The following is a 57,671-nucleotide window of genomic DNA, read 5'->3' on the forward strand; positions in this document are numbered from 1 at the left end:
CCGCTCGCCACCCGAAGTGCTGCCGCTCGACTTGCATGTTTAAGACGCGCCGCCAGCGTTAGTTCTGAGCCAGGATCAAACTCTCCGTTATGAATCTATCTTGCGATAGATTACACGTTTTTTCGAACGTGCATGCTTATCCGATTCACATCGAGCATACACGCTGCGCGGCCTTTACTTGATTCAAGACCGCACCTTACGGAACAGAAAGTCCTGACGAAATCTGGACTACTCGCTTTTGAGCTTTCCTTCTGGATTTTAAAGATCAATACTGTTTTCTGCCCGGCCTCACTTCATCTCGCAGGAGATTCCGTTACTGCCGCTTTGCTCGACATTACATCGAGCCGGCTTCTGCAACCTTCTGGGTCGCTGCTCCCTTCTACAAGAGAGCGTTCAGCCCGTCGCTGTGATCGCTCACTCGGGGCTTCCCGTGGTTTTGATCTCATCGATCATCGCCGCCGGAGATGACCATCTGTTTCAGGATGGCCTCGCAGTCAATCCGCTTTTATGTTCTACATCCCCTTTTTTCGCAAATTTTCAAGATCGCTCTCGAAAACTTGCTTATCGGTGATTTGCTCCGAAAAGCTTCACAGACAAAGGGCAGAGAGACATAATCTCGTCTAACCGCTTCCCGCCACATCACTGCAGCGGAAGATCAAAGAAACGTACACGCCTCTACGGTCAAATCATTTTTATGTCCAGGAGCGCAAAAAGATGGAATTTTATGCTCTCTCTATCTCTATGGGGCTTGCACGATACGAAAACGCCATCTGCTATCAACGGAAGACATGCAGGCACAGTGCTCAGGGAGGGCCATGTAATCTGGCCGCTTAATAGTAATGAAGAGATCAGAGTTGTGCAGCTCTGATCCTCCCATCATCCCTTAACACAGAGGATCTGCTTCAACTGGTATACGACTTCGACAAGGTCGCTCTGACGCTGCATCACCGCATCAATATCTTTATAGGCCGAGGGGATTTCATCGAGCACTCCGGGATCTTTGCGGCATTCGACGCCGGCCGTTTCACGTTCAAGATCGGCGGCCGAGAAACGCCGCTTCGCCTCGCCCCGGCTCATGCGACGTCCCGCCCCATGTGAGGCGCTCTCGAAGGAATCTGGATTACCGAGGCCGCGCACGATGTAGGATCGCGTACCCATAGAGCCGGGAATAATGCCCATCTCTCCCCTGCCCGCACGGATGGCTCCCTTTCGCGTCACAAGCACGTTCTCGCCGAAATGCATCTCTTCGGCTACATAGTTATGGTGACAGATAACGCGTTCCTGCTCCTGTAGCCGCGGAAAGAAGCGCTTGAGGGCTTTGCTGTATAACCCGAGCATCACCAGTCGGTTCAGATACGCATAGCGCTGCGCCCAGAAAAGGTCACGCCGATATTCCTGCATCTCGGGCGTACCGGCAAGAAAGACGGCAAGGTCTCTGTCGGGTAAATCGGCGTTATGCGCCAGCTTGCGAGCTCGGGCAATATGGAATTCTGCGAGTTCTTTGCCGATGTTGCGCGAGCCCGAATGAAGCATCATCCATACGGAATCGTTCGTATCAAGGCAGAGCTCGATGAAGTGATTGCCTCCGCCAAGCGTTCCGATCTGGCGTGTGGCCTTCTCGCGAAGCCCCTGCGCTACGCGGGCAAGATCAGCATATTCATGGAAAAGACGATCCGCCATCTTTCTTGATTCGCGATCGTCTCGCTCCAGGGCCCTGTCAATGGCCGGATCTCTGTGCATGTTGAATCCCACAGGGATGGCACGCTCGATTTCAGATCGAAGCTCTTTCAGCGAGTCGGGAAGATCGGACGCATTAAGATTTGTTTTAACGGCCGCCATACCGCAGCCGATGTCGACCCCGACAGCTGCGGGAGCGATGGCCTCTTTCATGGCGATCACGGAGCCGACGGTCGCACCGATGCCATAATGCACGTCGGGCATAGCGCAGATCTGCTTGAATACCCAGGGAAGCGCCGCCGTGTTTTGAAGCTGCCTGAGGGCCGCCCCCTCCACCTCTGCGGGGTCGGCCCAGATTCGAATCGGAACGCCTGTTGTTTGAATCGTCGAAGCGGACATAGAATTCCAGATATCGACGTCAAGCGTTCTCTTTCAAGCGTTTTCTCTACCGCAAACCCCGAGGCCATAAAGGGCCTCGGGTCTGCTTTAAACCCTGAATACCAGAAAGACCTCCGGTATTCGACTAACGATCAGCGGTGCTCCAGGCATATACGGCGTCGATATCGGCTGCGGCATCAAAAGAATCATAGGCCAGCGGATACTCAACCGTATCTCTGGACCACGCCGTAACCAGCCTGATATAGACAAAGCCGTTCAGCCTCATGCGATTTCTCGCAGTCACGCTGCACGGCGTTCTGCCGTCCGTGCCAGATCCGCTGCTTCCGAATTCTGCGTCGTCAAGATCAAAGGCGTCGCCGTTTGCAACATTGCCGCCGATCTGAACGCCGCCAAAGCGCAGATAGTTGCTCTGCCTGCGCGTTTCGGCCAGATTCGGACCTCCGCTTTTATAACGACCGTCGGGCATTAAATAGGCGGGATCGGTTTCTTTGATACCGACATACTGCGGGTTCCATCCGCACCAGTCCGAGCCGTTATCTGAAATCTCGACGATAAGCGGCTCCATAAAGAAGTTTCCGCTGCCCGGCGTTCCGACCTCGAATCCGTTTTCGTACACGCGAAAATCTTCTCCCTGTTGATTCAACACGCGTCTGCCCGACCACTCGAGAACGACGCACTGCTCCGCCGCACGCCGGTCTTTTGTTCCCATCACAGGGCTGAACGAACCCGACGGAGCCGGTAACTGTGAGTAAGCAGGCACGGTCGTATGATCCTTACAATAGGAGAAGGGCCCGGTCGTTCTTTCGTAACGCATACTGTAAACACCGAACGTACCGCCAATCCCATCGGCCGCCGCGGCCGGATTGCCGTACGAGGACGCCGACGTATTCGTCGCCTCGGTGACGGTATCGGCTTGAAACTCTCCTTCCTCTGCAACGATCGTCTTTACGCCGGTCGAAGGCGATTGCAGAAGGGAAAGCAAGGCGTCGTCCGTCGAGGCTGCATCGGGAACACAGGCAATCGCTATGCACAGGACTCCGGGTAGCAATCCCCTGAAACCTCGCGGAATCCGTTTCATGGCTGAATTCTTCTTCACTGTTGTAACCCCGCAGGTATCGTGAATTTCCGATCTCGCTATCTCGTTCAAACAACGAGCGCACAGGCATTGTCCGTATTGTTCATTCAGCGCGTTATACTGCTCTTCAGTCAGAGAGACGGGAAAGCACTGGCATTCGCCGATATTCCCCGATCGGCAATAGAATCCGCCTTCGCAGCGCGGACAGAACTGTAATTCATACTTCTGCATACGAACCTCGACGTAGAGACGGCAGGCGTCGTTCGACCAGAGCGAAAGCGCCGAAAAGCACAGCGGAATAGACGACATTACCGAGCAGTGTGCCTTTGAAAAAGGGGATGGCGGCCACGTAGCATGTGAAGAGCCCCATCGCATCCATCGTATACATCGTTCCGCCGGCCCAGACTCCGAAGTTCGAGACGACGAAGAATAGCACCGCAGAAGCAAAAGAGACGCCGATCACCCGTAACGGTTCGATCTTGCGCAGATAGAAGATTCCGAGCAAAACGGTTAACACATAGGCCCCGTACTGCCAGTAGAATCCGTCATAGAAGAAAACGAACCAGTCGTAATATCCGGCATAGATCACGTTATTCAAAACGAGATCAGAAGCGAAAACTGACAGCAGGGGAACAATGAAAGCCTGCCATCGTTTCTCGAAATGCGCTCCTCCAAAAAGCGCTATGGCTCCGAGAGGAGAGAAGTTAGGCATATGCGGAAGAAAACGGCTCGCGACCATCAAGGCGATAAGCGTCGTCAACGCCAGCGGTCGCAAAAGAATGGAACGGTTATTCATAGATTTCTCCATAAGTATTAAGTTAAATGGGGGAAGCGGCCGTCAGCTCAAAGCGGATCAAGTTTTGACCAGTACGAAAAACCGCAGCTACCCGTTACGGTCGGATCAGTCGGATTCGCGGTCGTCGAGTCGGCCTTCGCATCAGCCAGTGTGGCCTTGCCATAGATAATCTCGCAGTAATAGATGTCGCCGTTATATACCGTCCATTGCATTCGGCTGATGCCGGGCGTCCAACAGGCGGGGCAGTCGACGTATGCGGTTCGCTTCGCATTGTCGAATTCGAGAACGGTTCTTTCTGGATTGCCGAATGGTGTCTCGGAGTTCCACGTTCCCGTATAACCAACTGAAGAGTGGAAGGAAGCGTGAATTTGATGGATCATGTCGGCATGGCCGTCGAAATCGAAATCCTCGCCGTATTCGCCGTTGATTTCCAGCTCAATCGGCGCCTGAGGCAGTGCGGGGGCTTGAAACGAGGCACTGAGAGCGGCAAGCATCGCTACAGATGCATCCTCTTTCTCTAAAGAAGATAATTCGCATGCTGCAGTCAAAAGAGAAAGCACCGGCAAGAGCAGCAAGGAAATGAGTCGTATCGACCCGGTTAAGCGTATCATAGGTTTCTCCTGAATTAGAATTCCGGAGAAAGTACGCCTTTGAAAACTGTACGGTCCCCGGAGCTTAACTCCGGGGGGCCCCCTGCTGTTGCAGGTTGTAACGATCGTTTACGGGCGCATCGTTACGAGGAAGATCTGGCTCAGAGCGCAAAACGCTCAATACAGTTACACCGTTAGCGGAGGATTCTCACCTCCTTCCTCCCTGAGGAAAGCAGGATCACAATCCCACAGAGCGTAATTGGCGCAATAAAAAAAGCTGGCCCGTCAATGCAGCGGAAAAGATTCTGTCCCTACTTTCGGGAGGAACCGGGTGCAAGTCCCGGGCTGTCGCGCAACTGTAAGTTCGAAAGAACAAGCCAGATCTTCCCTGCAATTCGGTCACGCGTCAATGACCGCTGCACGATTCGCCATAGCGAAGGGAGCCCGGAAGCAACCGGAGGTCCCTTTGAAAATAGATATTCCAGCGAAACGCTTTTCTTCTATACAAGAACGAGACAGTCGACGCCATGGAGTCGCCGTTTTGTCCATTCTGGCGCTGCTTCTACTTCATCATCCGGCCATGGCCGTCCCTTCCACTGAAGAAGAGGAGAAGTCCCCCGAAGTCGTCGTTACGGCTCCACGCGAGAACGATGATACCGTACGCTCCACGGGAAGTCGCACGCAGATCGACGTCACGCAGGCCGACGGACGCATGATCGGCGTCGATGAGATCATCGAAAAAGAAGCGGGCATTCGTATACGCCGATACGGCGGAGCGGGTTCGTATTCCACCGTATCGATTCGCGGATCGACGGCCAATCAGGTGAATCTGTATATCGACGGCATTCCGCTCAATCATGCGGCGATGGGAGAGGTTAACCTTTCGACGCTCAATCTCGATTCGTTTGATAGAATCGAGATCCGTCGCGGCGGCGATACGGCCGGCTCCCCCGTCGGCGGAGCCATTCATCTGACGACGGCGAAAAGGCGTGAAACGCCGATCGGACATCGCGTGGCGACGACAGCCGGCTCGTTTGATACGTTCCGCCTGCTCGGCGAGACCTGGGGCGGCGAGAATTTCACCTATGATCTGACGGCGAAGGCCGAAAGCTCGCGGCAGAACTTTCGCTTTCATAACGATAACGGAACGCCGGTCATCAACACGATCGACGACTTCGACGATACGCGAGAAAACGCCGACTATCGAAACGCCTTCGCCACCATGCGCTTCGGATTTCATGCGTTGAAAACCGACTTCAAGATCCTGAACGATACGGCAAAGACCGAGAACGGACTTCCGGGCCCCATCGCACGACAGACGGAGCGCACACGCACCGAATTGCTGCGCAATACGACCGGCATCAGCACCGATACAAAAGGCCTCGGCTTTGAATGGTTGCGGCTGCAGAACCGGGCCTTCTTTACCGAATACCAATCCGAGTTTCATGATCCCGACCAGGAATTCGATCCGTCCACGCCGCACAGCTTTTCGCGACTGCGCAGCTACGGCTTTCATATAGAACCGACGCTTTATCTTCTCGATTATTATCAGACCATCCGCTTCTTTCTCGCAACGGAGCGCGAAGGCTACTGGAAAGAGCGTCGGAACCGCTTCAATGAACGAGTGGAAAAGCTACCGACGAAGACGCGCACAAAAGAGATCGCTCGCATCGAAGATGAATTCTCTTTTCTCAAAGAGCGCATCATCATCACCGCCTCGGCCGAATACCAGCGTATCACCGATCGCTTTCCTGAAGCTGAGTGGCGCTTTCGATCTCTGTTTGATGAAGATCCGACCTACAAGCAGCAGCACTTGCAAAACTACGCAGGCGGCCTCAGACTTGTCGTCTTTCGCGAGAAAAAAAACGATCTCTATCTGAAAGGGAACGCCTCGTCGGGCAGTCGCATTCCTCTGTTTGTCGAGATATTCGGACAGCCGGGCTCCATCATCGGAAACCCATCCCTGAAGCCCGAAAAGGCAGATCAATTAGAGGGAGGCGTCGGAGCCTCTCTTGACAAACCGGCGCAGCTTCCCTTCAAGGCCGATATAGAGATCATCGCCTTTGATCGACGGGTTCGCGATCTTATTCTTTTCGTGCCGAATTCGCAGTTCTCTGTAAGGCCCGAAAACGTCGACCGTGCCCGCATTCGTGGAGTCGAATTCTCGCTGAATCTCAAGGCATTCGATCATCTGCGCCTGTTCTCGAACTATACGTTTCAGAAGGCGATCAACGAATCCGAAATCCGCTATGTAAAAGGAAAGTATCTCGCCTATCAACCTCTTCACGATTTTGCAGGCGGAGTTTCTCTGTATAACGATTACGTGGAGGGAGGCGTCGATGTCAGCTATCAGGGCGCCCTTTATCGAGATCGCACGAACGATCCTTTCAACTATCAGCCCGGCTACTGGCTGTACGGCATCTTTCTGCGCTGGCAGGTATTTGGAGCCCGTGAGAAAGAGAAAGATCTGCGCATCACGCTCGATGTGAAGAATCTTCTCGACCGTCGCGCCGTTGAAATTAGCGGCTATCCTCTTCCAGGCCGATCCATGTATCTCACGGTCAGCTATCGCTTTTGAGATAGGTTACAGATTACAGATATTTTGCCAGACGTCATTATACGGGAGTCCCTTCATGAAAATCAAATCTGACAGGCATTATTTCAGCGTTTACGGTCGGGCAATCCTGCCACTGCTTATTCTCATAACGCAGTCCTGCTCTTTAATAAAAGACATCGAAAAACCACAGGCCGCCGATCTCTTCTATCAGCTCCTTCTGGGAAGCGGTGCGAACCGCATCGGAGTCGTCTCAAGCGATCTGGGCCCGTCGGGAAGATTCAGCGTGATGCATCCGGAAGGAGTGGCCGTACCTTTCTTCACGTCCATTCACTCCGACGCTATGGCCCGATACTTCAACGGCCGGGTCTTTATCGTGAACAGGCTGGGTCGCGACGGCATTCAGGTTCTTGATCCGCAATCGGCGTATCTGACCGTTTCGGAGTACTCGACGGGTAACGCCTCCAATCCGCACGACATCGTCGTTACGGCTAACGGAAAGGGATACATCTCTCTTTACGGAAAAAACAACATCCTCGTCGTCCAGCCCGAATCGGGCGCCGTCATCGGCTCCGTTTCGCTGGCCGCCTACTCCGATCCCGATGGATATCCGGAGGTCAGCGGCCTGCATGCCGAAGGCAACCGCGTCTTTGCCGCAGTGCAACGCCTCTATCGTAACGATCCTTTTTCCACCTGGCCGCCTGTCGCCGGTTATCCGTCATTGCTTGTAGAGATCGACGCCGGCAGCGATACGATCGTCGCCGCACACGCCATGCCCTTCTCCAACCCGTTCAGCAAACTTCGCCGCGTGGACCTTTTCGGCCAACCACATCTTGTGGTCGCCTGTCCTTCCTGGCTCGGCTACAACTTCAGAATCGATGGGGGCATCATTGCTTTCAATCTCGCTACGAATAGTTTTAAGATCCTGTATCGAGAAACGGCGGCAGGCGGCGACATTCTCGATGTAGTAATCAAGAACGACTCCGTGGGATATGCGAGCATCCTCTTTCAGGATTTCTCGACGGCGATTCAAAGATTCAACCCGACGACAGGAGCGCGAACAGGCAATCTACTTTTCGCCCCGAATTGGGGACGCTATGTCGCCGGTATGCTTCTCACCGATGACGGCAGGCTATACCTGGGCGACAGCAGTTATACAGAGCCGGGCATCTCCATCTATGATACGAATGCCGGCGATCTGAAACTGACTCCGCTACCCGTTCCAATCGGATTGCGGCCGACGGATCTGGTTTATATCCCGTAGGGGCGCACCTGGCTGCTATCTAAATCCAGGAAAAGATTAACCACAGAGGTCGCGGAGGAGATGATCAAAGAGAGAACAATCGGAGGAGAGTAAAAAAGAAATACAACAGTAGGGACAGGACGACCATCCCATTCTCTCAACCCTTTATTCCCTCCATAGTTAAACCTCTTCTCCGCGTCCTCTGAGCCCTCAGAGGTTAACCTTTTCTGCAGCGATGCCACAAGAAAAACCAGAGTAATTTACCGCAGAGGTCGCTGAGAACACTGAGAAGACCAGAAAGAGAAAAAAGGAGATAGGTGTGTGGATGCCTTCTCCCCTTTTCCTCTTTCGCGCTTTTCGTGTATTTCGTGGAAAAAATCCGTTCACCACGGAGGCACGGAGGAGATGATCAAAGAGAGAACAATCGGAGGAGAGTAAAAAAGAAATACAACAGTAGGGACAGGACGACCATCCCATTCTCTCAACCCTTTATTCCCTCCATAGTTAAACCTCTTCTCCGCGTCCTCTGAGCCCTCAGAGGTTAACCTTTTCTGCAGCGATGCCACAAGAAAAACCAGAGTAATTTACCGCAGAGGTCGCTGAGGACACAGAGAAGACCAGAGAGAGAAAAAAAAGATAGGTGTGTGGATACTTCCCCCTTTTCTTCTTTCGCGCTTTTCGCGTATTTCGCGGTTAATAAATCCTTCTGACCGCGAAAGGCGCGAAATACGCGAAAACGATCCAAAACCGAAGAGAGTTCATACACTGAAAAACCCCACCCTATTCCTCTTTTCTCCGCGCCCTCTGAGCACTCCGCGGTTAACTTTTCCTATAAAAGAAGAGGCCGCCCTGGGGCGACCTCTTTCTAACAATGGATGCTCGTAACTCGTGTTTCGATCAGGCGAACCAGCGCTTCACGGCTTCGGCGGGCAGAGATTCGCCCGAGAGACGTGCTCGCTGAACCATCGTCCAGAATCCGCGATACGTTGCGCGGTCATGCAGCTCGCCTTCATACTGAATCGGGCCCCAGCTTGCGTCCTGTGCGGCGACGAGGATGTTCACGGCCTTTGCAACTTCGGAATGATCGGGCTTCATCGCCTCGACGATAGCGTCGATCTGCGTCGGATAAATCGACCACATACGCAGGAATCCGAATTTGTAACGAGCGGTATGGGCGTCGTCCTTCGTCTGCTCATAGTTCTTAAGATCGAGCGTGACGTTATGCGCCGGAATGACGCCGTTCGAAAGAGCGGCGGCGACGACGTTCGCCTTCGCGCGACGCAGCAGTTCGTGCTCGAACTGGCCGGGGCTTTTCATATTCGAGAGCGAGATGGCGCCATGATGTCCCGAGATGAAGTCCATCAGGCCGAAGTCCAGCACCTGCAGCCAGGGAAGTGTGGCGATCTTTTCAACGTCTCGAAGAGCGCCGTGAGTTTCGATCAAGACGTGGATGGGAATCTCGCGCTTCAATCCGGCTTTTGATGCCGTATTGCGGATGTAATCGATCATCTCGGCGACCTGCTCCCATTTCGTCGGCTTCGGAATGGTGATGTAGGTGACCTTATCGCCGGCTCCGTTGATGACGATCTCTGCATCCTGCTTCCAGTGAGCCGTGTGCGTGTAGTCGTGAATACGAACGCCTGCCATCTTGAACTCGTTCTCTGCGGAATTCAGAAGACGGACGATCATCTCGGCGTGCTCCTTTTCCTGTCCTGTCGGAGCGCCATCTTCGCAGTCCATCGTGACATCGAATACGGGTCCCTTCTCTTTTTGAAAGCTGAAGGCCTTCAGGATCATCTTCTCGTTTCCGGCAAAGTGCTCGCAGCTCGGAATAACCGGGAAGGGTTTTTCTCCGGCAAAAAGTGCGTCATTGGGGTGGACCATGCTATTTTCTCTCCCTGTACTATCGCGATAATGGGGATCGCTCAATAAAACGATCGTTCTCGCTAAATTTTTTATGCAGCCTCTCTGTTCCACCATATTTTCAAACGAACACCGGCGCTGCCCTCGTTCCCTTTCTCCCGCGAGCAGATCCACTCAGAAAAAAGGGATTGACCTTGTGCCTTTTCTCCGACCTTCTTTTAGCCGGACGCCGGCCAGACAAACGATGGAATTTCAGATCAGAACTGCTCTCGGTGTACTCGATCAAGATCTACGCCTTTCCGACGCCGATACCCGTCTGTGCGAGATTCTCGGCATAGAGAGCAACTCCGTTCAGGGCTGCCCTTTCGAGCAGTTCTTGCCCGACGAATCAAAGACCGACTTCCGGCGAGCCGTCACTCATGCGCTTCGCGACGGAAGCCATGAGACCAGCATCACTTTACAGAATGGCGACGGTTCCTACGTTTTTGTCGCAGACATGCAGTTGCGACGCCTCGCCGCCTATACAATTTTAATTCAGGTCGTCGATTCGACGCGGGCCCGGCGCATTGAGGGCTCCATCCGTTCTCTTGCCCGCGAAACGGCCCCGCTAACAGGTCAGGCCTTCTTTGATTCAGTCACAGAGCTGCTGGCAGAAGCAACAGGCATGCGCATCGCCTTTGTCGGTCGTCGCATCGCAAACGATCGCATCCGCACGATCTCGGTCTGGGATGACGCACGCGGAGGACGGGTCGACGATTTCGAGTACGAGCTGAAAGGCAGCCCGTGCGAGACGGTGGTAGCGAACGATCCCTGCTTTTTTTGTGATTCTGTCTGCCGGCGATTTCCAGAGGATGCTCTGCTACAGCAGATGCAGATGGAATCGTATCAGGGTATTCCCGTGCACAGCGTTGCCGGCGAACTGCTCGGTATTATCGTCCTTCTGCATGATCGACCAATGGAGCCGATTCCGGAGCTTGATCCGACCTTGACCTTGCTCGCCGCCCGCGCCGGTGCTGAGATGGAACGAATGGAATCGGAGCGGGCCCTGCTCGAGCAGCTGGCAGCCGACCAGAACTATATGTCGACCATCCTTGAGACCACGGGGGCTCTCATCATCGTCGTCGATCGTGACGGGAATATCATCACTTTCAATCGCGGATGCGAAGAGACCTCGGGCTATTCACGAGAAGAGGTCACCGGACAGCCCTTCTGGAAATACCTGATCCCCGAAGACGAAAGGCCGGCCGTCATAGAGGCATTGAAGTCGCTTTCCGCCGGCCACTTTCCCGCAACGTTCGAGAACCACTGGCTACGGCGCGATGGCACGAAGCGATGGATCTCGTGGTCGAATACCTGCACGTTGAAGCCCGATGGATCGGTCGATCTTGTTATCGGAACCGGCATCGACATCACCGAGAAGAAAGAGATGCAGCATGATCTTCTCCAGGCAAACGAAGAGCTGGCCGAACAGCTGGGCGCCGTCGATCAGGAACGCAATCTTCGCAAACAGATCATGGAGACAAGCGGTGCCATCGTGCTTGTCGTCGACGAAGAAGGCCGCCTTATCGAGTTTAACAGCGCTGCCGAGCAGGCAACAGGGTACGAACGAACAGAGGTCATCGGCCAATCCGCAACGCTTCTTGTTCCAGAAAAACTGCGCACGGTTACTCTGGCAGGCTTGAAAGAACGCCTTGCAGCAGGCACGGATTCATCAAGTGAATACATTCTGCTGCGCAAAGACGGTCAGAAGCGATGGGTAACCTGGCAGAACTCCGTCTATAGAGAGCCGCTGCTCGGCCGCAGATTGCTCATCTCAATTGGTATCGACATTACGGAACGTAAGAAGTTTGAGGAAGAACAGCAGCAGCTCTTTAAACAGATCGAGCGCACCTTTCAGGAGATCGTCCGCGAACGAAACTTTCGCCAGCAGATCCTTGATACGGCGGCAGCCATCATCTGTGTCGCCGATACGGACGGCAACGTCATCGAATTCAATCGCGTCGCCGAAGAGATCAGCGGTTATACAAAAGACGAGTTACTGGGTAAGCCTTACTTCATCCTGTTACCGCCTGATCAGCGCGACTCGGCTCGAAACCGCCTGAAACAGATGGAGGACGGCGATGTAGAGCACAATATTGTGTACCCCTGGTTGACCCGATCGGGCGACGAACGACATATTCTCTGGAGCAACTCCGCCTTCTTCGATCGGCAGGGCGGCATGGAATTCGTCATCGGCACCGGCATCGACATCACAGAACGAGTCGAGGTCGAACGTGTTCGCGAAGAGCTTTTTGAGCGATTACAGCATAGTCTACAGGAGTTGCAGCGCGAACGTGAATTCCGACAGAGCATCGTCGAGACCTCAAGCGCCCTCATCATCGTTCTCAGCGAAACGGGACAAATCATCGAATTCAATCGCGGCTGTGAAGAGGTGAGCGGCTATCGGCGCGATGAGGTCATCGGCCGACATTTCAGCTTTCTAATTCCTGTCGATGAAGGGCATCACGTGATGAACCGCTTCGCAGAAATGCCTCTTAAAGAGATCGAGCCGAACGTCGAGAACGGATGGCTTACGAAGTCGGGCGATATACGCTGGATTCTCTGGAATAACAGCTCGGTTACAGATCCACAGACCGGCCAGCAGATCATCATCGGAACGGGAATCGACATCACCGAACGAAAGAAAGCACAGAAAGAGCTTGCCGAAGCCTATGAAGATCTGAAGCTTCTGAACGATCACCTTGAAGATCGCGTGCGAGAACGCACGATGCAGCTCCAGGCGGCCAATCAGGAGCTGGAGGCCTTCTCCTATTCGGTATCCCACGACCTCCGCGCCCCCCTGCGTCATATTACCGGCTTCATTGATCTCATTCACATGAAGGCCTTCGAACTTGATCCTCAGCTGAGGAAATATCTCGATATCATCGCCGATTCTGCTAAGCGTATGGGCATGCTTATCGACGATCTTCTTCAGTTCTCGCGAATGGGCCGCACTGAGATGTCGCAGAGCGTGATAGATCTGAACGGTATCGTCACGAGAGTAATCAACGATCTTTCGTACGAAACGCAGGGCCGGAATATCGACTGGCGCATCACCGAGCTGCCGCGGATGCGCTGTGATCCGTCGATGATCCTGCTTGTTTTCCAGAATCTGATAGGAAATGCGCTGAAATTCACCAGAAACAGGGATCCCGCTGTCATCGAAATTTTTTCGGAACAGGCGGAAAAAGGCACGACAATCCATGTCAGGGATAACGGAGTCGGATTTGACATGCAATATGCCGATAAATTATTCGGCGTCTTCCAGCGGCTGCATAGAGCCGAGGAATTCGAAGGGACGGGAATAGGACTCGCCAACGTGCGACGCATCGTGCACAGACACGGCGGAACCGTCCATGTCGTCGCTGCCTTGAACGAAGGAGCCGACTTTTCATTTCATCTTCCGGAGTTACGATCATGACCGAACTAAAACATATTCTGCTCGTTGAAGACGATGAGCGCGACCTTGAACTGGCTCTGGCCGCCCTTGAAGGGGCCCGCCTTGCAAATCCCATCTCCGTGGCGCGAGACGGCGTGGAGGCCCTTGATTATCTCTTTCGCCGCGAGAAATACGCCGACCGCTGTAGTGGACTGCCCGCCGTCGTTCTGCTCGATCTCAAGCTTCCGAAACGCAACGGCATCGAGGTACTGACCGAGATCCGGCAGGATAAGACACTGCACAGTCTTCCCGTCGTCATGCTCACCTCGTCGCGCGAAGAGCCCGATATCGTTCGCTGCTATGAGATCGGCGCCAACGCCTACGTCGTTAAGCCCGTGGACTTTCAGGAATTCATGCGCGCCGTCGGAACGGTAGGCGCCTTCTGGGGCATCATCAATGAGCCTCCTGTAGAAACAAAGGCGCAGTAAAGGCGACCTCCATGAACGGCACCCTGAAAATACTGCATCTCGAAGATAACGATCTCGACGCCGAGCTTGTCGCCAGCGTCGTCGCCGGCGAAGGTCTGCAGTGTTCGATTCACCGTGTCCAGGATAAGGCAGGGTTCCTCTCCGCCCTGGAGAACGCCCCCGACATCATACTCGCCGACTTCAGCCTGCCCGGCTTTTCGGGCGCCGACGCGTTACAGATCGCTCGAGAGATATCGCCCCAAACGCCCTTCATTCTCGTTTCGGGAGCGCTCGGCGAAGAGCTGGCCATTGAGATGATTAAGAAAGGCATGACCGACTATGTAATGAAGCATCGCCTCAGCCGGCTTGCTCCGGCGATTCAGAGGGCATTGCGAGAGGCCGAAGAGATACAGACGCGACAGCGCGCCGAAAAAGAACGCGAAGAGGCGAACCGGGAGCTGGAGCGCGCCTTCATGCATACGTATGAGCTTGCCTTTGTAGATCAGTTAACCGGCATCCCCAATCGAGAGGCTCTGTTGCAGAATATCGAGCTGCTGATCACGCAGGGCGAGAACCCATTTCACGTATTGCTTCTGAACCTTGACGGCTTTCGCCGCATCAACTATCGTACGCGCTATGAGATCGGCGACAGCGTTCTCATAGCCATCGCAGATCGGGTAAGGAAGGCCCTGCCTGATGAGATCCGCTTTGGTCGTCTTGCCGGCGATTCCTTTCTCACAATCGTCAGACAGGGATCGCATGACCCTGAAGCGATCGCCGACACCATCATCAACGCCTTACAGCAACCCGTCGTCGTTCAGGAGCATGAATTCTTACAGAGCGGTACTGTGAGCATCGTGCGTTATCCGGATGACGGTCGCAACGGCGGCGGGCTGCTTAAAACGGCCGAACTCAATCTGCGCGAAGCAAGACGTACGGGCGGACGTGTTCGACGCTTCACCTCCGAAGACCGCCTGAACCTCGAACGCAGGCTCGCTATTGAAAACGCCCTTCTACAGAGAGACGTCGTCAACGAGATGTATCTCGTCTTTCAACCCAAAGGTCGCATCAGAGACGGAGCCGTACCCTCTCTCGAAGCCCTGATTCGCTGGAAGTCTCCTAAATTTGGTGAGCTCTCACCTGCACATTTTATTCCTCTGGCCGAAGAGATCGGCGCCATCACCTCGATGAGCGAGTGGATCATCGAAACGGGCCTGCAAACGCTTGAACGCATGGACGCTATGGGTTATCCTCCCGTGCATCTTGCCATCAACTTGTCGCCTATTCATCTGAAACGTCCGGACTTCCTGAGCGACCTTTTCGAGCTTTTTTCGCGGCATTCGATCGCTCCGGGTCGTATCGAATTCGAAATCACCGAGGGACTGTTGCTTGAAGATTCGGAGTGGACGGCCGGTATGCTGACCGAGCTGCGCAATGCCGGGTTTCGCCTTGCTCTCGACGATTTCGGCACAGGATTCTCAAATCTCGGTTATCTGAGCAGATTCCCCGTCGATACGATCAAGATCGATAGAAGCTTCATCAGCGAAATTCACATCAATGAACGAAACCGTAGCATCGTGCGGGCGATGATCTCGCTGGCCGAAGCCATGGGAAGCGAAACGGTCGCCGAAGGAGTCGAGCTCGAAGAGGAATTCCAGGCCCTTGCCGATCTGGGCTGTCATCTCATTCAGGGCTATTTTTTCAGCCGACCTCTTAAAACGGAAGATCTGTTCAATTTTTTACAGAATCGCTCACCGGTCCCTTAGTTTAAGCGACAATTTCCTTATTGCTTTTTTATTGAAATCGTCCGTCCAATAGGGCGTTCGACGAATATAGCCGCGCCAGAGCAATCAATGCGAAAAGTCAATTTATGAAGCCTGTGATTCAATACCGAAGCAGCCTGCCAGAGGAACTAAAGAGGGACGACGTCGTCGCCGTACGGGATGCTCAGGCTGCCCCCGACGCCCTCTCGGTCGATCTCGACGCCGGCGATGAGCTACCGTCGACCGATCTACCTCTCTTGCTGTTCTTCAGCGAACGCACGCGAAGCCTGTTATCACAATTGCATAAAAACGGTCCGGTTGAGCTTTTTAACAGGTCCGACTCAAACGGAAAGCATGCCCTGAAACAGGCCATTGATCGGCTCAGCTACGAAAAGCGGATCAAAGAGATGGAAAAAACCATCGCTACCATCAGAACCGAGCATGAAGCGCTGCTGAATTCCATCGACGATCTGGTCATTGTTCTTTCCAGAGAAGGGGCCATTCTGTGGTTTCACCGCCCCTCCAATTTTCCCGATATCCTGGACTCTGCCGTTGTCGGCCGCGACATTCGCTCCCTTCCGCTACCGGCCGAATTCATTAAGGCGGTGGACACTGCTCTGGTTGAAATTTGCGCTGCAGGCCATTACCGCAGCTTTCAGGCGGTTTTTGAAACAGGTCAGAAGAAGCGAACCTTTGAACTGAAGGCCTCCTCACGGGAAGACGGAACAGGCGCCTGCGCCGGTATAACGATTTCAGGCCGCGAGATCACGGAGCTTGTCGAGACCCGCCTTTCGCTTTCGCGCATGACCGAAGAGCTTGAAGAGTCCTTTCTGCGGGCGTTTGAACTTGCGTTCACCGATCAGATCACAGGCCTGCCGAACCGCGAGGCCCTTTTGCAAACGCTTGAGATGACGATGGAGAATCGCAACGACGAGCGCCTCGCTCTCATGCTCTTGCATGTGAGGAATCTGAGCAACATCCGCAATTCGACGCGTTTCGATACAGGCAATCAGATCTTAAAAACGATGGTGGAGCGACTGAAAAATGAAACGGATCGCGAAACCTTCCTTGCCCGCTACGGAGAGGATGAATTCGGACTCTTTATGCCCGGCGACATGGCCGAAGCCGAGACTGCGCGTCTGATTCGGGCCATAGAAGCGCCTGTAAAAACGGACGCCATGGATTTCACGCTCAGCTGTACGGCCGGTATGGCCGTCTTTCCCGACGATGCCACAGAGATGGAAGCGCTGGTGCAGAGCGCCGAAATCGCTCTGCGTGAGGCGCGCGAGCACGGCGTCGATAAGGTCAGGCTTTTCTCTCCCGAAGACCGACAGCGGTTAAACTACAGGATGCATGTTGAAACGGAGCTTCTGCGGCCCAACATCACCGACGAGATGAGCCTGGTCTATCAGCCCATCGTAGATGCGTCTACGCGAAAGATTCGCTATCTTGAGGTGCTGCTTCGCTGGACGTCTCCCGTTCTTGGAGACGTACCTCCCGATCTTTTTATTCCGCTCGCCGAGAAAAACGGCGTCATCATCTCGCTGACGAACTGGATGATCACGGAAAGTACGAAAGTGCTTCCTCTACTGCCTGCCGACATCCGCTTTTCAGTAAACCTTTCGCCGGTGCATCTGCTTGTTCCGACTCTTGTCGACGACATTGCCGGCCTCATCGAAGAGCATCACATGGATCCCGACCGCTACAAGATCGAGATAACGGAAGGAGTATTCATCAGAGATCCGGTCGAGGCCACACAGCGCATCCATGGATTGAAATCCAGGGGCTTCACTATAGCCCTCGACGACTTCGGCGTCGGTTTCTCAGGACTCAGCTACCTCGGCCTTCTGCCCGTCGACTCGATCAAGATCGACAGAAGCTTTTTACAGGGATATCCCGACGACAGACGTTCGACGGCGCTGATCGAATCCATCCTCACGTTAACAAGATCGTTTGGAATCGACAGCATCGCCGAAGGCGTCGAGCGCGAAGAGCAGATCGAGCATCTGAACCGCCTGGGTTGCAGCATGCTTCAGGGGTTTCTGCTCTCGCGTCCGCTGAAAGAGCAGGCCATGCTGGCGCTCTTCTCCTGAGACAGGCCCCCAACTCTTCCTGACCGGCCTCTGCCCGGCCGGCGGCCGGGTCGCCGGTTAGCCGACCCGCTCCGTACGCCTGAAAGAAATTAGCCGATTACCTCTTTTGCGACGGCAGAGGCCATCTTTCCGTCATATTGACCGTCATACTTCTCTTTCAGAAGTTTCATCGCTTCGCCGATGTTCTTCACACCGGCCTCTTTCAGGATCTTTTTCAGATCGTCGGCTCCGAGCTGCTGCGGAAGGTATTCTTCGAGCACCCCTTTTTCATACTCGCTCTTCGCCTTCTCTTCGGCCGAGATCGTACCTTTTGCCGCCAGCTCCAGGTTTTCGTTCACGCCTTTAAGAAAGGAACGCACGACTTTCAAAACGTCCTGATCGTTCGGGTCGCGATGCCCGTCGTCGATGGCCATCGTCTTCACCTGTGAAAGGACGGTAATGAGCAGGGCAGCACGATCGGCATCTTTATTCTTGCGGGAATCAAGTGTATCTTTCTGTAATTTCTCGAAAAGCATGGATCGACGATGCGGGCACAGAGGACGCTGTCAAGTCGAGTTAAGAGGGCAATGGGACGGCGAATAAGCACAAGGTAGAAGAAAACACAAGAAGATAAACCACGGAGACACGCAGGAAATCCGAGAAGAGGAAGAGTTTTTTGACCGCGAAATACGCGAAAAGCGCGAAAACGATCCAGATGCGACAATATCTATGAGAACTCTCTCCGCCTTTGCCCTCATCGGTTTTCTCTGCGTTCTCTGAGCGCTCCGAGGTTCATTCTGAAATTAAAGGAGCCCCTAACTCCACCCCTTCAAGAGCGCCTCATGGGCGAGCAGAAAGTCGGATTGTGTATCAAGCCCTGGCGGCAGGCAGCTCTCAGTCTTCAGATGTGCAAATCCATGCACAAGGGCCCAGGCGGCATGCGCCATAGAAACCGGCGACTGTGGCCGAAAGGCCTTCTGCTCGATGCCGGCCTGACACATCTCAACAAGAAGCGTAAAGGCCGGCTCGGCGCTCCGTACGATCGGGCCATCGGAATCGCTGAGCGCATAGAGCGGCTCCTGAAAAAGCAGCCTGTAAAGGCGCGGATGCCGGATTGCAAAACGCAGGTAGCCGGTGCCGTAACGTCGCATTGCAGCGATGACGTCGGCCTCCGCTCCGCGCAGAGTTGAGCGGATCAGCAGCTGAAAGCCGCGTTCGACAAGGCCGGCCAGCAAATGGTTCTTGCTTTCAAAATGTCTGTAGGCCGCCGCCGGACTGACGCCGATCTCTGTGGCGAGCCGTCGCATAGAAAGCGCCTCTTCGCCTTCTTTCTCAAGCAACCGCATGCCGACACGCAGGAGCTCGGCCTTGAGATTACCGTGATGATACGGTCCGCGCGTCCGTTCGGGACGCTTTTCAGTCGCACTCTTCCTTTTTAAGGTCACGAGGTCACAGAAACAAATAAGGCAGGAGAGGCAAGAAAATGTTGACGGCGTTCACATCAAGCATTACAATGTAAACATCGTTCACATGAAGATACCTGCAAGAGATTCCCAAACAGATCGACGCAGTTCTCCAGAGGACGATCACAAACACTCAAGGAGCCTTTCATGGCATCGGCAAAAAAGATACTCTTGATCCTGGGTCATCCGGATCCAAACAGCTTTAACGGTGCGATCTTTCAGAGCATCGCAGAGGGATTTAAATCGGCGCAGAGCACGAATACGCTTCAGGCCGTGAGGCTTGCTGATCTGCACTTTCAGCTGAATCTTGCGCATGGCTACAACAGCCGCACCGAGCTGGAACCCGATCTATTGGAGATGCAGACGAAGATCAAAGAGGCCGACCATATCGTTTTTGTGTATCCGACCTGGTGGGGTCAGATGCCCGCTCTTCTTAAAGGCTTCTTTGATCGGGTTTTTCTTCCCGGCTTCGCTTTTAAGTATAGAGAGAACTCTCCGCTCTGGGATAAATTTCTCACGGGAAAGACGGGCGATCTCATCGTCACGATGGACGCTCCCTCATGGTACGATCGCCTGCTTTATGGTGCGGCCAGTCGTCGGGCCGTGAAAAACGCCATCCTCGAATTCTGCGGCATCAAGCCCGTACGTATAACGACGCTCGACCGCCTGCGATATCGCAAGGACAAGGAGCGCGCCGTCTTTCTGGAAAAGATGAAGAAGCTGGGAGCGAGCCTGGCGTCCAGGTAGGCCTGTGCCTGCTCCGGTAGATTTCAAGACATCTTTCCTTGCAAGACTCCTGAAGCTTAGCCTCTGGAGTCTTGCAAGGAAAATAACGAGGATGTTCTGTTGAAATGAATAACAGACAGCGGGTGCTATTTCTGCGCGGATGCCGGTAGATGCAGTAAATTGTTTTCGTACAGATCGACCATGGGGAAACAGAGGTCGTAATCCCCCCAGAGCAACTCTCCATGCTCGATTCGAAACGCTTGAAAGAGAGCGGGCTCCATATAGGATTGAATTGCTGGATTTTGAGCTGAACGCAGAAAAGGCTCAAAGTCTACGAGCTGTTCTGTTCCGTCATCAAAGACCAGGCTGAGAACATAGTCCTTCACATACTCGGCTCGGACTATATTGATGACTTCATTCATTTCAGCCTCCTTTCAATGCGCTCCGGCCGAATTGTCTTATTCAGAACAAAAAAATCAATCCACTTTTGCACAATATCAGCGCTTCGAGCCCGAACAACCTCTACGAACAACGCTTGCTCCATGGCTTTCAAGGGCTGACGACCGCGAACATTCATAAAATCGATGCGAACTACATCGCCGCCAAGCACAAAAATCTCAGCCTTACTTTCTCTGCCCTGACATTTGCCGTGCACATGAACAGGTTCATGCTCATTGGAATAAAAGAGCACCGTAATCCCGAAGTATTCGTACAGCTTCGGCATACGTAATCTCAACCCAGAGTCAATTCAGGCTCCCGATACGTGTAGTTGAAATCACGTCGCATGGGAAGAAAGCCCGACTCTGATAGAAAGATGCGGGCCTTCTCTTCGCTTTTGATGCCGTAGCTGCGCAGGACGTTCTCTTCGATGACGATCGAGGAGATGTCGTCGGCGCCTGAATGCAGGGCGATCTGACCGACGCCCTGGCCGAGCACCATCAGCGACGTTTCAATATGCGTGATGTTGTCGAAGAACAGACGACAGATGCCGAGTACCTTCAGGTATTCCTGTGCGGGAACGTTGCGCACATAGAACTTCTTCGTCTGTTTCTGGAAGGTCCACGGAATAAACGAATGGAAACCTCCCGTGCGATCTTGCAGATTGCGGATCAGATCAAGGTGTTCGATAACCTCATGCCGCGTTTCTTCGCTGCCCCAGACGATATTGGCCGATCCCGGCAGGCCTTCACGATGGCAGGTTTCCATGACGTGAATCCACTGTTCGCTGGTCGCCTTCTTCGGCGAGAGGATGTTGCGCATGCGATCGGTCAGGATCTCGGCGCCGGCGCCGGGCACGGAATCAAGGCCGGCCTGTTTTAGCGTGCGCAGAACCTCTTCAAGAGGCAGACCGGTAATCGCCTCCATATTCATGAGTTCGACGGGCGAGAAGGCGCGGATGTGGATGTGCTTGCCGAGCTTCTCTTTAACGGCTCGCATGACGCCCAGGTAATAGTCAAAGGGGATGCGCGGATCGACTCCGCCCTGCAAGAACATCTGGTCGGCGCCGACTTCAAGCGCCTCTTCCATTTTTTTGACGATCTCGTCTTCGGTGAGCACGTAGCCCTTGCCAGAGCCGATCTCGTCCATAAACGAGCAGAAGGTGCATTCTACGTTACAGAAATTCGTGTAATTGACGACGCGAAAGGCCGTGTAGCTGGCGATGGCCGGATTGACCTTGCGGTTCCGGATCTCACGGGCGGCGAGTTGTATTTTCAGGAAGTCTCCGTTCTGGTAGAGCTCGAAGGCGTCGTCGACGGAGAGGCGGTTTCCGCTCAGCACGGACTCCAGAATGCGGTCAGTTGCCGTATCAGCAGTCAATCCCTGTAACATTGCCATCCACCTTTTTATCAGAATGGGGTGCGCCCAGCTTTTTTCTCGACATGAACCCCGTTCAAAATAATCCTGCAAGGGCGCATGGGATAGCCATTTCCCGCGCTTTAAACACACGGAGAGATTCATGTTCCAACAATCCGACCTCGTGAAAAACGTGTTTCACCTGACGGTATTCGGTGTGGCTCATGTGGCCTTTATTTACGCCGTCTACTATCGTTTCAAACTGATGCTCAAGGCACAGAAAGTCGGAAACTGGGCATCGATGGAAGCTCGCACCAGATCCTTCTTTTTTAATGTTCTGTTCCAGCAGAAACTTTTCAAACAACCCCTGCGGGGTCTGATGCACGCTTTTATCTTTTACGGTTTCCTGTCGTATCTCGTGCATACGTCCAGCCAGATGGTGGCCGGTAACGCCTGGGCGGTTTTTGCCATGGCCGGCATCAACCCCTATGAGTTCATGATTCCCGATTACACCTATCTGGGCCTTGACCTGACCGAAGGCCAGATCCTCGGCGTAATTGCCGGGCTTGTGCTTCTCATCGGACTGACCTTCGCTCTTTACCTGAACCTGAAGGCCGGAAAGAAGTTTAAGGCAACGCAGAGCGCCGGCGCTCAGTGGGCCTTCCTGGCCATTCTGCTTGCCGAGTTTGCCGCCGTATTCGCCGTCCTGATCGGATCGGGAACACAGGCCTACGAGGCCGTCGTTCAGAACTTCTCTATTCTTGTACTGATCGGCCTGGGATTCTTCGCCTACCGCCGCTGGGTACGCCGCTCTCCTGAGCTGGACGTTCCCTCTCCGCAGTCGGGCGTCGTGATCTCGCTGATCGGCACCCTGATGCTTTCCACGCTCGCCGGCTCGGCCGCACAGGCCATGCTGCACGGACATAACGTGAGCTGGGTGAACGGCGTCGTCCTCAAGATCCTGAACTTCTGTGGAATGACCTCAAACGCCGACGCCCTTGCCGTGCGTGATTTCACCTGGTGGGTGCATATCATGACCGTTTACACGTTCATGATCTATATTCCGAACTCGAAGCACTCTCACCTGATCTTTGCTCCGGTAAACTTCTTCATGATCGAAGATCGACCGCGCGGCGCGATGAAGAACATGGACCTTGAGAATTCGACGGTCTATGGCGCTCAGGGCGTGAACGAATTCCCGTGGACGAATCTTCTTTCGAGTATGTCGTGCATCGAATGCGGACGCTGTACCGTGCAGTGCCCGGCGAATCGTACCGGTAAGCCGCTGAATCCGAAAAAGATCATGGTCGATTTGAAGCATGCCATGCTTGAGATGGCCGATAGCGTTCAGAACTATAACCCCGAAGAGGGATCGATGGCCCGCGTCATCGGCGATCCCTATATCACCGAAGAAGAGGTCTGGTCGTGCACGTCGTGCTACGCCTGCGTCGAAGCCTGTCCGGTCGGCAACAACCAGCTGGAGGCCATCCTTGAGATGCGCCGCAACCTCGTTCTCGTCGAGTCGAACTTTCCTGCCGAGCTGCAGCTTGCCTTCGGCAACATGGAAAAGAACTCCAACCCCTGGGGCGTCGGCGCCCATACTCGTGCCGATTGGGCCGAAGGCCTTGGCGTGAAGACGATGGCCGAAGACAAAGACGTCGACATCCTGTACTGGGTCGGTTGCGCCGCCTCTTTCGACGAACGCAACAAGACCGTCGCCCGCTCTTTCGTGAAAATCTTACAGCAGGCGAACGTGAAGTTCGGCATCCTCGGCACCGAAGAGAACTGCACGGGCGACTCGGCCCGTCGCGGCGGTAACGAGTATCTGTATCAGACGCTGGCGACGACAAACGTCGAAACGCTGAACAGCTACGGCGTGAAGAAGATCGTCACGGCCTGTCCGCACTGCTTCAACACTCTGAAAAACGAGTATCCGCAGTTCGGCGGCAACTACGAGGTCTTCCACCATGCCGACTTTATCGACGATCTCATTCGCGAGAAAAAGATCGAGATGGATCCGGCTGCCGTAGATCAGATGAAGGATCGTCGCGCAACCTATCACGATTCGTGCTATCTCGGCCGTTACAACGACGTGTACGACCAGCCGCGTGACGTCGTCAGGGCTGCTATGGGCACCGACGTGGCTGAAGCATCGGACCACCATTCGAAGTCTCTCTGCTGCGGCGCCGGTGGCGCACAGATGTGGATGGAAGAGCACTACGAACGTGTGAACATGAAGCGTACCGGTCAGCTTGTCGATACGGGCGCCGATACGATCGCCGTCGCCTGTCCTTTCTGCAACGTCATGATGACGGATGGCGTGAAGGCACAGGGACTGCAGGAAGACGTTCAGGTTCTTGACATCGCTCAGCTTGTCGCCGCTTCGATGAAAGGCGGTGAAGGCCCGATTGCCGGCGGCTTCAAGAAAAAAGAAACCGTCAGCCACTAATCGGTCGTTAAAGAAACGGTCGTTAAAGAAACGTCGGTCTTGCTCTTCTCTTTGTGAGAGCAAGACCCCGAATTAAAAAAAAGGCTCCAGAAGGAGCCTTTTTTTTGCTGCACTGCAGTAACATGGGTTATCATGATTCGCCGATGGGCAGCCTTACGGTGAAGCAGACCTCCGCCGAACGATTGCCATTGATATGGCTTTCCACTCTGTTTACAAAGATGGTGCCGCCGCAGAGCTCGATGCACTTTTTCACGACAGTCAATCCAAGACCGAGCGGAAACTGCTCGGACGCATAGCCTTCATCTACCGTAGTATTCAGGCGAAAGAAAGGTTCGAATACAAGATACTCCAGATTCCCCGTAATGCGACGGGAGGGATCCATATCGGCCGGTTCTGCATTGAGAACCTTCCATTCAAGATGACGATCCTTAACCATAACAAGAACGTAGATCTCGCTCTGTGCCGGTGCATACTTCATCGCATTCACAAGAAGCTCGTTCGCCGCCTTATGAAGCGATTCTTTGTGTATACGCACCACGCCCGGCTCAAACTGTAGATCTGATACGATGATGCGCTGAGACTTTCTGCGCAGATCATCTTTCAACGATGCGACCAGATCGACGGTCATGCCGTGAATGTCGCCAAGCGAGACCGCATGTAACGGAAGAACGGTGGTCTGCAGAATCGTCTGTGCCTGCTGTAAACTCTGGATCAGGCCCTGCATGCTTTCAAAGCCGTCTTTCAGAAGATCGGCAAGGTCAGAGGAGACTCTGATACTGCCGTCGGCATCTCGCTTTTCATATAAGAACATAGAGATGGCGCTCATCAATCCGCCCAGCCCCTCCCCCTGAAAGAGGCCCAGATTCATCTGATGAATCATGTTGCTGGCGACAAACTCCAGCATGTGGCTTTTAATCTCCTGCTTCCAGTCGAAAATCTGAATGGCCTGCCTGTAAAGCTCCGTTTCATCCTTTGAGAATTCGACGACCTTCTTGCGCTTCTGATGCGCCTCGTAGGCCTCTTCGAGAACGGTCTCCAACCGTTTGAGGCCGATCGGCTTGATCAGATAATCCGATGCGCGATTGAAACGTAACAAACGGATGATGCGATCGACATCGAGATGTCCTGACACGATGACGGGAATGGTCAACATTCGTTCACGTTCAATCATATCAATGAGCGTTTCACCGTCGCCGTCGGGAAGGCCCAGATCGGCCAGGAGAATATGGTAGCGTTCCTGTTTCAGACGTTCGAGGGCCTCGCTCACCGTACGGGCGCTGTCAAAGGTGTATCCGAGTTCGGTAACGAGGTTAGAGAGGTATTCGAGATCGACAGAGCTGTCTTCAACGATTAGGATATGAGCGGGCATCGCTGACTGTGGTGCTGCTGGCTGGAAGAAATGTCAAGGACATCCGAATCTTCGATCAATAATCCCGACAGCAATCCGGGCATGGAAAAAATGCAGCCGTGCCGTTCGCTCTGGGAAGCAATGGCGATCATGGCCGACACTTCAGAATGGAGCCGGGGTGTTCGACTTTTTTTATTTTCCTCTTTTTTTTCCTGAAGCGGAATAAAAATTCCGCTTTTCTTATTGACGTTTACGTCACCTCCTGTTCCCTTCGTGAAACTGGCAGAGCATCCGGAAAACCGGAACAAAAATAGAGCTGCGATTCAATGAATCATGCCAGAATACTCAGGAGTGAAAACCATGCGAAAACTATGCCTTCTTGCGCTTCTGGCTGTGCTTGCCCAGCCCGTGGCCGCTCAATCGCTTTCCGATCTTTTCCGTAAACCGGGCGTGATCGGCGATTCCCTTTCTCAGGGATTCTACGGCGTTACAGTAGAAAAAAAGACCCAGGACTGGGCCTATCCCGTTATCGTATCGAAACAGGCCAACAGTTCGCTGTCCTATAACACGCTGAAAGGTCCGTTTGCAAACCTTGAAGACGTCTTGAAAGGCGATTGCGGCGTGTTCTGTCTGGCCGCCTCCATTATCGGCGGCAATGACACGACCGTCTCTACGCCCACACATGCCGGTATCACAGGCGCCGATTATTCCGACGTGCTGCGCAAAAGCGGCAAATGCGAAGACATCACGGCCCGCAAAATGGAAAAAGAGTGGTACTGGAAGACCTGGTACTGGTACACCTACCGCTGGGTAGAGGTCGCCGATTGCCAGTCTCCCGACAAATTCCATCAGCTTGGCCTGCGCGACTCGGGCACACAGATGCAGATCATGGAGAAGGTGCAGCCTTCATTCGTCTTCGCATCGGCCGGAGCCAACCACGTGCTCTGCACCGCCCTGTCCACAAGCCTCGACTGCCTTGACGAAGCCCGCTTCAAGCGTGACGTTCGCGAGGTCATGACGCGCTTCTCGCGCATCGGCACCATTAAAGGCGGCGTGATCTTCACCGTTCCGAACGTAACGGCCATCGGGTTCCTCGAAACCTATCGCGACCCGCAGAACCGCGCCGGCTACAGCGGACTGAAGGCCTTCTTCCGCAACTCCGTATCTGCAACCTCTCAGGTACTCGATGCAGGCGAGGTAGCGCAGATCAAGACCTTCCTTACTATGGTCAATAACGAGCTGCGCAATCAGGCGGCGGCCCGTAACTATGCTCTGACAGACGCTGAAGTGATCTTCGACGACATCAAAGAAAACGGTCGTCCGATCGTCGCTTCAAACGGCTGGAGCCCGGGCAACGCCGGCGCCAACTGGCCGCTTCCAGGCAAGCCGGGTATCTTCGGTCTTGACGGCGTGCATCCGAACCGCTACGGCCATGCCGTATTCGCCAACGAATTGATCCAGTCGATCAACGGCAAGTACGGCGTGCAGATCCCGAAAGTTTCGGAGTACACGGCATGGTATTACGATTCGCTGAACCGTAATCCCGTCGACCTCAAGAAATTCCTTACCGAAACGCTTCTCGGCCAGGCGATCTCCTGGATCATCAGCATCTTCGCCTGATTCCTTTCAGTCATCCGGGTAACGCTCGTTACCCGGTACTTCTTATGCCCGCCTTCGCGGGCTTCCTTTAACAGGAGCATCTCTTGAACCGTAAACAGATCATCATCGCCGTTATCGTCGGCGGACTGCTATTGATTGGACTTCTCTTTTATCTATTACGAGACCGCAACGGCCCGAGCGAAGAGGTCGGCGAAGGCGAGCTTCCGCGTCGGGAACGCGTCGCCGGCACCGAGGGTTTCTGGCCCGACGCCCCGCCGCCTGAAACCGATCCCGAAGAACTGCGGCGGCTCTGGCCCGATCTCTTTCTGCCCGCACCCGATCGAGAGGAGGCCGAACGCGAATGGAAGGCCTTTGCGAAGCTCTACCCGGATAACGTCTATATTCCGTCGCGTTATACGTCGGCGCCTGACGATGCCGAGAAAGAGCGACGTCTTAAAACGCTTGATACGGTCGGCGACGTCGAAACGAAGCTGGCGGTGAGACGCATGCAGCTTGAGAAAGGCGCGCGCCCCGGTACGGACGGCCCTGACGCTCCGGCCGATAGCGATATCTCGCCCGAAGATCAGCGCATCTACTTCGGCTATCGTATCAGGGAGCTTGAATCGCGCATTCAGCTCGTCGAATACTTCCTGAATCAGGGCAATGCCGACGCCCAGCAACGAGCCCTGGCCTCTGACGACCTGAACGCCTGGAAGAAAGAACTCGCCGAATATAAACGTATCGTCGAGGAGATTCCGAGGTGAAGAGATCTGCGCTCGTTCCTTCGCTTCGTTCTCTATTCATCTCTTTTCTCTTTTTCGGGGGGCTGATCGCATGCGGTCCGCCTGCCCCCGATCATCTACCCGTAGAGAAGGAGGAGCCGTTGCGATCCACAGAAGAACTGCGTGCAGATCTGAAATCAGACGACTGGCAAAAGCGATCCGAGGCAGTGCTCGACATTCAGAAGCAGGGCGAGCGGACTTTCGAGGCCGATCTTCTGCGCTTACTTGAAAGTGACGCATCGCCGGCCGTGCGGCAGATCGCCGCTCTGACGCTGGCCGACTGGCAGTCGCGTAAGGCCGTTCCCATAATCGTGAGGCTTCTCTCGCGGCCCGAAATCGCGCCGGGCGTGACGGTGGACGCCACCTTTATGCTCGACGCCCTCTATCGCATGCCCGATGCGTCGGGAGCGGCAGCGGCCGCTGCTTATCTTCTGGATAACGATCTCAATCGCAGGTTATACGCCGTGCGCGCCCTTGAAGCGATGCAGAGCGGCGGAGCCCTCGTGCTGTCGATGGCGCAGCGCAATACCGACCCCGAAAAAGCGAGAGCGTTTGTGATGGCTCTGGGAAAGCTCGGCTACCGCCCGGCTGAGAGCTATCTGAAAGGCCAGCTGAAATCGCCCGCTCAGACGACGCAGGCCGCCGCCATCCTCGCCCTCGGTCGAGTAAAAAGCGTGAGCTCCGTTCCGGAGTTAGTCAGAATCCTCGACTCGGACTTCGTGAAAGGTCGCGAGAACGCGAAAGAGGCGCTGCTTGACATAGCAATGCCCGACACCGCCTCGCATGTTCTTCCGCTTCTTCGCTCATCAAGAGAAGAGACGCGTTATTTTGCCGCAGAAATCGCCGGCCGTCTTCCAGGTCGCGATACGGGCGAGAAGCTGCTCAAGATGTTTCAGGAGAACGATCGGCTAACGTCGGCTCCGGCGGCCACCGCTCTCGGCTATATGAAATACGAACCGGCTCGGTCGGCCATCGAGACGCGGCTTGTCGATCGCAATGCGGCCGAACGCGAGGCGCTTGCCCGTTCGCTTGGCTGGATCGGCAGCAGGGCGAGCATACAGCCGCTGATACAGGTGCTTCGCGAATCGGACGGCGACGGACGCTACGGCGCCGCCTGGTCCCTTGGCATACTGGAGGCAGAAGAGGCGTTACCCGATCTTGAGAAGGCCGCGAACAGTGGTGATTCTCGCCTTGCCTCGCTTGCCATCGAGGCCATCGGCAGCATCGCCTCGCCCTCCTCCCTGCCTTTGCTCGTCAGCCGGGCTCGTGACCCCGGCGTGCAGGTCTTTGCCATCGATGCGATCGGCAGGATTCCGGGAGATCAGGCCGTGCAGGAATTACAGGAGCTTGCCACAGGCGGCAACGAAAAGACCGCAGCGCTTGCCGTGCAGGCCCTGAGCGGACGCAAAGAGCCCGCCGCCGTCGATGCGCTCATCGCCACGCTGCGCAAGACGTCGACCGAATCGCCGCTTGCCGGTCAGATCTACGCCGGCCTGCACCGCCAGACGGGGCAGCGTTACACGACAAAGAACCAGTGGCTTCAGTGGGATGAGATCAGAAAGAGGAAGTGAATACCAGCTCCCAGGCAGACTCGAACTGCCGCCCCCCTCATTACGAATGAAATGCTGGGCCCGGCTGTCTTCCCCGCACAGAATGCGTCATCCGCCTGACGCGTTCGCTTCAAACAAGAAAAAAGAGCTGACAGAAATCCTGTCCATGCCTTGTGTACCTATAAATCGGTACGCAGGGCATGGCGGAGCATATCATATATGCCGGGTCTTATTTCACCGTGGAATGGTACTATGACCGTTCTGGTGATCGGAGAGATGACTATGAAAATCGCGTACAAGAAGGGACGTACTACGAAGACGACCTATGAAAGAGAGATGGAAGATCCCGAATTCCGCAAAGGTCTTGCCGAAGAAGAGGCCCGGCTCGCCCTCTCTGAGCTTCTGATTACGCTTATGGAAGAAGAAGAGGTCTCGGTACGCGAGCTGGCCAAGCGTGCCGATGTTTCGGCTTCGATCATTCAGGATCTGCGCAGCGGAAAGCGCGACAACCCCACTTTCTCAAGCTTCGCGCGGCTTATTCATTCCATGGGCTTCGAGATAGCTATCAAGCGCGGCCGTAAAACCTACGCCAGACTGTAGAAAACGGGTGATTGTGAATTAAGAAGTGAATACCAGCTCCCAGGCAGACTCGAACTGCCGACCCCCTCATTACGAATGAGGTGCTCTACCGACTGAGCTATGGGAGCAAGCATGGTCAGTCTCGAAAAGCCGATTCTGCGTGCAAGCAGGAATCGGGGGCAGCAAGCCCGCTTCCCCTTGCTACACAGGCAAAAACACGCTCATGTGCGGCTTCGCTAAACATTTAGAAATCATTTAACCGCTGAGGACGCGGAGGGCACAGAGAAGAGCTGTGAGGGGAAGAGGCTGCTGTTAGGTAGCCTCTTCTCTCTGTTCGCCGGGCAGTAAGTGTCGTGTATCGTTTCGCTGGTGATTTTCCCTTCGTTGCAAATGAAGGGCCTGCACGGTCCTTGCCCGCGCATACTGGGAATAGATGCCGGCAAGGACAGCGATCTGCGCTTCTTTCGGTTCAGCCCCGCACATGCGGGGAATAGACATTGGTGTTCAGGTTGCCGGTGACGAGATACGGTTCATCCCCGCATGCGCGGGGAATAGGTCTCGAATCTGTCCGTTTCGGTCAACGTCGCCGGTTCACCCCCGCGCATGCGGGGAATAGTTCTGGCTTTCGTCGAACAGAAGCACGACTCGCGGTTCATCCCCGCGCATGCGGGGAATAGGCCTTGAGGACGTTGTCGATGTCCCGTCTGCGCGGTTCATCCCCGCGCGTGCGGGGAATAGCTGAACGCATACCCGCCTTTCCCGATTGAGCGCGGTTCATCCCCGCGCATGCGGGGAATAGAAGATCGTCACACCGCCGAAGAGCGGAGTCGACGGTTCATCCCCACGCATGCGGGGAATAGACCGTTCAGGTTGAGGTGAGCGGCGACGAAGACGGTTCATCCCCGCGCATGCGGGGAATAGTCGACGACCGTTTCAACGCCCGAAAATTCTGACGGTTCATCCCCGCATGCGCGGGGAATAGGACGACGGCCGATATGAGATCGCGGTCGCTCACGGTTCATCCCCGCATGCACGGGGAATAGCCCGATGGATTTTCGCAACTTACTGACGTCCTCGGTTCATCCCCGCATGCGCGGGGAATAGTGCACTCCTCTGACTATCACAACGTCGATGTCCGGTTCATCCCCGCATGCGCGGGGAATAGCGTTTCGGCCACATGGCCAACCGGAATGATCACGGTTCATCCCCGCATGCGCGGGGAATAGTTCCAGATCCCTACGGGCAGTTTCGTTCCCGTACGGTTCATCCCCGCATGCGCGGGGAATAGAAGTTCGCCGCTGCGTTCTTGATGCGCTATGGCGGTTCATCCCCGCATGCGCGGGGAATAGGTTTTCATGTTCTTTATTCTCCCTTATAAATACGGTTCATCCCCGCATGCGCGGGGAATAGCGTATAGAACCTTCCCTTGTCGTCCCGAAAAACGGTTCATCCCCGCATGCGCGGGGAATAGTTGCTATTCTTCATCCTGAATGGTCCAATGAACGGTTCATCCCCGCATGCGCGGGGAATAGTAACGGACTCCGCAACCGTTATCCGCCGATCGCGGTTCATCCCCGCATGCGCGGGGAATAGCTCAGTTTTACCCGGACGTTGCTGGCGAAAAACGGTTCATCCCCGCATGCGCGGGGAATAGGATTGCGCCGGCGCCCGCTGCTTCTGCGGTGTCGGTTCATCCCCGCATGCGCGGGGAATAGACGAACTCATCGGCGACTACGTGCGTTTCAAGCGGTTCATCCCCGCATGCGCGGGGAATAGTCGGGGTTTCCATTTTTTCCACCAGTCGAGCGCGGTTCATCCCCGCATGCGCGGGGAATAGGAACTTCTCTTGAATAGTTTTGATCGAGGGCGCGGTTCATCCCCGCATGCGCGGGGAATAGGACCGCACGAGCATCCCGAACGACGTCGCTCGCGGTTCATCCCCGCATGCGCGGGGAATAGCTCTCCGCTTTTGGTTAACTTAATAGACTTGTCTGGTTCATCCCCGCATGCGCGGGGAATAGAATTTCTTTTTTTATTCGAGGACGAGGCCGCCCGGTTCATCCCCGCATGCGCGGGGAATAGCATAATTAAGCCTCCTGGGGTTTAGTTGTGCCCGGTTCATCCCCGCATGCGCGGGGAATAGAATCTGAATCTGTTTTATCTTCCTACCGGTGACGGTTCATCCCCGCATGCGCGGGGAATAGGTTCCAGTTTGTGGGGTTTGATGAGCTCGGGCAGGTTCATCCCCGCATGCGCGGGGAATAGATGTACGCCTTTATGAGGGGCTGAGGATCGTACGGTTCATCCCCGCATGCGCGGGGAATAGTCGGCCGAGGTGGTCAACCAATTTAAACTCGACGGTTCATCCCCGCATGCGCGGGGAATAGACTTTCGGGGCGTCCGCGAGTATTCGAAGACTCGGTTCATCCCCGCATGCGCGGGGAATAGGCGTCTTCTGGCGATGCTCCATTCGGCCACGGCGGTTCATCCCCGCATGCGCGGGGAATAGACTCGCGGGCTCTATCGATGAGCTCGTTTAACCGGTTCATCCCCGCATGCGCGGGGAATAGATCTTCTATTTGTTTCCACTTTAAATCAAAGGCGGTTCATCCCCGCATGCGCGGGGAATAGCAAAGCGGCGGTTTGCCCCTGCTTCTGATACTCGGTTCATCCCCGCATGCGCGGGGAATAGAGCTTTCCGGATGCGCTTTTCAAGCCCGGCAGCGGTTCATCCCCGCATGCGCGGGGAATAGCGTTTCAAGGGTTACGGATAAATTGCGGAGTGCGGTTCATCCCCGCATGCGCGGGGAATAGTCGATGACCCGAAGTCTGGGCTCATCGCAGGACGGTTCATCCCCGCATGCGCGGGGAATAGGTTGCCCCTACCCCCATTATGATGCCTGACGACGGTTCATCCCCGCATGCGCGGGGAATAGATAGTCAGCCTCAGTCTTACTCTTCCGAGTCTCGGTTCATCCCCGCATGCGCGGGGAATAGATCGTATATGCATTTATCGCCGGCGGATTAGGCGGTTCATCCCCGCATGCGCGGGGAATAGGTATCCCCATAGAGTCGTAAATACATACATGACGGTTCATCCCCGCATGCGCGGGGAATAGAGCTCGGCGGGATTTCCGGCGGTGTGCTGTCGCGGTTCATCCCCGCATGCGCGGGGAATAGTGGATCTGAAAGGTCTTCCAACCTCTGGAGGGCGGTTCATCCCCGCATGCGCGGGGAATAGTCGTTCTGTGATAGCCATTACGCGACCTCCTGCGGTTCATCCCCGCATGCGCGGGGAATAGGGAAGAATGAAGTCCTCGATAATGATGTTATACGGTTCATCCCCGCATGCGCGGGGAATAGATGGACGGGGCGCTGAACCAGTTCACGGAAGGCCGGTTCATCCCCGCATGCGCGGGGAATAGGTGCTCGTAAATCCATGCCACAGAATAGCATACGGTTCATCCCCGCATGCGCGGGGAATAGCCGAGAATTCGGTCAATCTCAGAGGAGACAAGCGGTTCATCCCCGCATGCGCGGGGAATAGATGCCAAAGCTAAGATAGCTTCCGCCGGAATACGGTTCATCCCCGCATGCGCGGGGAATAGGACTTCGAGTCGGACCAGTCGCGTGCGGCGCGCGGTTCATCCCCGCATGCGCGGGGAATAGAAAACGATCGTTTTCTTTTCTCCGTCCGTGAGCGGTTCATCCCCGCATGCGCGGGGAATAGTTTGGTTGCCTTTTTAGCAACTTTCTCGACCTCGGTTCATCCCCGCATGCGCGGGGAATAGGACAGATGAGGAGATCGAGACGCTCAGGTTTGCGGTTCATCCCCGCATGCGCGGGGAATAGGCCCACTGCGCTACGCGCAGAACAACAGCGGCCGGTTCATCCCCGCATGCGCGGGGAATAGTCAGTGATTTCGGCAAGGGTCAACCGGTGAGAGGGTTCATCCCCGCATGCGCGGGGAATAGGCCATCAACAGTTGAGATGGCGAATGTATTGTCTGGTTCATCCCCGCATGCGCGGGGAATAGTACGTATACCGAAATCTCTGTATAACCAAAAGGCGGTTCATCCCCGCATGCGCGGGGAATAGTATTCATCGAGTGCAGCATAAAGAGCCGGAAACGGTTCATCCCCGCATGCGCGGGGAATAGACGCGACCTCCTGCTTACGGTGCGCTATGTAGTCGGTTCATCCCCGCATGCGCGGGGAATAGCATGACAGCGTGTTAGCTCCTACGAATATGTACGGTTCATCCCCGCATGCGCGGGGAATAGACTAAAAGTCCGTATAGGTGTTTTTAAAGATCACTGCTTAAAGTCAAGCAGGTTTTTGCTTGCTTTCTGGAACGGGATACTGGGTGAGCACCATCCCCTCAAAATCGACGATTTCCCGGCTCGTGTCACCGTTCGAAAGAGCTGCGTAGCCTTGCTCTGTGTTCGTTTTATAGATCATCAAAGCGTCCACTTTCCACTCTTCCGTTATGCGCGCCCATAGCTTCTCGCGCACACGTCGGCCGAAGTTGCCGACGAAAACGCCAGCTTTCAGCTCAATAGTTAACCGCGACATCACGCCCCTCTGAGCCGGCGTCGCTCTCTCCAGCACGACGATTACCATACAACACCTCCATGATGTCAGGAATGATCCGCTTGAGCAGCTTTCGCTCTTTGAAAACATCACGGCATTCCATTCTTACACGTGATTCTACCGATGCCGGCCCCTGTGCTATACGGAATGCGATCGGTATAGTGAGCTCCGTTTTATAGAGGTCAGCAAGATCATACACAAAGGAAAGCTGCTTTCCGGTGTGAATGAAACCGATGCCGGCCGAACAACCGACGGCAAGGATCGCTGCATGACAGAGACCATACAGGCAGGAGTTTGCAGCAGACAATGCCTTATTGATCGGGTCCGAGATCCCCCATTCCGATTGATCGTAGTTTCGCCCCGTCCATTCAATCTCGTACTCTTCGGCAGCGGCCTTATAGGCCGCTCTCACACGAGCCCCTTCTTTGCCCCGCAGTTGCTCTATGCTATACCGTTCATCAACGACTTCGTCAAACCGCATTTCGTAGAGCTTTCTCACAACGCGCAGTCGTTCTTCTGGATCGGAATAGAGCTGCGCCTGACGCAGCAGATTCCTTGAAGAATACGTTCCCTGAGTGCCGGCCGAGTACATCCGCACTCCTTCATCGCCAACCCAGCACAACAAACACCGAGCATCAGTGAGGCGCTTGATGGCTGCATGTGTGATTGTCGTTCCGGGTCCGAGCATCAGGAGTGATAGTGTTTCAGCCGGTATTGGAACCTTTTTGTCTTTGTAGAAATAGGCCACCGTCTGCATATCCTGCTCGATATGACCCTTCTCGAAGTAGAGATAGCTCCAGTTCTCGTCGAACCTCGGCAATTCCTGAAGATCTCGATTCATATTGCTCTCCGGAGAAGAAGAAGGCCGCAACCGAAGGCCTTTCCGTGGCCAATACCTTTCAAAAGCGAGCGGCGAAACGGCTCTTCGTCCGTAACCGTAAGCACACCGCTAAAATCCATGATACCGAAGGTCATCTTCGTATCTTTTTTCCTGGTCTGCAATCGACGATATCGCTCGACGAGGACATGATTAACCGAGAAGCCGAGAGCCTCTGAACGACCGATCAACCATTCGCTGCCAGAATGCGTTAGCACTTCCTGTGATGTTATTTGTTCAGCGGCCGGCAGAGCCTGATTCTTAGCCAGAGCATCCAGATAAACATCATCGCGGCGCCGTTTCTTTGATTCTTTACCCTCTGGCATCCTTGTGACGACAGGATTGGCTCGCAGTTGAAACTGATAGACAGCGCCCTTCCTGATTACAGGCGCGAATGGCTTGGTTTCAATAAGGAAGGCATCCAGATCGTTCTCGGGCTTTCTCTCAGAAAGCAAAAAGAACTGCATGGTTTTGCTATCATCGTTCTTTCTGTAGAGAAAGTCACGGTGCTGCTCCTCGTTTTCGGGGAAAAATCGCCAGATGAGCCTGTGCTCATCATAAAGTCCGCCGTAAATTTCAGTTTTCAAGAACTTCCGAATTTGCGAAGGACTGAGGGTGATTCTACTGAAATACATCGGCGGCCTCCATTTCTATGAGGAACTCACTTCGCTCGCCAAACTGCCAGTTTCCTCGATGAATCAACCGATCCCGCCTCTGAAACTCCGCTCGTGTACCTGAGGCCGGCCGATCTTCCGTAAACAACTGAAAATAGACAGTATCTTCTGGTATCAGCGGCTTAAGCAGATCAGACATCGGTAATTCGACCTTTTTCATGGCCTCCATCACCGAACCGGCGTGAACCAGTTCTGGATGGAAAGGGAGAGCAGGCGGACAACTTTTGCGACCCAGATACGGAGCGAAAACGGGTCGTTGCAGAGATTCGCCGATCTGCTTCAGCAGCTCCTCATCATCTGAATTCAACGCAACGCGAAACAGCGCATCCTGACGGTAGTCACGAGTTGACAGAATGGTATTCAAATCTGGTTGAAGCAGCTCTTCGCGTCTTGTGAAAAGCCGTTTTCCTTTTCTGGCTGAAGGGACCTGTACCGTATGGTAATCACGCAACAGGTTGCCGGCGGCGAGAACAAGAACTGAGAAGCGAACGGCCTCTGCAAGCTTCGCAATACGGTCTTGCTCCTCCCGCCGTATTCCCATGGCACCGGCGACGAGGCCAAGAACGCCCGATTTCGTCGGATGAACATGCGATGGCCGGTATTCGCCGACGGCAGTATCTCCGGCAGCGAACAGAGCACCATGCATGTGAAAGACGAGATAGGATTGCATCGGTCTCACTCCGCTACACAGAAATTGAGAATCTCTTGTAACGAACCTTCGCCGGTTAGCACGTTCATCGTTGCCACAGCCTCACTGCATTTTCCGTAGACCTGCTCCATCCGATCGCGTATATCGCTCAGCGACTGAATTGAGTTCTGTAGCATGTCGTCGCCCTGCACTGCTTTTACGTAGGCAAGCGATAGAGAGCGCGGTTGTTGATCTCCAAGTTCCGCCATGATATAGTGAGCGTATGCTCGAGAGCCGAAGGAATTCTGCTTACCCGTCGGTGCAACCGTTGCCGCCGCTTGTACGAGCGCTCGGATCGCCTTCTTCGCAAGCTCTTTGTCACCGGCTCCTTTCAGGTTTTCGTTCAACAGTGTGCGATCGATATTGATATACGTGTAGAAGATACCCGAGGCAAACTCGGTGTCGCCCATGTGGCCGGCACCTACATCTTCCTCACCTTTATTCAGATCGTCGACAGCTGTGAAGAAGTCGTCTTCAACGACTACCTTTTGAACGGAGAAGGAATGCGCCACTTGTGCTGCCGCCTCGACATTGAATTTCGGATCGCTTGCCAGCATTCGGCCGAACAGCGCAATATCGGCACCACTATTTTCCGCTCTCAGTAGCTCCAGCTGCTCCTCTGTCGGTGCACTTTTTGCCTTAATGAGTTCGCCTGTTAAAGCAAAGATGGCCTTCTGCTCTTCCGGCGAAACAAACGCGAGTTGCTCAATGTGAAGCACTGTGGGCAGCTTCTCCTTCTCGCCCTTCAGTTTTCCAAAACAGCCGGCAATACTTCTTGCCCACGCTATGGCATCCTTCTCGGCAATACCACCCGCCTTAAGCTTTTCGTAGACGTCCTCGCCTATGCGCTTCGAACGGATTCCCAGGCCACCATCGATACTGATTCCACCAAGCCCTTCCTGGAAAACCGAAGATGTTCGCCAGGCTCGCTTCAAGCTCTGCGACGATATGCGCAATCGCGTCGTGCCGCCGACAACAGCCGTCTTGGGGCGACCGAGATCATCCCGGTTCAAATTCGACGGCGGGTAGGACGTCAACATGTGTATTTGCAAAAACCTTTTCATACCAGTCTCCTTGTTTTATCGTAAAATTAAATCCTTACTCTACTCCGAATCGCTATCTTGCGATTCGCTCGAAGCATCAAGGGTTGTTCCTGTATAGTACAGGTAGGCCCATTCCTTGCGCGTCTGATCATTCCAGAACGTCAGCGACTTTGCAAGATCCTGAACATTCACCTTTTCATCCAGCAGGCGAACCATGCGAATCATCATCACATACAGTTCCGTATCATCCTCCGTTTTCAGGAGCCTACGAAACCGCAAATCACTGATGCGAGCCTTACTATCCTTATTCTCTGGGCCCATTGATCGTGCCACCGGAACAGTCACTCTGTTCGGCTTCACGTGGGCCAGAACACCGGCAACAATAGGCATACGCGTGCGTTGCATCGTCATCGAAAGTCCAAAAGGCCTTATCGCTTTGAGCAAGGCGAAATAAGCTGGCGTCAGTGCTGCCTCGTCCGGTGAATGGGCACGCCGCAACTCAGCTCTGTCACCAGGTAAGTCTTGCAACGCAAGCCACCATTGCTCAATGGCAGCCCACGCTGCTTTGTAATCCACAGGCCCTTTACTCTGTGGTTGTGCTTTCATACCATGCCTCCTTTAGCTGCGGCACTGATGCCCAGCTTCTCACTGAATTTATTGCTTCGATTGAAGATCAGCAGATCTCTGCGGGCGCGGACTACTCGCGGCATTTTTTCGTCTTTGCGCATACCATCCTCTTTGCCTTCATCGAGGGAGATCTGACTCGAATAGTGGTCATACAAATCCATGGATACCTTCTGAAGAGCTTTAAGCCAGTTCCGGAGTACGGGCGCCGGATCCTCAATTACCTTCATGACTTCCCTTAACGAATCATAGTAATTTGGTTCTGTGCTCTGCCAGAATTCGGTCTTGACGAAATCAAGATCACCTCTCACAGAAGCGCCGGAATCGAAGAAGGCCAATTGAACGGCCTTTCGTGTGTTCGACGCAATGTCATTCGCGACATCGGCCATTGCTGTTGCGTACGGCGCAAATTCCTTTCGCAATGCTTCATCAGGCATCGGCCAGTAAGGCATTCTTGCCTCATACCAACAGCGTGCCTTCATGTTATCCATGTCATAACCAAAGGCATATATTGCATAATCCTTCGTCGTACTTCCTGATCGCAACCGGTTGCCAAGAACACGGACAACGATCGCCCTTTCTTTCTCACCGACATCTGCGATAACGAAATCGGGCCAATGACGATACGTAAAACCGCCCGGCTGCGGATGCACCGGTCGAAGGACGCCTTTGTCGTTGTAATACGGCGATAAAGGATGCAGGATTCCTGCCGCATAGTTTGCCCCATGAGGGACAGTTGCATACTGACGATAGAACTTAGCACCGGCAGCGTTACAAATACTACAGGCTCCCTCTTCCTCGCTCGCCGGGAACAGGCGAATACGCCGCGGCGTCGCCCAGAAGGTCTGCGCCGGATGAATATGCGAACCTAGTATCTCCGTACCGGCTGTCTTACTAAGTTTGGTGGCCGCCATCCACGGGAAGATGGCCTGCAAAGCCTTCAGAGAAGGCTTACATTGGGTCGCCGAAAGATCCTCCTTTAGGAGAACGTTCAGCCAGGCAGTATGCCACAGAGTCTGAAACTTTGGCTCTTGAGGTAAGACAATCGTTGTCAAGGGCCCGCCGCCGCGAAGAGAGGTTCGATGACCAGCGCCACCGCTCGGCGCATTAGTCTGCAAGGTTAACAAAGCCGTCGCTGTGCAGGCTGGGCACATCTGCTGAATCTGATTGCGCTTCACGAAATGATCGGCATTGTTCTTGATCGTGTTGGCTCCCGGCGCCTCAATCAAAAGACTACCAATCGGCGTGCCTTCCTCAGCGGCTAACTCAAGATCTTGAAAAAAACGCGGGCCAGGCCCATCGAGCTCGAAGGCTGTAGCATAGACTGCCATGCTACTCTCAAGATCTGCCATCGCCGGCGGCTTCAAAAAGAGTTCTTCCCAATCCTCCGGTTCAGCCGGTGTTAGCACTGTCTGCAAAAGACCAATAAAGAACTGGATGAGCGCACCGTTGAAGTCGGGTCGCACTGCATCCAGACGCACGACAGGATCGGACTCAAGATTCTCAACCATTTGTGCAGGTCGAATGATCTCACGTCGGCCGCTCCGCCGTAGAACAGGAATCCATGCTTCTTTTAGAAGATTCATTACTACCTCCGATTTATGAATTAAAACACGCTGTCAGGACAAAAGAGAGTAGCCCCTCTGAAAAACTGGTTGCATCTATCGTCCCAACGGAGAAAAAAAGCCGGGCGGAGTGTACCAGACTCCTCCCGGCGAGTGTTGAGCTATCAACAATCCGGCAAGACGTCGAGGTTATTCCTCGTCGTTTTGTCGGGGTCCGTCCGCAGATAAGGCTTACCATCTCTTAGCACCACTATTACGGCAGCCTTGACTCCGCCTACATCCGTGTAGTAGGGGGAGCACTGCGATTGCGGATGCCCATTTTGCTGAATCTCTTGGATAGCAACAGCGGCGACTACTCGCAGCCCTTGCTCTTTCATGCAGAGAGCCTTCGTTCGCTTCTCTGCATCTCTTTCAACGTGTGTCACCTTTCGTGACCAAGGGGGAATAACTGGCATCTTCTGCCTCCTTGCTCAGGCCTCTAGTGCCGTGTGAGCTCTACTTAATAAGAATACTACGCTATCCAACAATAGACAAGTAAAAAGAGCGATGAAATATAATGACTTGGCTTTTTTTTCATTTCGGAGTTTTCGGTTAGGGTTGGCCGATTTCTCTGGCAAAGCCTCAAATTCTTGGGGATGAACCGTAAAACGAGCGGTGAAAGGCAGACAAAGCCGCTTTCTTCCCCACAAATGTGGGGCTTCACTTTTGGGCCTCCAGCCGGAGGCCCAATTTTTCTGAATAGACAAATCTTTCCTGCTTGGTCGTTTCGCCCAGGCTCCTGTAGAGACCTTGCTCCAGCTGTTCAAAAGGCAAAAGGGAGCCACCACGGCCCTGATCAGGAAGGCGCCGCTCGGCTTCTTCGATTATCCTTCTCAATTCGGAGGGCAAAACGACCTCGACAGGGCGAAACTTTACCTCGCTCAATGCAAACGACTGGTCGTTACTGGCAACGAGTGGCCGCACAGTAGACCCTTCAAGCAAGCAGAGCCTGTAGGTCCTTGTTTCATCGGTAAGGCGCGTCGGTGCAGAATGATCGGGCCAGGGATTGAGATCGCTGCTTTGCAGGAAGCCCTTCTCTAAATCGATGAGATTCGTCTGTGCTGTGAAACCGGCTTTATCGTCTGCCGAGTGAGCCCGGTGACTCTGTTCTACTAAGGCATGCGGAGTCTCTGTCTCGCCGTACACCGCCTCAATCAAATATCGCAACCTTGCAGGGATCTCGATCTGACGTTCACGTTTCAAGACGCTGGCCGTGCGCCAGAGAATACCATGATTCTGATAAACCTTTGCACCACCGGGAAAGCATCCCATGTACCAGTCTGCTTCGATCGTAGTGTCAGGATCCGGTCCAAAGATGATTACGGTTCCGACACCTCGTCCATCTACCGTGTCGATACGATTCCCGGATTGGTCGCGAGCATGACGTCGCAAACGACCGACTCGCTGAATGACGAGATCAATCGGACAGAGGTCGGTGATCATTTCGTCGAAATCAAGATCAAGCGATTGTTCAACTACCTGCGTCGCAAGGAGAATCCTCCCTGCCCGCTCAGCGCTCGTCGATTCCTTACCAAAAGTACGAAGCACTCGTTCTTCAATGTCGCTGCGATGCCCCATAGCAAAACGAGAATGAAAGACGAAAAGTTTATCGGCATCTATCTCTACCGATAATTGATCATAGGCCCGCTGCACATCGGCAACCGTGTTGCGAATCCAGACCGCGCAGCGACCCTCTCGCGAAATTTCGGCCAACCGCTCTACGACGGGTTCAATGGCACCATCCTCAGAGGTGAGGAACTCCACACCGACCGAACGACAGTGTCTCGCAGACGGCTCAATGGGGATGAAGTCAACCTTGCCGGATTCCACAATGGTAATGAGAGGATAGTGCATCTCTTCTCTGAGGTTTACTTCAGGTTCATCGCCCTGGCCGTTACAGCCGGACAGGTAGGCTGCGCCAAGGCTCTCTTTCATGGATACGGGCAGCGTAGCCGAAAGCAGAACAACACTACGGCCCTGCTGCGCTTGAAACTTGATGAGTGATTCGAGCAACTCCTGCATGTACGCGTCATAAGCATGCACCTCATCAACGATGAGTATCTTACGAGAAAGCCCGAACATACGCAGAGTATTATGCTTGGAGTATATCACCGAAAGCAAGGCCTGATCAATGCTACCGACACCGACCTGAGCAAGGAAGGCCTTTCGGGCGCGATCAGCGATCCATGTATTGCAGGCGGCCTTGGTAGTTTGCTGTTCCTCTGCGTCTGTTGCGTTAAACTCAACGTCCGTAACACGCGAATGCTCTGGCAGGAGAGAATCCTGAAAAGCTGCGTTCAATTCAGGGCGACCATGGGCAAGAATCAGCGATGCATTCGAGCCGGCAGCGAAGTAGTTGCTATAAATGGCAGCAAGGCGCGAGTACATGCCGTTTGAAGTTGCCATAGTCGGCAAGGCGAAATAAAACCCTTCGACATTCTCCTTATCCATCAGGCTTGCCGTCAATAGGAGGGCTGCTTCTGTCTTACCTGCGCCTGCGATGTCTTCAATGATGTACAGGGCAGGCCCCCGCCCCTCAGTCGCCTGAAGCATGGCCGTCTGTAGCGGTGTAGGCGTATAGGGTTTGAATGTGGGAAACAACTCTTCCCATGGGTTGGTTAGTTTTCGCCGAGGTACGGCAACCAACCCCTGCCGAAGTAAGGCTGCATCTGCAAGCTCAAGCGACTCTGAAAAAGCCTTCTTAAGATCGAACTCACTGGCATGCTCTTTAGTGAACGGCAGGTTCAGGGGGAAATTATCTGACGAAGAGCCGGTCCAGTCAGCAAGGATGATCAAACCAGAGAGTGGAAACGAAAATCTCGCTAATTCCGGTCTCACTGACCGCGTTTTCGCCCATTGCTGCATAGCGGTCAGGCTTCCAGGCAGCAAGTGCAAGAGATCGTCAATATATGCCTTAGCAGCAAGCTGAACTTTATCGTCGTACAGCTGCCTCAGCGGCGGCGGGGTGGATGGATCCAAAGCTTCCACCGGTTTGCCGTGATGCCCAAAACTTGCCGTTAACAGAGGGCGAATCGAACGATTCAAAACACCCATATCATCGGATGATAAGTCGCTAAGTTGGTCCTTAATCTGCCCCCATATCGATGCATCCCAGAATCCAAAACCTGAAGAAGGGTGAGAGGCCCTGCTTGCATAACTAATGCCTGTCCGCCCCGTCAAAAGTGTGGCCAATTGAGGAATCTTGAATTGAAAATCGAGGGCAAACTTGCCGAGATCATGAATGGCGGTCAAAAAAGTGACGAGATCAGCAAGAACATCGCGCTCAACCTGTAGCCTACGTGCCCAATCGTGTACGAAGGCCGGATGTCGTAGCAGCCATTGTCGGGCCACGGCCGCAACGTCCAGCATGTGGAGAACGAGGGGGCGCCAGCGGCCAGATTCTCCGTCGGCCTTGCCCCAGAATCGAAGATAGTGCATTCGCAATCGGATTCTATACTACAGCAAGGATATTTCAAGTTCTTTTCCATACAGATGGATCAAAATCCGAAACGTAGATTTCTTCGTCGGTAACTGAAATCCCATTACGAAACGCACAGCCCTATTTCCTTGATCCCGGGATCGAATTTTAGCGAAAAACGCTCCTTTTTACCCGCCCCTCCCCCGACATCACAATATCAAACTAACGATCAATACCAGAAGCGGCGGTATAACGATCACGCCGATGATCGCACAGAGAACGAGTATAACGACAGATTCAATGAGGATCTTGCGTTTCCAAGGATCCACTTCCACACTTCCAGATCTGAGCTTCGGCTCTCGAAAGCTTTTCGCTTCCCGATTATGGCCCCTCAATTCGATACTCATCAGAACTGCACTCCTTCAAGCTCTGGAAAACCCTCCAGCTCTCCTCCGTCGTTCCATATACTTACGGTCGCCCCGACAAGCAGTGCATATTCTTGAACCGCAGACTCTACGTTTTCCGGACCGGCCGTCCATCCGGTTAACTCAGGCGGAGCCGGTAAGCCATCGAGATCACCCGAAACAGTGTGACGATCCTCGGGCCAGCCGATGGTGCGATGATGCAGCTCGCCATGGTAGCGAATGACCCGTCCGTCCGGCAGCGTCAATAATGCCTCGACAATTCTCATCAACGGACCTCCTTTCAGGGTTCTACCATTTCCTTCAGATCACCTTTTTCCTGTGCTGAAGACAATGAACTCTTTAAAAGGCGGTTCGTCTATAAGAACGGGATCTCCCGACTCCTCGAAATCCATTGCAAAACTGTTACCTCCATCATGAAAAATTCCACCCTGCTCAGAAAAAGGCAGTCGGAATGCGATTCCGGATTATTCGAAGCCTTCGGTTCTGATCGAGGTTAATCTGTGTACGTTTTTCAGAGCACCCGAGATGACGCCGCTTTACGGTCGTGTGTCTGAAGGTCATTTCCTGCTATCAAGATAATGGCTGGCGAGGACATCCCCTCTCCATCATAGGCAATTTTCCCTTACTCCCGTCCTATCAACCATGACAGGGCGCAGCCAGCGAGAACGTTTTGCCGTCATACGCAAGAAGAATCGACGGCTGATGAGTATTGCGATCCTGCTTGCCCTGATCGGCATTCCGCCGGTCTCGGCGATCGATTTTCTTACGGGTCCGGCAGGGCCTGCATCGTTTCGCATTCTTTTGCTTGGATTGTCGGAGTCGCTGCTGCTCGCCGTCATCGGCTCATTGAGATATCTACATCCGCGTAGCTATACGCGCTATGCAACGGGCCTGTTCGTGGCCGTACTGCTCACCATTCTTCTGCCACAGATACCCGATATTATCGTAACTGATCCTTCGCGGTTCCTGCTTTTTGCTGCAACCTTTCTCGGTTGCGTTTTCTTCCTCAATCTGAACAGCCTGCGTACGGCCGTCATGCTCTACGCTACGGTGCTTCTCGTTTCCATCGTTCCTTTTCTTATCTACAGGCCACTGCCGTTGACGACGGTTATTCCGACGCTTGTGGGGATTGCTCTGATCGGAGTCGTTCGACAGAGACATCAGGATAAGAACATTGAAACGAGCCTTGAGCTTCGCCGCCGCAAGATCGATCTACATCGTCATACCCTTTTATACGAGCAGGCCGTTGCGGCCACCGAAGAGAGCGAGGCGCGCTATGAAACGGTGATCGATTCGATGGCCGAGGGCGTGATCGTTCTGTCCTCCGACGGTGTGATGATCGCCTGCAATCGCAGCGCTGCTGAGATCCTTGGGATGCATCCGGAGAATATCGTCGGGTCGCAGATCGCCGATTTAAACCTGCGTCTGTGCCGTGAGAACGGAGAGCCTTTCCCCGCCGATGAACTGCCATCCACTTTCGTTCAAAAGCAAGTTCAACCGGTTAACGATGTTGTCGTCGGTATCGACGTCGATAACTCCCAGAAGAAGTGGCTGCGCGTGAATGCAAGGCCGCTCTTTCGCCGCGGATCAAGCGTCCCCTACGCAGCGACCGTTACCTTCGCCGATATTACCGAGTATAAAGCGCAGGCCGATACGATCCGCCATCAGGCCTTTCACGATACGTTAACGGGACTTGCGAACAGGGCTCTGCTTAAAGAAACTCTCGACCTTGAACTGGCTCATGCCAGCCGCGAAAAGAGTATCCTGGCCGTCCTCTTTTTGGATCTGGACGGTTTCAAGAACGTGAATGATTCTCTCGGTCATTCGATCGGCGATGCTCTGCTTGTCGAAGTCGCGCGGCGCCTTCGCCACTGTCTGCGCCGGAGCGATACTCTTGCCCGCGCGGGCGGAGACGAGTTCATCGCCGTGCTGCCAAAGATCAATTCTCCGTTTGACGCTCGTAGCGTCGCCGACAAGGTGCTGGCCGAGCTTGAGAAGCCCTATGCCGTCGGCTCCGATATACTGAGCATTTCGGCCAGTATAGGCATAGCGATCTTTCCTGATAACGGCACAGACGGTGATTCACTTCTTCGCAACGCCGATGCGGCGATGTATGCGGTAAAAAAGGCCGGCCGTCGCGGCATACGCTTCTTCGGTCCTGAGATGAACGAAAACGCCAGGGTGCGTCTCGGTCTTTTGAATAACCTGCGTCAGGCGATTCAGTCCGACGATTTGCGGCTTGTCTTTCAGCCCCGCCTTGATCTTCATACGGGCCGTATCGATAGCGCCGAGGCCCTGCTGCGCTGGAATACGAAAGACGGTCCCGTCTCGCCCGAAGTCTTTATTCCTCTTGCCGAAGAAGGCGGCCTGATTCACGCGCTCGGTGATGGCGTACTGCATAAGGCGCTCTCCGCCCAGAGGCAATGGTCGGCGGATAGCCACGACATCACCGTCGCCGTTAACCTCTCTCCGCGTCAATTCGCCGTTCCCGATCTTGTCGAACGAATCGAAGCGGCGACCCACCGTCTTGGAGTCTCTCCGGAAAGGCTTGAGATCGAGATCACCGAAGGCGTGATGATACAGAACGTCGAATCCGTAAGGCGCACGATGTATGCTCTGAAAGAGCTGGGATTGACGATCGCCCTTGACGACTTCGGAACAGGGTATTCCTCGCTGGCCTACCTGAAACACTTCCCGATCGACATCCTGAAAATCGATCGGGCCTTCGTATGCGAGATACCCGAGAATACGCAGGACGTCGCCATCCTCAGCGCTATCATCGGCGTCGCGAGGGCGCTCGGCATTCGCACCATCGCCGAAGGAGTCGAGACGCAAGAACAGGCCGACTTCATGAAGCAGGTCGGATGCGACGCCATACAGGGCTACTGGTTTGCAAGGCCTCTTGATTCGCAGTCTCTGCTCGATTTCATTCACAGGCATGACGTGCGGGCGGGCCGGCCGACCTCGTCGCACATCGCCTTCTGATCGGGGGATGCATTAAGCCTTCCTTGACCTGCCTCAGATCTATCCTTTCCCGCCTCATCCAAATGATCGCCTCGACCGTAGAGGCGCTGTCGCTGTTCCGATATACTCCCGGTCGAGGACGTTGCAGCGCTCCTTTTAAACAGGAAGCCGACAAGTAACGCCGGTATCATTCCGGCTGCCTTTCTTTTCGGTAGGACTCGAAATCCTTCTGGCCTTTCTCGCTCCAGTAATCACGGAAGGCCTTTTGATCCGGTTCGCAGTAAAAGTTCCAGGGCGTGTCGTGCATCCCAAAGTTCCACGGTAGGTGTTTGCGACGATAATACTCCCTTACCATCCGATGCCGATGCCCGTCAAACATCGGATGACGTCGGAACGGACCTCTGCCTTTCGGACCCATCCCACCGAAGAGCAGTCGGCTGAGGATGACTAACCCAACGGCCTGCCAGAAGTCTACTAATGGAAATCCAAAAAGGTCGGGCAGAAGGCCGTTCCAGAGATGCTGGACGACGACGCCGAACAATAATCCGATCAGGACGGCGACGGTCAGGCCGCCGACAAGACGCAATACAAATCGTGCGCTCTTCCGCGCTATTCCTGCAGTTTTCATAACTTCCTCCTGTAATCTTCTACTCATTTAACAAGAACACCCGATCCTACAGTAGCGTTCTGAATGCGTCTAACTCGCGGCTGAGCCGACGACGCGCCTCTCGATTCCAGCTGAGCACGGTTCCAAGCGGAACGCCAAGCATCTGCGCGGCCTCGCGATGCGTGTAGCCTTCGAGCTCTACGAGGCGAAAGGCTGCATGCAGGTTAGGAGCAAGTCCGTCTATGGCCCGCTCAATCTCTTGCAGCAAATCGGATAACTCGCTGATCTCTGCCGGTTGCGGGCGCCCGTCGCTCAGAGGATCAAGAAGATCCGCAGATAACGTTTCACGGCGTCGGCGATAGATATCGATGATTCTGTTTCGCAGAGCTCCGTATACATAGGCGGCCAGGTCTTCGATCTGATCGGCGACATCGAGTCTGCGCGAAAGCGCAAGCATTACGTCCTGGACGAGGTCTTCGGCGTCGATCGATCCCGCCTCGCGCAACATGGATCGCGCGAAACTTACAAGGCGCCTGTATTCGCTCTTGAAAAAGCCGCTGACGCCTCTCAGGTCTCGCTGCATACACATCCTGACGTCCGACTGATCGGATTATTGAGAGAATTCCCGTGATTTACAACTTCTAACATTTCCAGACTCTCATCCAGAGCTCTAATAAGAGACTCTACAAAGAAAGTCTGTCCCGGTGCTCACGGATTCTGTCTGGATCTCATTATTTGTGAAGAAATGTGAAAAAAAAGGCTGCGCTCAGAGTCTTTATACGCATGAAACAATTCTCTGCGAAAATCGCCTCTTTCGGGGCTTTTATGGCCCTTGCGGCCGTTATCTCTTCGGTTCTGAGCTTCATCGGCTATAACCTGCGTGTTCTCATGTGGGTCGATATGTGGGGCGAAACGATGGGCTGGGTTGTGCGCGGCGGCGTTCTTGTGGCCGGCGGCCTGCTCTATTTCGTTTTCAGCAAGCTCTCTGACTCTCCTGAAGAGGCTTGAAAAATAATTCCCACCTTCAGGAGCTTGTATCCGTATCAGACTCATTCGCCGTAGCCGGCCTTCTGGCTACGGCGTTTCTTTTCGCGCCGACTTTTTCAGTCGACGACAGTGCCAGATCCTATCTCATTGAGTCTATGCTTCTGGCCGTTCCCGTCTATAACGAAGAATCTAATCTGCCTCTCTTTTTCCCTGCACTTTTTGCCGGTCTTCCCGAGGCCATTGACGAAGTGCTTTTCATCAACGACGGCTCGTTCGATGCATCGCCCTTAATTCTTGAAGAGGTAAAGCGTCCGGGCGTTGATATCGTTCATCATACGACGAATCAGGGCTACGGACAGGCGATGATCACGGCGATGACCGAGGCCCGCCGACGCGGCCACGACTACCTGATCACGATGGACTGTGACCGGCAGCACCGTCCCGAAGACATCCGACATTTTATCGACGCCGACCTGGCCATCGACGTCGTCTCGGGCTCGCGCTACCTGCCGTCTTCGCGGCGATGCGGCGACGCCCCGGAGGATCGCGTCCAGGTGAACAGCCGTATCACGACCCGCCTGAATCGCCGCTTCGGATTCCGGTTAACCGACGCCTTCTGCGGCTTCAAACGATATCGCATGCAGAATATCGATCCGGCGCTCTTTACGGAGCGCGGTTATGCCTTTCCCATGGAATTCTGGGCCTACGCCGCCGTCGAAGGCCTGAGCATCGAAGAGCTGGCCGTAAGCCGCATCTATACGACCGACAGCCGCAGCTTCGGCGAGGATCTCGATCGCACGCGAAAGCGCTATCACTACTACCTGAAAGTTCTGCATCAGAGCACCGTGCGTTTTTCGGCTCTGCACGCCTGAGTACAATAAAAGGTCGGCCGCAGAAGAATGCGGCCTTCACCGCAAAAAACAATCACCCGACTCTTCGATCCGTGAGGTCGAGCAGCTCCAGAGCGGTCGCATTCGAGCGAAACGTTCGCGCTGAACCCGTCTTCAGATCGAGCAGCTCAAGATCAAAGCGTGCCTGCTTGCTATTGCGGCAGAGCGAGATGCGTCCGTCCGGGTTCACGTAATCGAGTTCGGCGAACTGCGGGCTTATCATCTTCCCTGTCAGGCGGAAGTCGTTATCAGAAAAAGCAAAGCTCCACGAGTTTTCGTCGCTCTGTATGTTATGCGATGCCGCCTTACGAAGCGATGTCCAGCGCAGCGTGCGTCCGTCTATGTGCAGAACCGCCATACTCAGGTAAGGCGTGATTACCGGGCCGAGCTTGATCTTAGCCGAGAATCCCTCGAAATAAACGGAGGGGTCCTCTGCCTCGAAAGCGCTGCAATGCCCCCAGCAGTAATGATAGGAGTGCTTTCGCCCCCAGTTATGGCCCTGCATGCCAGGGGCATTCTGTATACGGATCTCTTTCCCGTTCACATGCACGACGCCGTTCACAAGAGCGGCAGGAAGAGGCGACAGTATTTTCATGCCCGGAAAGCCGTCGGCATACAGAAAATCCTGGCCGAGAAGAAAAAGCGGATCGGCTAACGGTGTAAGTTGAAGATCCCAGCGAATCTCGCCGGCTTCGCCTATCAGGCTTCCCGAACACCTGTTGCCCGTCCATTGCGCCGTGCCGAATCGCAGCCCCGGCGCTTTCCCTGCTTCCCCTGCGTCCCCTGAATGAGAGCATTCAGCAGGCGAATAAGATGTCTTCCATATCTGTGCATGTTGCCGGTCGAACCAGATGGCCCAGACGTCGGCCACGCCGTCTTTTGCGACGGAGCCTCGCAGGTAGGTGAATTTTACCCAGAGAGCCTGTTCGCCGACGTTCAGCTTGAGAAAATAGCTCTCAACATGGTCTTTCTTGATATACGGATAAACGGGTTCGTTACCCGAATCCTTTTTGTAATCTCGCATCGTACACTCTCACTGTTTTTTCGGTCAGCAACGACCGATTTTTTTGTTTGCTGGCTGCCCGGCACGATCCGTTTCAGTACGGCCGTCTGCAGGCAATCATGTCTTTTTAATCAGAGCGAAGATTCCTTTCAGCTCGTCTTCAAGTTCGCACTTCAAATATCGCCCCGGTTCGAGCGTCATACCGATCCATCCGTAGGCCTCTGCGGGCGAGACGACCGTCAGATCCCATCCTGGCTTGAGTTTCGGGCATTCATTCCGTCTTATGCAGACGGCAGATCATCTGTGTGGCCCGCGGCTTCGGATACGCCCACGCCGACGGCAGATAAAGGCATCTCTGTTCGAGCTCGGCCACCTTCATCATACAGCGAATCTCAAGCTCGTATTCTTTGAAGATACGCAAAATCGGATCGACTACTTTCAGCGAGAAGTGTCCCTTCTTTGCGTTATACGCCGACCGGTACGAAATCTCTTCGGCCGCATGTTCATCATTACCGAGCCTTTCTCGCAAAAAGAGAATATAGCGTGAAAACTTAAGGGCCTCGGCAATCTGCCGAGGCGGCCGCTTCGGATTCGGGCGAGGAAGCTCCCTCGCCGCCCTCTGCACTCTCTTCGCTCGCCTCCTGGCCTTCACTGATTAAGAAGTCGGCGATTGAAACGCCGCTTGAAGGGGCGACGGACGATGCCTCAGGCAGTTCAGAGGCAAGCTCGGTGAACGCCTCCTGGGCCAGTATCGTATCGGCGACGGTCTTCGAGGCTCCCAGGCTGCTTGCAAGATCGGCGCTCTTTCGTTTCAGATGGTTTAAAGCATCGGCCTCCTGTGCGGCGTCTCTACTGAGCGATCCGTCCACGTCGCCGATTTCCATGAGAAGGCCGGCAAGAAAGGCGTTGATATGCACATGACGGATCTGCAAAAACCGATACATGACGATGGCCAGGGTTAACAGCGTCTGTGAGATCAGGGCCGTGTAGCGGGCCGGACTGCGGTGCATGAGAATAAAGCATGTCACGGCAATACGGCGATTGCGGAAGGCATTTCGTATATAACTCTGATAACGATGTCCTTCGATAGCATACAGGCGCTTGAAGAAGCTCCATTCGTCGATGGCATGAATGGCGTGGTTCGCAAGAAAGGCAGAGATGCTTCTATTTAATTCTGACGTTATGCGAACGGAAAACTTCTCCTGATAGGAGCCTCTTATCTCGCGCAGTTTTTCAAAAACTCCGGGTTTGAGAGGAACATCGGCCTTGATGAGAATCTTGCCGCTGTTGTCTTTCAGGTCTTCAGAAAGCCGCAGAACGCCTTGAAGGTCGAGCTGAGTGTAGAACGTTTCGAGAGAGAGCACATCGTCGAATATGATGGCATCACCGGAAAGCTTCATGATGGGTTCCAGCGCCGCCTCCACTGGAGGCGGCTTTCCTTAACTGTAACTTTACTTCTTAATGAGCCGGTATGCGAAAAGCAGTATAACGGCCCCACCGACGGCAAGCAGAAAGGACTTCAGACTGAAGCCCGTCAGGCCTCCGAATCCAAGAAGCGAACCGATATAACCACCGACGAAAGCGCCGGCAATACCAAGCAGAATCGTGATGATCCAGCCGCCCGGATCTTTACCCGGCATAAGCAACTTGGCTACAATACCGGCGAGTAAACCCATGATAATCCATGCGAAAAATCCCATCGTATCCTCCGTGTTTTTGATGACCTTACCGAATATGGTAAAAAAGTCCAATCCTTTCCTTCCGTCGGGTCAGTCCGACGGGGCAAAAAAACGCATTGCCTGCGATAAAAACGTTTGCATCAATCCTGTATCTTTATGCGAATCTTTGCAAGCTCCTCTTCCAGATCGCGTTTTTGATACCGGCCTTCGGCTTGCTCCGATCCAGCCGAAGGCCTCCTGTGGCGAGACCACGTGCAGATCCCATCCGTTCTGCAGATGCGGACAGCTCGTCACCGTATGCCTGCAGATGACCTGTGTGGCCCGCGGCTTCGGATACGCCCATGCCGAATGCCTGTAAGGGCAGCGGCTTTCAATATCAGCGAGCATCATCAATGACCGGTACTCCAGCTCATACTCCCGGAATCGTTTCAAAACGGGATTCACAAGATCCAGATTAAAGAATCCCTTACGGGCGTTATAGGCGACGCGAAACGAAACTTCTTCAATCAGATGCTCTGAATGTTCAAGCTTCGTGAAAAGAAAGAACACGTATCTCGTGAACTTCAGAATCTCGGCAAGAACGGGAATCAGACGCTCATCATCTTTATGTGCATCGCTATCCCCCCTTCAGCAGACTCTTCGAAAAACAGAACATTCTCCATCGAATCGATCTGCCTGCTTTCTTTCGTCGCATCGGCATCGCCGGCGATCTCCTGTGCCAGCTCAGAGAACGCCTGCGCCGACCGGATGGCCTCAACAACAACGACAGGAGCATCGAGACGGGAGGCCATCATGCCGGCCTTCTCAGAGACCTCGCGAAGCGCAAAGGAACTGTCATAGGCGTCCAGCATAACCTTTCTCGACGGAAAGGGCAGCTCCGACAGGAATCCCATAAGAAAGGACGTCGTGTGAATACGCGGCAATCGCATCGGCAGATGTAGAGCGATTCCCAGAGAGAGGATGCCCAGTCTGCACAGATGCGCGAAATGATCGGGGCTCTGCTGCTTGAGGATGTAGGCCGAGACCGCAATACGCGGATGCTTTAATGCCTGAAAGACATATCGAAACGCTCTCTTACCAGGCTCTTCGTAAAGACGTCGGAAGAGAGGATGCTCGCTCACGTACTGTTCGATCGCGCCGACAAGCGAATTCGTGATGATCTCAACAAGCTCCGACGATAGCTTGATGCTGAAGCTCTCGTTAAAGGCCCCTCGAATCTCTTTCAGTTTATCGATCTGGCTCTGCTTGACGGCGATATCTTCTTTGATAAGAATCTTGTCCTGCCGGTCTTTCAGGTCTTCGTTCAGACGCAGAACTCCGCTCAGATTGAGGGCATAGAAAAAGGCCTCAAGCTCGCCGAAGCTATCGATCATGAGGCCGTTGGGTCCAAGCTTCATTCGTATGAATAGACGCAGCAATCAACGGTTTTCCTATTAAGAATGCCACTGGTAAAAAACGACGCAAAATTTCGAAACGGAATTGACGTGCGTGCCACATCATCCCCCATAACGGAAGCTACACAGCACCTATCATCATGGCCGATAAAGAATCCACCTCCGGGCTATCCGTCGACGAAACCAGCGCTCTCAAGGCCGTAACCGAGTCGATCAATCAGATGGCCGGTTCGCTCACCGGACGAAACCTCGAGCAGAAGATCCAGGAGTACACCTCGGTGTACGGAGAGATCCTGCTTGGAATGCATAACCGCCTGAACGACCTTGAGCGGGAATCGAAGTCCCTGCGCAAAGAGGTCTCTCAGCAGCACCGGCGCATCAGTTCTCTCGAAAATAAACTCAGCGAAGAACGGCGCGGACGCAGCCGTACGGATCGCCTGATCGGCCTCACCGCCCTGATCCTTTCGGCAGCATCTCTCGTTTTATGGCTTCTCTCGAATCTTACGAAAAACTGAAGCGCCTGTATGGCATTCGCAATCGCTTCTGGGCCCGCAGCGTCGATACGCTGACGCCACTGCTGCGCGATGCGCATAACAGAGCGCTGCTTCAGAATCATAAGGCGCTGCTTATCGCCATGCGAGCGACGGAGCGTTCGCTTCGCGCAGGCGAGGCGTCGTCACAACGCGTCTTCTATCGCAGCTTCACGCGAGCCTTTCAGTATCTGCGCCGAGTAGGTCCCTTAGCCCTGCGCCCCGGTCAGCAGGTGGCGCTTCTTTCGAAGAACGATCATGTCTCTCTCACCGTGCGCAACTCCGACGGCTCGCTCGATGCCCGCCTGCGCCAGCGCCTGCTTTCTTCGCTGGAACGAGTGGCCGCCGGTATTCCCGAGAGCCCTCCGGAATCGATACTTGATGCGCCGCCGGGCGAGTGGGCCGTGTCGACGCTTCTGGCCGCCCTTCCGCTTGAAGAGCCTGTAACAGAAAAAGAAGGCGAGCTGTGGGATGAGATCCTCGACAGCCCCACCGGCCAGCTTCTCGGCAATTATATTCCAGGATTCTCCATTCTACTGAAGTTGTACAGAGAGCGCGAGCGTCTTAAAGAGGGAGAGTGGATTGCCGTCGCCGGTGAGATCCTCGGTGAAGGGGCTCGCTCTACGGCACAGGGCGCCATGCAATTCCTGCTCTCGCAGATGCGCTCGGGCGCAAAGCTTGCCGGTCCGCTGAGCTTCCTTTTCGGAGTCAGCGTCGATCGGGCGATGTTACTCAAAAAGCAATGCGATAGCGTCGACGGCGCACGTCGACGCATCGAAGAACTGCTTCCGCTTTACCGCCAGTATCGTTAGCGTTTCTGGCTCTTATAGATTGCTGATCCTGCCTGCTTGATGCTGGCAACGGCGCCGGCGGGTCTCTGAGTGCCCGGCCTCTGAGTGAAATCGGATTCTTCCCGTCAAATAACGGTTGAGCAGTGTGCCACAGGCGCAGAATCGACCTTGTGAAACTTTCTTTAAACCGCACCGGACGTTCCGTATCCGGTCCTGTCGTACTTGTAATCATGGACGGCGTTGGCCTGTATAAAGGCCGAGCCGAAGGCTATCCCGGCAACGCCGTCGACCTCGCCGGCGCCCCTTTTCTCAAAGACCAGCTCCAGCATGCTCCGATCCGGCTGCAGCTGAAGGCTCATGGAACGGCCGTGGGCATGCCCTCCGACGAAGACATGGGTAACTCTGAGGTCGGTCATAACGCCCTTGGAGCCGGTCGCATCTTCGATCAGGGCGCGAAGCTTGTAGCCGGCGCCATCGCATCGGGTCAGCTTTTTACAGGATCTGCCTGGATGGATCTCGTAGGCTCTCGCGAGAATCCCGGCGCCGCCGTCAAAGGTGCGACGCTTCACTTTATCGGGCTTCTATCGGACGGTAACGTTCACAGCCATATCGATCATCTCATCGCCATGCTGCGCAAGGCGCACGAGGCCGGCGTAAGGCAGGTTCGTCTGCACATCCTGCTTGATGGTCGCGACGTCGATGAAACAAGCGCCCTGCTCTATGTCGATAAACTCGAGGCCGTGCTCAAAGAACTCGATGCAACAGGTAAAAACTATCGCATCGCCTCGGGCGGCGGACGCATGAAGGTGACGATGGATCGCTATGAAGCCGACTGGAGCATGGTCGAGCTCGGCTGGAAGACGCACGTCGCCGGCGAAGGACGCCAGTTTGCATCGGCTAAAGAGGCCATCGAGACCTTTCGCAACGAGATCCCTGGCGTCACCGATCAGGACCTGCCTGCCTTTGTCATCGGCGAGAGCGGAGCTCCCGTCGGCCAGATCAAAGACGGTGATGCCGTAATCTTCTTTAATTTCCGAGGAGACCGCGCCATCGAGATCAGTCGGGCCTTTGTCGAATCCGACTTCAACGTGTTTGAGCGGCATCCGAAGGTTTCGGTGAAGTATGCGGGTATGATGCAGTATGACGGCGATTTAAAGATGCCTCCGGTCTTTCTCGTCGATCCGCCGGCCATCGACGAAACGCTTACGGAGTATCTGGTGGCGGCGGGCGTGAAGCAATATGCGTTATCCGAAACGCAGAAATTCGGTCATGTCACGTATTTCTGGAACGGCAACAACTCGGCGAAGATCAGCGAGGCGCTTGAAACCTGGGAGGAGATCCCCTCTGACGTCATCTCTTTTGATCGTAAACCGCGCATGAAGGCCGACGAGATCGGCGCCGCTCTTGTAAAGGCCATCGAAAGCGGCGAATATGGCTTCTTGCGCGTGAACTTTGCAAACGGCGATATGGTCGGTCATACGGGCATACTCGATGCCGCCGTCGCCGCCGTCGAGGCCGTCGATCAGAATCTACCGCGCATCCTTGAAGCCGTAAATAAAAAGGGCGGCATCCTGCTTGTCACGGCCGACCACGGAAACTGCGAACAGATGTATGAGGTGAACAAGAAAACGGGCGAACCTCTGAAGAACGATAAAGGCGGCTTTGCAAGTAAAACAAGCCACACTCTTAATCCCGTGCCCTTCCTCGTTCTCGGCAACGTCGATGGGCTTGAGGCTTCAGGCGTTGCCGGTGCGGGCCTGGCTAACGTCGCCGCAACGGTAATGACGCTGCTTGGCTTCGAACCGCCGGCCGGTTACCTGCCCTCCGTTCTTCGCTGGAAGTAAACCGTTTATTCAGGGCCGGCTCTCTACGATCAGAGCCGGCTGCCGGCCTTCATGCTGGCCCGAACTATTCCGCCTTACTTTTTCTTCTCTTTCTTCTCATGCTCTTTTGCATGAGCGGCCGCAGCTCGCACAAAGCCGGCGAAAAGAGGGTTAGGCTCGGTGGGCTTCGACTGAAATTCAGGATGAAACTGGCATCCAAGAAACCAGGGATGCTGCGATTGCTTCAGCTCGACGATCTCGACCAGCTGCTTGTCGGGGCTGATGCCCGAAAAGATAAGACCGGCCTTCTCCATCTCAGCTCTGTAGCGATAGGTGAACTCGAAACGATGACGGTGTCGCTCCCGGATGCGCGTCGCTCCGTATTCTTTATGAGCAAGCGTGTTCTCGGTGATCAGCGCCGGGAATCCGCCCAGTCGCATCGTGCCGCCTTTCTGTTCGAGCCCCATCTGCTCCTCAAGAAGGGAGATGACGGGATATTCAGCGGCAGGATTGAACTCCGTTGAATTCGCGTTCTGCCAGCCGAGCACATTGCGGGCGTATTCGATCACGGCGCACTGCATTCCAAGACAGATGCCGAAGAACGGTATCTTATGCTCCCGCGCATAGCGGATGGCCATCAGCTTGCCCTCGATGCCTCTGTTGCCGAAGCCGCCGGGAACAAGGATGCCATGCACGTCATGCAGTACGGACAGGTCGTCAGTGCGTTCCAGCTCTTCTGGGTCAACTTTAACGAATTGAACGTTAACCTGCGAGGCGATTCCGCCATGCATCAGGCCTTCATACACGGAACGATAGGCGTCTTGAAGGGCGATATACTTACCGACGACGGC

The 57,671-nt window shown here is 54.4% G+C and carries 48 protein-coding genes, 2 tRNA genes, 1 pseudogene, 1 CRISPR repeat array and 1 riboswitch (1 of these 53 only partly in view); of the genes and pseudogenes, 18 read left to right on the forward strand and 33 right to left on the reverse strand.

All coding sequences use genetic code 11. From position 1 onward, the window contains the following. Positions 1 to 876 precede the first annotated feature (876 nt). From LEPIL_RS02000 to LEPIL_RS02015, 4 genes are all read right to left on the reverse strand, one after another. On the reverse strand, positions 877 to 2,076 hold the full coding sequence (locus tag LEPIL_RS02000) for an RtcB family protein (protein ID WP_002769446.1): 1,200 nt from the start codon (positions 2,074 to 2,076) through the stop codon (positions 877 to 879). Between the two features lie 124 nt (positions 2,077 to 2,200). Then, the gene (locus LEPIL_RS02005) at positions 2,201 to 3,382 is read right to left on the reverse strand and encodes a cysteine-rich CWC family protein (RefSeq protein ID WP_002769447.1); all 1,182 of its coding nucleotides are present in this window, start codon (positions 3,380 to 3,382) and stop codon (positions 2,201 to 2,203) included. Next, positions 3,369 to 3,947, reverse strand: a complete 579-nt coding sequence (locus LEPIL_RS02010; protein WP_002769448.1) for a DUF6580 family putative transport protein — start codon at positions 3,945 to 3,947, stop codon at positions 3,369 to 3,371. Before LEPIL_RS02010 ends, LEPIL_RS02005 begins: the two co-directional genes overlap by 14 nt. Positions 3,948 to 3,994: 47 nt before the next feature. Further along, positions 3,995 to 4,558, reverse strand: a complete 564-nt coding sequence (locus tag LEPIL_RS02015; protein WP_002769449.1) for a hypothetical protein — start codon at positions 4,556 to 4,558, stop codon at positions 3,995 to 3,997. A 302-nt stretch (positions 4,559 to 4,860) separates the two neighbouring features. Next, a riboswitch (cobalamin riboswitch) is annotated at positions 4,861 to 4,989 on the forward strand. Positions 4,990 to 5,003: 14 nt separating this feature from the next. Here LEPIL_RS02015 and LEPIL_RS02020 point away from each other — a divergent pair. Both LEPIL_RS02020 and LEPIL_RS02025 read left to right on the forward strand, forming a co-directional pair. Further along, positions 5,004 to 7,115, forward strand: a complete 2,112-nt coding sequence (locus LEPIL_RS02020; protein ID WP_169314789.1) for a TonB-dependent receptor — start codon at positions 5,004 to 5,006, stop codon at positions 7,113 to 7,115. Positions 7,116 to 7,170: 55 nt separating this feature from the next. Beyond that, positions 7,171 to 8,355 carry an NHL repeat-containing protein gene (locus tag LEPIL_RS02025; RefSeq protein ID WP_002769452.1) on the forward strand — a complete coding sequence of 395 codons (1,185 nt, stop codon included), beginning with the start codon at positions 7,171 to 7,173 and terminating at the stop codon, positions 8,353 to 8,355. Positions 8,356 to 9,231: 876 nt separating this feature from the next. Here the strand turns inward: LEPIL_RS02025 and LEPIL_RS02035 are convergent. After that, positions 9,232 to 10,218 (reverse strand): HpcH/HpaI aldolase/citrate lyase family protein, encoded by a 987-nt coding sequence (locus LEPIL_RS02035; RefSeq protein WP_002769455.1) that lies wholly within the window; start codon positions 10,216 to 10,218, stop codon positions 9,232 to 9,234. Positions 10,219 to 10,441: 223 nt separating this feature from the next. Here LEPIL_RS02035 and LEPIL_RS21460 point away from each other — a divergent pair, with 223 nt between their 5' ends. From LEPIL_RS21460 to LEPIL_RS02055, 4 genes are all read left to right on the forward strand, one after another. Next, a complete protein-coding gene (locus LEPIL_RS21460; RefSeq protein ID WP_002769457.1) occupies positions 10,442 to 13,657 on the forward strand; it encodes a PAS domain S-box protein in 3,216 nt (1,071 codons plus the stop codon). Beyond that, positions 13,654 to 14,103, forward strand: coding sequence for a response regulator (locus LEPIL_RS02045; RefSeq protein WP_002769459.1), 450 nt, complete (start codon positions 13,654 to 13,656; stop codon positions 14,101 to 14,103). Before LEPIL_RS21460 ends, LEPIL_RS02045 begins: the two co-directional genes overlap by 4 nt. An 11-nt stretch (positions 14,104 to 14,114) precedes the next feature. Then, positions 14,115 to 15,848: a putative bifunctional diguanylate cyclase/phosphodiesterase gene (locus LEPIL_RS02050; protein ID WP_002769461.1), complete on the forward strand. Its 1,734-nt coding sequence runs from the start codon at positions 14,115 to 14,117 to the stop codon at positions 15,846 to 15,848. A gap of 104 nt (positions 15,849 to 15,952) precedes the next feature. Further along, positions 15,953 to 17,938, forward strand: a complete 1,986-nt coding sequence (locus tag LEPIL_RS02055) for a putative bifunctional diguanylate cyclase/phosphodiesterase (protein WP_002769467.1) — start codon at positions 15,953 to 15,955, stop codon at positions 17,936 to 17,938. An 89-nt stretch (positions 17,939 to 18,027) separates the two neighbouring features. Here LEPIL_RS02055 and LEPIL_RS02060 read toward each other — a convergent pair whose 3' ends face one another. Continuing rightward, positions 18,028 to 18,453 carry a GatB/YqeY domain-containing protein gene (locus LEPIL_RS02060; protein ID WP_002769469.1) on the reverse strand — a complete coding sequence of 142 codons (426 nt, stop codon included), beginning with the start codon at positions 18,451 to 18,453 and terminating at the stop codon, positions 18,028 to 18,030. Positions 18,454 to 18,732: 279 nt separating this feature from the next. Next, positions 18,733 to 19,362 (reverse strand): TetR/AcrR family transcriptional regulator, encoded by a 630-nt coding sequence (locus LEPIL_RS21465; RefSeq protein ID WP_002769470.1) that lies wholly within the window; start codon positions 19,360 to 19,362, stop codon positions 18,733 to 18,735. 165 nt (positions 19,363 to 19,527) lie between these two features. On the opposite strand from LEPIL_RS21465, the gene LEPIL_RS02070 reads away from it, so the two are divergent. After that, complete coding sequence (locus LEPIL_RS02070) at positions 19,528 to 20,127, forward strand: NAD(P)H-dependent oxidoreductase (RefSeq protein ID WP_002769471.1); 600 nt, start codon at positions 19,528 to 19,530, stop codon at positions 20,125 to 20,127. Positions 20,128 to 20,252: 125 nt separating this feature from the next. Here the strand turns inward: LEPIL_RS02070 and LEPIL_RS02075 are convergent, their stop codons facing one another. Genes LEPIL_RS02075 through LEPIL_RS02085 form a run of 3 tightly spaced genes read right to left on the reverse strand, consistent with a single transcriptional unit; the run spans position 20,253 to position 21,936 of the window. Next, on the reverse strand, positions 20,253 to 20,528 hold the full coding sequence (locus LEPIL_RS02075; RefSeq protein WP_002769472.1) for a DUF2442 domain-containing protein: 276 nt from the start codon (positions 20,526 to 20,528) through the stop codon (positions 20,253 to 20,255). Next, positions 20,525 to 20,830, reverse strand: coding sequence for a DUF4160 domain-containing protein (locus LEPIL_RS02080; protein WP_002769473.1), 306 nt, complete (start codon positions 20,828 to 20,830; stop codon positions 20,525 to 20,527). The genes LEPIL_RS02075 and LEPIL_RS02080 overlap by 4 nt, the downstream gene beginning before the upstream one ends. 8 nt (positions 20,831 to 20,838) lie before the next feature. After that, on the reverse strand, positions 20,839 to 21,936 hold the full coding sequence (locus tag LEPIL_RS02085; protein WP_002769474.1) for a CofH family radical SAM protein: 1,098 nt from the start codon (positions 21,934 to 21,936) through the stop codon (positions 20,839 to 20,841). A gap of 274 nt (positions 21,937 to 22,210) precedes the next feature. Here LEPIL_RS02085 and LEPIL_RS02090 point away from each other — a divergent pair. Then, a pseudogene (locus LEPIL_RS02090) lies at positions 22,211 to 24,349 on the forward strand (heterodisulfide reductase-related iron-sulfur binding cluster); the annotation flags it as partial. Positions 24,350 to 24,479: 130 nt separating this feature from the next. On the opposite strand, the gene LEPIL_RS02095 reads toward LEPIL_RS02090, so the two are convergent. Then, a complete protein-coding gene (locus LEPIL_RS02095; RefSeq protein ID WP_002769477.1) occupies positions 24,480 to 25,718 on the reverse strand; it encodes a hybrid sensor histidine kinase/response regulator in 1,239 nt (412 codons plus the stop codon). Between the two features lie 339 nt (positions 25,719 to 26,057). Here LEPIL_RS02095 and LEPIL_RS02100 point away from each other — a divergent pair, with 339 nt between their 5' ends. From LEPIL_RS02100 to LEPIL_RS02110, 3 genes are all read left to right on the forward strand, one after another. After that, the gene (locus LEPIL_RS02100; protein WP_002769479.1) at positions 26,058 to 27,317 is read left to right on the forward strand and encodes an SGNH/GDSL hydrolase family protein; all 1,260 of its coding nucleotides are present in this window, start codon (positions 26,058 to 26,060) and stop codon (positions 27,315 to 27,317) included. Positions 27,318 to 27,400: 83 nt separating this feature from the next. Next, entirely contained in the window at positions 27,401 to 28,060 is a 660-nt protein-coding gene (locus LEPIL_RS02105) for a hypothetical protein (RefSeq protein ID WP_002769481.1), read from the forward strand. Then, a complete protein-coding gene (locus LEPIL_RS02110) occupies positions 28,057 to 29,649 on the forward strand; it encodes a HEAT repeat domain-containing protein (protein ID WP_002769483.1) in 1,593 nt (530 codons plus the stop codon). The genes LEPIL_RS02105 and LEPIL_RS02110 overlap by 4 nt, the downstream gene beginning before the upstream one ends. 5 nt (positions 29,650 to 29,654) lie before the next feature. On the opposite strand, the gene LEPIL_RS23275 is transcribed toward LEPIL_RS02110, so the two are convergent. Beyond that, a tRNA-Thr gene (locus tag LEPIL_RS23275) sits at positions 29,655 to 29,735 on the reverse strand. Between the two features lie 175 nt (positions 29,736 to 29,910). Between LEPIL_RS23275 and LEPIL_RS02115 the strand changes: the two genes are divergently transcribed. Next, complete coding sequence (locus LEPIL_RS02115) at positions 29,911 to 30,228, forward strand: helix-turn-helix domain-containing protein (RefSeq protein ID WP_040919324.1); 318 nt, start codon at positions 29,911 to 29,913, stop codon at positions 30,226 to 30,228. Between the two features lie 34 nt (positions 30,229 to 30,262). Here the strand turns inward: LEPIL_RS02115 and LEPIL_RS02120 are convergent. The 12 genes from LEPIL_RS02120 to LEPIL_RS02175 all read right to left on the reverse strand — a co-directional run bounded on the left by LEPIL_RS02120 (position 30,263) and on the right by LEPIL_RS02175 (position 44,418). Continuing rightward, positions 30,263 to 30,335, reverse strand: a tRNA-Thr gene (locus LEPIL_RS02120). A 459-nt stretch (positions 30,336 to 30,794) separates the two neighbouring features. Then, positions 30,795 to 34,489: a CRISPR direct-repeat array (repeat unit 29 nt; unit sequence CGGTTCATCCCCGCATGCGCGGGGAATAG). A gap of 43 nt (positions 34,490 to 34,532) precedes the next feature. Next, positions 34,533 to 34,781, reverse strand: coding sequence for a type I-E CRISPR-associated endoribonuclease Cas2e (cas2e, locus tag LEPIL_RS02125; protein WP_245826784.1), 249 nt, complete (start codon positions 34,779 to 34,781; stop codon positions 34,533 to 34,535). Next, positions 34,762 to 35,640, reverse strand: coding sequence for a type I-E CRISPR-associated endonuclease Cas1e (gene cas1e / locus LEPIL_RS02130; protein WP_002769489.1), 879 nt, complete (start codon positions 35,638 to 35,640; stop codon positions 34,762 to 34,764). The genes cas2e and cas1e overlap by 20 nt, the downstream gene beginning before the upstream one ends. Continuing rightward, a complete protein-coding gene (cas6e, locus tag LEPIL_RS02135; RefSeq protein WP_245826785.1) occupies positions 35,637 to 36,263 on the reverse strand; it encodes a type I-E CRISPR-associated protein Cas6/Cse3/CasE in 627 nt (208 codons plus the stop codon). The genes cas1e and cas6e overlap by 4 nt, the downstream gene beginning before the upstream one ends. Before the next feature lie 34 nt (positions 36,264 to 36,297). Further along, a complete protein-coding gene (gene cas5e, locus LEPIL_RS02140; protein WP_002769492.1) occupies positions 36,298 to 37,020 on the reverse strand; it encodes a type I-E CRISPR-associated protein Cas5/CasD in 723 nt (240 codons plus the stop codon). Between the two features lie 5 nt (positions 37,021 to 37,025). Continuing rightward, on the reverse strand, positions 37,026 to 38,102 hold the full coding sequence (gene cas7e / locus LEPIL_RS02145; RefSeq protein ID WP_002769493.1) for a type I-E CRISPR-associated protein Cas7/Cse4/CasC: 1,077 nt from the start codon (positions 38,100 to 38,102) through the stop codon (positions 37,026 to 37,028). A 39-nt stretch (positions 38,103 to 38,141) separates the two neighbouring features. Continuing rightward, a complete protein-coding gene (gene casB / locus LEPIL_RS02150) occupies positions 38,142 to 38,687 on the reverse strand; it encodes a type I-E CRISPR-associated protein Cse2/CasB (RefSeq protein WP_002769494.1) in 546 nt (181 codons plus the stop codon). Then, positions 38,684 to 40,291 (reverse strand): type I-E CRISPR-associated protein Cse1/CasA, encoded by a 1,608-nt coding sequence (gene casA, locus LEPIL_RS02155; RefSeq protein WP_002769495.1) that lies wholly within the window; start codon positions 40,289 to 40,291, stop codon positions 38,684 to 38,686. The genes casB and casA overlap by 4 nt, the downstream gene beginning before the upstream one ends. Positions 40,292 to 40,434: 143 nt before the next feature. Further along, on the reverse strand, positions 40,435 to 40,725 hold the full coding sequence (locus LEPIL_RS24165; RefSeq protein ID WP_002769497.1) for a DUF3892 domain-containing protein: 291 nt from the start codon (positions 40,723 to 40,725) through the stop codon (positions 40,435 to 40,437). 244 nt (positions 40,726 to 40,969) lie between these two features. Beyond that, entirely contained in the window at positions 40,970 to 43,747 is a 2,778-nt protein-coding gene (locus LEPIL_RS02165) for a CRISPR-associated helicase/endonuclease Cas3 (RefSeq protein WP_002769499.1), read from the reverse strand. Between the two features lie 189 nt (positions 43,748 to 43,936). After that, the gene (locus LEPIL_RS24005; RefSeq protein ID WP_281251473.1) at positions 43,937 to 44,062 is read right to left on the reverse strand and encodes a hypothetical protein; all 126 of its coding nucleotides are present in this window, start codon (positions 44,060 to 44,062) and stop codon (positions 43,937 to 43,939) included. A 71-nt stretch (positions 44,063 to 44,133) separates the two neighbouring features. Further along, positions 44,134 to 44,418: a hypothetical protein gene (locus LEPIL_RS02175; protein ID WP_002769503.1), complete on the reverse strand. Its 285-nt coding sequence runs from the start codon at positions 44,416 to 44,418 to the stop codon at positions 44,134 to 44,136. A 376-nt stretch (positions 44,419 to 44,794) separates the two neighbouring features. On the opposite strand from LEPIL_RS02175, the gene LEPIL_RS02180 reads away from it, so the two are divergent. Then, positions 44,795 to 47,137: a putative bifunctional diguanylate cyclase/phosphodiesterase gene (locus LEPIL_RS02180; RefSeq protein WP_002769505.1), complete on the forward strand. Its 2,343-nt coding sequence runs from the start codon at positions 44,795 to 44,797 to the stop codon at positions 47,135 to 47,137. A gap of 166 nt (positions 47,138 to 47,303) precedes the next feature. Here the strand turns inward: LEPIL_RS02180 and LEPIL_RS21470 are convergent, their stop codons facing one another. Both LEPIL_RS21470 and LEPIL_RS02190 read right to left on the reverse strand, forming a co-directional pair. After that, on the reverse strand, positions 47,304 to 47,744 hold the full coding sequence (locus tag LEPIL_RS21470; protein ID WP_002769507.1) for a hypothetical protein: 441 nt from the start codon (positions 47,742 to 47,744) through the stop codon (positions 47,304 to 47,306). Between the two features lie 46 nt (positions 47,745 to 47,790). Beyond that, positions 47,791 to 48,306, reverse strand: coding sequence for an RNA polymerase sigma factor (locus LEPIL_RS02190; RefSeq protein ID WP_002769509.1), 516 nt, complete (start codon positions 48,304 to 48,306; stop codon positions 47,791 to 47,793). A gap of 200 nt (positions 48,307 to 48,506) precedes the next feature. Here LEPIL_RS02190 and LEPIL_RS02195 point away from each other — a divergent pair, with 200 nt between their 5' ends. Both LEPIL_RS02195 and LEPIL_RS02200 read left to right on the forward strand, forming a co-directional pair. Continuing rightward, positions 48,507 to 48,731, forward strand: a complete 225-nt coding sequence (locus LEPIL_RS02195) for a hypothetical protein (protein ID WP_002769511.1) — start codon at positions 48,507 to 48,509, stop codon at positions 48,729 to 48,731. Further along, positions 48,728 to 49,582: a glycosyltransferase family 2 protein gene (locus LEPIL_RS02200; protein WP_052608113.1), complete on the forward strand. Its 855-nt coding sequence runs from the start codon at positions 48,728 to 48,730 to the stop codon at positions 49,580 to 49,582. Before LEPIL_RS02195 ends, LEPIL_RS02200 begins: the two co-directional genes overlap by 4 nt. Positions 49,583 to 49,634: 52 nt before the next feature. Here the strand turns inward: LEPIL_RS02200 and LEPIL_RS02205 are convergent, their stop codons facing one another. The 6 genes from LEPIL_RS02205 to LEPIL_RS02230 all read right to left on the reverse strand — a co-directional run bounded on the left by LEPIL_RS02205 (position 49,635) and on the right by LEPIL_RS02230 (position 53,679). Beyond that, positions 49,635 to 50,624: a tocopherol cyclase family protein gene (locus tag LEPIL_RS02205; protein ID WP_002769515.1), complete on the reverse strand. Its 990-nt coding sequence runs from the start codon at positions 50,622 to 50,624 to the stop codon at positions 49,635 to 49,637. Positions 50,625 to 50,874: 250 nt separating this feature from the next. Beyond that, a complete protein-coding gene (locus LEPIL_RS02210) occupies positions 50,875 to 51,132 on the reverse strand; it encodes a hypothetical protein (protein WP_040918170.1) in 258 nt (85 codons plus the stop codon). 22 nt (positions 51,133 to 51,154) lie between these two features. Beyond that, positions 51,155 to 52,003, reverse strand: a complete 849-nt coding sequence (locus LEPIL_RS02215) for a hypothetical protein (RefSeq protein WP_143464586.1) — start codon at positions 52,001 to 52,003, stop codon at positions 51,155 to 51,157. A gap of 51 nt (positions 52,004 to 52,054) precedes the next feature. Further along, positions 52,055 to 52,354: a GlsB/YeaQ/YmgE family stress response membrane protein gene (locus LEPIL_RS02220; protein WP_245826787.1), complete on the reverse strand. Its 300-nt coding sequence runs from the start codon at positions 52,352 to 52,354 to the stop codon at positions 52,055 to 52,057. 18 nt (positions 52,355 to 52,372) lie between these two features. Further along, positions 52,373 to 52,831: a hypothetical protein gene (locus LEPIL_RS02225; protein WP_040918174.1), complete on the reverse strand. Its 459-nt coding sequence runs from the start codon at positions 52,829 to 52,831 to the stop codon at positions 52,373 to 52,375. Between the two features lie 38 nt (positions 52,832 to 52,869). Next, complete coding sequence (locus LEPIL_RS02230) at positions 52,870 to 53,679, reverse strand: hypothetical protein (protein ID WP_040918176.1); 810 nt, start codon at positions 53,677 to 53,679, stop codon at positions 52,870 to 52,872. Between the two features lie 137 nt (positions 53,680 to 53,816). Between LEPIL_RS02230 and LEPIL_RS02235 the strand changes: the two genes are divergently transcribed. From LEPIL_RS02235 to gpmI, 3 genes are all read left to right on the forward strand, one after another. Further along, the gene (locus LEPIL_RS02235; protein ID WP_002769529.1) at positions 53,817 to 54,191 is read left to right on the forward strand and encodes a hypothetical protein; all 375 of its coding nucleotides are present in this window, start codon (positions 53,817 to 53,819) and stop codon (positions 54,189 to 54,191) included. Beyond that, positions 54,161 to 55,018, forward strand: a complete 858-nt coding sequence (locus tag LEPIL_RS02240; RefSeq protein ID WP_002769531.1) for a hypothetical protein — start codon at positions 54,161 to 54,163, stop codon at positions 55,016 to 55,018. Before LEPIL_RS02235 ends, LEPIL_RS02240 begins: the two co-directional genes overlap by 31 nt. A gap of 149 nt (positions 55,019 to 55,167) precedes the next feature. Next, complete coding sequence (gpmI, locus tag LEPIL_RS02245) at positions 55,168 to 56,841, forward strand: 2,3-bisphosphoglycerate-independent phosphoglycerate mutase (RefSeq protein WP_002769533.1); 1,674 nt, start codon at positions 55,168 to 55,170, stop codon at positions 56,839 to 56,841. A gap of 74 nt (positions 56,842 to 56,915) precedes the next feature. Here the strand turns inward: gpmI and pyrG are convergent, their stop codons facing one another. Next, positions 56,916 to 57,671: the 3' portion of a CTP synthase gene (gene pyrG / locus LEPIL_RS02250; protein WP_002769535.1), read on the reverse strand. The gene runs 888 nt beyond the window's last position; the window shows 756 of its 1,644 coding nt (coding positions 889-1,644); the start codon falls outside the window, past its right edge — the gene reads right to left on this strand; it ends in the stop codon at positions 56,916 to 56,918.

This window comes from Leptonema illini DSM 21528, from assembly GCF_000243335.1.
In the GTDB taxonomy this organism is placed as follows: Bacteria; Spirochaetota; Leptospiria; order Leptospirales; family Leptonemataceae; genus Leptonema; species Leptonema illini.

Excerpts from the sequence above, each read along its gene's own strand:
- LEPIL_RS02100 (WP_002769479.1), top strand. The coding sequence starts at position 26,058 with ATGCGAAAACTATGCCTTCTTGCGCTTCTGGCTGTGCTTGCCCAGCCC.
- LEPIL_RS02035 (WP_002769455.1), bottom strand. The coding sequence starts at position 10,218 with ATGGTCCACCCCAATGACGCACTTTTTGCCGGAGAAAAACCCTTCCCG.
- LEPIL_RS02180 (WP_002769505.1), top strand. The coding sequence starts at position 44,795 with ATGACAGGGCGCAGCCAGCGAGAACGTTTTGCCGTCATACGCAAGAAG.
- LEPIL_RS02060 (WP_002769469.1), bottom strand. The coding sequence starts at position 18,453 with ATGCTTTTCGAGAAATTACAGAAAGATACACTTGATTCCCGCAAGAAT.
- LEPIL_RS24165 (WP_002769497.1), bottom strand. The coding sequence starts at position 40,725 with ATGCCAGTTATTCCCCCTTGGTCACGAAAGGTGACACACGTTGAAAGA.
- LEPIL_RS02055 (WP_002769467.1), top strand. The coding sequence starts at position 15,953 with ATGAAGCCTGTGATTCAATACCGAAGCAGCCTGCCAGAGGAACTAAAG.
- LEPIL_RS02195 (WP_002769511.1), top strand. The coding sequence starts at position 48,507 with ATGAAACAATTCTCTGCGAAAATCGCCTCTTTCGGGGCTTTTATGGCC.
- LEPIL_RS02230 (WP_040918176.1), bottom strand. The coding sequence starts at position 53,679 with ATGAAGCTTGGACCCAACGGCCTCATGATCGATAGCTTCGGCGAGCTT.
- LEPIL_RS02080 (WP_002769473.1), bottom strand. The coding sequence starts at position 20,830 with ATGCCGAAGCTGTACGAATACTTCGGGATTACGGTGCTCTTTTATTCC.
- LEPIL_RS02070 (WP_002769471.1), top strand. The coding sequence starts at position 19,528 with ATGGCATCGGCAAAAAAGATACTCTTGATCCTGGGTCATCCGGATCCA.
- LEPIL_RS02045 (WP_002769459.1), top strand. The coding sequence starts at position 13,654 with ATGACCGAACTAAAACATATTCTGCTCGTTGAAGACGATGAGCGCGAC.
- LEPIL_RS02115 (WP_040919324.1), top strand. The coding sequence starts at position 29,911 with ATGAAAATCGCGTACAAGAAGGGACGTACTACGAAGACGACCTATGAA.
- cas1e (WP_002769489.1), bottom strand. The coding sequence starts at position 35,640 with ATGAATCGAGATCTTCAGGAATTGCCGAGGTTCGACGAGAACTGGAGC.
- LEPIL_RS21470 (WP_002769507.1), bottom strand. The coding sequence starts at position 47,744 with ATGAAAACTGCAGGAATAGCGCGGAAGAGCGCACGATTTGTATTGCGT.
- LEPIL_RS02235 (WP_002769529.1), top strand. The coding sequence starts at position 53,817 with ATGGCCGATAAAGAATCCACCTCCGGGCTATCCGTCGACGAAACCAGC.
- casA (WP_002769495.1), bottom strand. The coding sequence starts at position 40,291 with ATGAATCTTCTAAAAGAAGCATGGATTCCTGTTCTACGGCGGAGCGGC.
- LEPIL_RS02075 (WP_002769472.1), bottom strand. The coding sequence starts at position 20,528 with ATGAATGAAGTCATCAATATAGTCCGAGCCGAGTATGTGAAGGACTAT.
- LEPIL_RS02015 (WP_002769449.1), bottom strand. The coding sequence starts at position 4,558 with ATGATACGCTTAACCGGGTCGATACGACTCATTTCCTTGCTGCTCTTG.
- LEPIL_RS02010 (WP_002769448.1), bottom strand. The coding sequence starts at position 3,947 with ATGAATAACCGTTCCATTCTTTTGCGACCGCTGGCGTTGACGACGCTT.
- casB (WP_002769494.1), bottom strand. The coding sequence starts at position 38,687 with ATGAAAGCACAACCACAGAGTAAAGGGCCTGTGGATTACAAAGCAGCG.
- LEPIL_RS02095 (WP_002769477.1), bottom strand. The coding sequence starts at position 25,718 with ATGCCCGCTCATATCCTAATCGTTGAAGACAGCTCTGTCGATCTCGAA.
- LEPIL_RS02215 (WP_143464586.1), bottom strand. The coding sequence starts at position 52,003 with ATGAAGCTTTCCGGTGATGCCATCATATTCGACGATGTGCTCTCTCTC.
- cas5e (WP_002769492.1), bottom strand. The coding sequence starts at position 37,020 with ATGCAATCCTATCTCGTCTTTCACATGCATGGTGCTCTGTTCGCTGCC.
- cas2e (WP_245826784.1), bottom strand. The coding sequence starts at position 34,781 with ATGTCGCGGTTAACTATTGAGCTGAAAGCTGGCGTTTTCGTCGGCAAC.
- LEPIL_RS02025 (WP_002769452.1), top strand. The coding sequence starts at position 7,171 with ATGAAAATCAAATCTGACAGGCATTATTTCAGCGTTTACGGTCGGGCA.
- cas7e (WP_002769493.1), bottom strand. The coding sequence starts at position 38,102 with ATGAAAAGGTTTTTGCAAATACACATGTTGACGTCCTACCCGCCGTCG.
- LEPIL_RS02000 (WP_002769446.1), bottom strand. The coding sequence starts at position 2,076 with ATGTCCGCTTCGACGATTCAAACAACAGGCGTTCCGATTCGAATCTGG.
- LEPIL_RS02085 (WP_002769474.1), bottom strand. The coding sequence starts at position 21,936 with ATGTTACAGGGATTGACTGCTGATACGGCAACTGACCGCATTCTGGAG.
- LEPIL_RS21460 (WP_002769457.1), top strand. The coding sequence starts at position 10,442 with ATGGAATTTCAGATCAGAACTGCTCTCGGTGTACTCGATCAAGATCTA.
- LEPIL_RS02050 (WP_002769461.1), top strand. The coding sequence starts at position 14,115 with ATGAACGGCACCCTGAAAATACTGCATCTCGAAGATAACGATCTCGAC.
- LEPIL_RS02190 (WP_002769509.1), bottom strand. The coding sequence starts at position 48,306 with ATGCAGCGAGACCTGAGAGGCGTCAGCGGCTTTTTCAAGAGCGAATAC.
- LEPIL_RS02240 (WP_002769531.1), top strand. The coding sequence starts at position 54,161 with ATGGCTTCTCTCGAATCTTACGAAAAACTGAAGCGCCTGTATGGCATT.
- LEPIL_RS02205 (WP_002769515.1), bottom strand. The coding sequence starts at position 50,624 with ATGCGAGATTACAAAAAGGATTCGGGTAACGAACCCGTTTATCCGTAT.
- LEPIL_RS02005 (WP_002769447.1), bottom strand. The coding sequence starts at position 3,382 with ATGCAGAAGTATGAATTACAGTTCTGTCCGCGCTGCGAAGGCGGATTC.
- LEPIL_RS02175 (WP_002769503.1), bottom strand. The coding sequence starts at position 44,418 with ATGAGAATTGTCGAGGCATTATTGACGCTGCCGGACGGACGGGTCATT.
- LEPIL_RS02165 (WP_002769499.1), bottom strand. The coding sequence starts at position 43,747 with ATGCACTATCTTCGATTCTGGGGCAAGGCCGACGGAGAATCTGGCCGC.